This window comes from Thalassotalea agariperforans (assembly GCF_053470345.1).
In genome coordinates this window covers 458,951-516,621 of sequence record NZ_JBQMWH010000001.1, presented here as the reverse complement: position 1 = coordinate 516,621, position 57,671 = coordinate 458,951, and the positions used below count along the sequence as shown (strand labels likewise).

The window sequence follows — 57,671 nt, the reverse complement described above, 5'->3', positions numbered from 1 at the left end:
TTGCTGAACCACATCCGTAAGTTTTAAACTTAGCATCTTCAATAATACCAGCGTCTGATATTTTAAGTTGTAACTTCATTACGTCACCACAAGCTGGTGCGCCAACCATACCGGTAGCTACACTAGGATCATTTTTATCCATAGAGCCAACGTTACGTGGGTTTTCATAATGATCGATTACTTTTTCGCTATAAGCCATAATATATTCTCCAAATTTTCACTAATACAAAGGTATTAGTGAGCTACCCACTCAACTGATTCTAAATCAATACCATCTTGGAACATTTCCCAAAGTGGCGACATGTCACGTAAGTGACCAATTGCTTTTTGAATCAACTCAATAGCATAATCTACTTCTTCTTCAGTCGTAAAACGACCAAAACTAAAACGAATTGAACTGTGCGCCATTTCGTCATTTAAACCTAATGCACGTAATACATATGAAGGCTCTAAACTAGCTGATGTACAGGCTGAACCAGATGAAACCGCTAAGTCTTTTAACGCCATGATCAATGATTCACCTTCAACAAAGTTGAAGCTCACATTTAAGTTACCTGGGTAACGAGTATCAAAATCACCGTTAACAAACACTTGTTCCATGGTTTGCACGCCTTTCCATAAACGATCACGCATAGCCGTTACATGGGCAATGTCTTGTGCCATTTCTTCTTTCGCAATGCGACAAGCTTCACCAAAACCAACAATTTGATGGGTTGGTAAAGTACCACTACGCATACCACGTTCATGACCACCACCGTGCATTTGTGCTTCTAAACGAATACGTGGTTTACGGCGAACATATAAAGCACCAATCCCTTTAGGACCGTACATTTTATGTGCTGACATTGAGAATAAATCAACTTTTAATGCTTGCATATCAACCGGAATTTTACCCGCTGATTGCGCACCATCAACATGAAAGACAATTTTACGCGCACGACATAATTCGCCAATCGCTGCAATATCTTGGATCACACCAATTTCATTGTTTACATGCATAATCGAAACAACAACCGTGTCATCACGCATTGCCGCTTCAAGTTTAGCTAAATCAATTAAGCCATTCGCTTCAGGGTCAAGATAAGTTACTTCAAAACCTTGGCGCTCTAGTTCACGACACGTATCTAAAACCGCTTTATGCTCAGTTTTAGAAGTAATAACGTGCTTACCTTTTTTGCTGTAAAAATTTGCTGCGCCTTTAATGGCTAAGTTATTTGATTCGGTAGCACCAGAAGTAATAACAATTTCACGCGGATCAGCGTTAATTAAGTCGGCAATTTGGTTACGAGCAATATCAACCGCCTCTTCTGCTTGCCAGCCAAACTTGTGCGAGCGAGATGCTGGGTTACCGAAAAAACCATCGGTAGTCATGTATTGCATCATTTTTTCAGCTACGCGCTTATCAACAGGCGTAGTAGCTGAATAATCAAAATAAATAGGAAGCTTCATTGGCTTTCTTTCTCCAGGACTTAATTCAACAAACTGGTAGTTACCAGCCGCTTATAATACTTTTTGTTTCAATCAAGGTTTCTAAATTATTGCCATTAGCATGCTTATAAGCACCGTCTTGACGTTTAGATACCGATTTAACATCTCTTTGTTCAACAAGCTCAGACAAAGAAATGCTTTGTAAAAATTCTTCGATACGGTTGCTTAAATCAGACCACAAGGTATGAGTTAAACATTGATTTCCACCTTGGCAATTTCCTTGCCCCATACATCGGGTTGCATCAACACTTTCATCAACCGCAGTAATGACATCAGCAACAGCAATTTCTGCTGAACACCGACCTAAACGATAACCACCACCAGGGCCGCGAACGCTGTTCACTAAGCCATGTTTACGTAAACGGGAAAACAATTGTTCAAGATAAGATAAAGAAATACCTTGTCGCTCTGAAATATCAGCTAAAGGCACAGGTCCAGAAGCCGCATGTATAGCGACATCAAGCATAGCTGTAACGGCATAACGCCCTTTTGAAGTCAGTTTCATAATGTGCCTTTTCTTAACCTAACAACTGGTAAAACCGATGATGGAACCAAATTGCCGCGCAATTATATATATCCTAGTAAATTAGTCAAATATATACCTGACTAATTTACTCAGGTATTTTACGCGTGACTAAGCGATAGATCAAGATAATACTTGAGTAAATTAGTAAAGTATTATCTTGATTATAAATAAAAGGTTAAAAACTCACTAAATTTCAGGATCAAAAGAATCGACATGGGCCGAGCGACGTTTTGCTGCTGCTTTTTCATCTTCAACAAATTCACGTACTTTTAATTCAGGTAACTCTGCATCACAGACGTTACCACCAAGTACATTCACTTCTTTACATAAATCCGTAATTTTACTGTCCATTAAATGCATATGATCTAATAAACGACCAATCGCTTTCGCTACAGGATCAGGGTTATCCGTTGATACCGCATAAGCATCGAAGCCATATTTTTTCGCCACAGCTTCGCGATTTTCAGAATTTTCGTCTTTTTTGGCATTAACAATTCTTGCTGGTATACCAACCGCCGTTGAGTTTTCTGGTACATCTTTTACCACAACAGAATTCGAACCGACTTTACCGCCTTTGCTGATCGTGATCGGCCCTAAAACTTTTGCCCCCGCACCAATTACAACATTGTCTTCAAGGGTTGGGTGACGTTTACCGGCATTCCAACTGGTACCGCCTAAGGTAACACCATGATATAAAGTAACATCATCGCCAATTTGTGCGGTTTCACCAATGACTACGCCCATACCATGATCAATAAAACAACGACGACCAATGGTGGCACCTGGGTGAATTTCAATGCCGGTTAACCAACGCGAAAACGTTGAAACAAAACGTGCTAAAAATTTAAAGTTACGTTGCCATAATTTATGGCTAATACGGTGAAACCAAACCGCGTGTAACCCTGGATAATTAAATAAAATTTCCAATACCGTTCTCGCGGCTGGATCTCTATCAAAGACACTATTGATATCTTCTTTGATACGACTGAACATAATTTGTCCTTTTTGAATCTTTTTCGCTTAAATTAACAAGAATGCCGACGAATGACGTTGACCCCAATGGGGATTATTTTTTAGCTGATTTTTCAACCGAAGCTAAAATACCACGCATCATTTTAACTTCTTTACTGTCAGGCCTTGCACGATTTAACAAACGGCGTAATTTAGTCATCACTAACCCTGGATGGCTTGGCACAATAAAACCAGTTGCTTTTAAAGCTTGCTCAAAATGCTCATACATTCGTTCGGTTTCTTCCACCAATGGATACTCAGTATCATCCTCTGATGGGGTATTGTATTCTTTAGCTTCGGTTGCTAAATATGCCATGCGAACTTCATAACTTAACGTTTGAACCGCCATGGCTAAGTTTAATGAGCTATAGTCAGGGTTAGCCGGAATTTGCACATGAAAATGACAAAGCTGTAATTCATCATTAGTTAAACCACTGCTTTCACGACCAAACACCAAAGCAACAGGAAAGTTAGCCGCTTCTTCAATTAATTTTTCGCCACAACTTCTTGGCTCTAACATTGGCCAAGGGAGTGTCCGTGAGCGTGCACTCGTACCAACAACTAAGCCGCAATCAACAATGGCTTCTTCTAAGGTTTTCACCACAGTAGCAGAAGCTAAAACATCTGAAGCACCAGCAGATAGAGCCTGTGCTTGGCCATTTGGCATTTCAATTGGATCAACTAACACTAAATTTGTTAGTCCCATGGTTTTCATTGCTCGGGCAGCTGAACCAATATTACGGCAATCTGAGGTATTCACTAAAACAATACGAACAGAATCTAAAAATGTTTTTGAAACAGTGTTTGACATTATAACTATCTAGATGGCTAAAACTTGTCGTATGTTAACACAGATATTTATCAAGATAATGCGAAAAATAGCCTGTTTATATAATTTTTTAACTTAAGGCATTCCAGCGGTGTCGCAATACTCTCTAAGAAAATCAGTCAGCAAACCCTTATCGCAATTCAACAAATTTAAGCGCTACTTTTAGAACATGATAATAAAAGCCAAATCGAACAATAAATAAACAGTTAATAGTCGCTTATTTAAAGTGACTCTGGTATAATGCGCGCCGCTTTGGTGGTCGATGCCTGATGGTAGTGCCAGCCAACACCGTTCTTTTACATGCTGTTTTACAAAATAAGGTAGTTACCATGCACCCTATGTTGAATATTGCTGTGCGCGCTGCGCGCTCGGCAGGTAGTGTTATATCTCGTTCTTTTGAACAAGATGACAAATTAGAGATTGAATCTAAAGGCTTAAATGACTTTGTGACAAATGTTGACCGTAATGCTGAGCAAGCGGTTATTGATGTGATTCAAAAAGCTTACCCAAATCACTGTATTATTGGTGAAGAATGTGGTGTATTAAATGGTACTGATGCAGACTATCAATGGATTATTGATCCGTTAGATGGCACCACCAATTTTGTAAAAGGCATTCCACATTTTTGTGTTTCTATTGCTTTAAAAGTAAAAGGTAAATTAGACCAAGCTGTGGTTTATGATCCGATCCGTGGCGAATTATTTACCGCTAGCCGTGGTAAAGGTGCACAATTAAATGGTTTCCGCATTCGTGTGAAACAACCTAAAGAATTATCTGGTGCTGTGTTAGCAACGGGTTTTCCATTCAAACAAAAACAACATATTGATAGTTACATGAATATGTTCAAAGCATTATTCATTAAAACCGCTGACATGCGTCGTGCTGGCTCGGCAGCTTTAGACTTAGCTTATGTTGCTGCTGGCCGTATTGATGGTTTTTTCGAATTAGGCTTAAAACCTTGGGATACCGCAGCAGGCGAATTATTAATTATTGAAGCGGGTGGTTTAGTAACTGATTTTACTGGCGGCCATACTCACAATGCATCTGGTAATGTCGTTGCAGGTAGTTCAAAACTAATCAAAGAAATGTTAAATGACATTCGCCCTCATTTACCTGAAAGTTTAAAAAACAGCTACAGATAAGCTCATTGGGTTCCCTTAACGGGGATAAACCTTATTGAAAAAAGCGCCTTTGGCGCTTTTTTTGTTTGTTCAGCTTATGTTTTACCTGACATTATTTAGCTATTGTTCATCTAAGTTACTCGCCAATAAAAAGGCTAATAAATCATGTTTTTCTAAGGGCTTACTGTACCAATAACCTTGTATTTCTTCACAGTTAAGCTCGGTTAAAAAGTCAACATGCTCAATTTGTTCAACACCTTCGGCAATTAACGACAACCCTAAGTTTTTCCCTAACGATACGATAGTGGAAACTAACGCTCTATCTTCTTCATTTTGATGACAATCACGAATAAACGACTGATCTATTTTTAATTTATCAACCGGAAATTGTTTTAAATACGATAACGAGGAATAACCGGTACCAAAATCATCAATCGAAAGCTGTACCCCTATCTCTTTCAACTCATGTAATACGGCCAGCATGTCTTGCTCGTTATGCATAAACACACCTTCAGTTATCTCTAATTCGATATTTTTCGCTGGCAAACCAATATCATTTAAAGCGTCGTTAACTGAATTAACAAAATCTGGATGAGAAAACTGCCGAGGTGACACATTAACCGCCACAACAATATCAGGATAACCTTTATTAATTAACTGGCTAGCAAAAGCGCAGGCTTGTCGTAAAATCCAATCCCCTATTGGTACAATTAATCCGGATTGCTCTGCCAACGGAATAAAGTCAATGGGTGAAATAATTTTATCTTGATGCTGCCAACGCACTAAAGTTTCAAGCCCAACAACTTGTTTAGAAGCTAAAGCTAATTGCGGCTGAAATACCAAAAACAGTTCATTTCGACTAAGCGCTAAACGCAAGTTATCTAATAAACGGGCATTTTGTGATAACTTTGCTGTCCATTGTTCATTAAATAACAACCACTGTTTATGCTCATCTTGCTCAGCAAAGGTTAAGGCCGTGCGGGTGTATTTTAGCAAATCTCCCCGCGTTTCAGCGTGCTCAGGAAAAAGACTAAAACCAAAGTCTAATTCAACAAAAAATTCACCATGATCGGTACTAATTTTGTGATTGATGATCTGATTAATTTGCTCAACCAAGTGGCTAATATTTGTATGAGCATTGCCTTTGTTATCGCTATGAATAATGGCAAATTCACTATCATTTAATTGGTAAATTTTAATTTGAGGGTTTAAATTTTCACGTAATAATTTAGCCAACTGGATCACTAAGCCTTGTGAACATTCAAAACCTTGGGTGGTAACTGTACGATTAAAATTTTTAATGGTAAACATACCTAAAACAAAGGCCGTATTCGCAAAAATAAAACCATTAATATCTTCATCCATTTGATATTTGTTCGGTAAATGGCTGTCTTGGTTTAAAAATGCTAGATCACTAATGCGCCGCTCAGACAAACGTTGCTCAGTAACATCAAAAATGTGTAAGTCATAGGCATCAACGTCTTTTAACCAATTGATATTCACTTGCAATAAACGAGTTGCTAAAGCCTGTTCTATAGTCATGGTAGTAATGCCCGCCAGACTAATTTGCTCTCGTAATGATAAAAAATTATCAGGTATTAAACTGCCTAAATCATTACTTGCTAAGCCAATATCGGCTAATAACTCGTTACAAGCTTGGTTGGAATAAGTAATTTCACCAAACTGATTAATACTCAAAATAGGGTTAGGGTTACGCTGCATAAAAAGTGCTAAACGGTTATTTTTAGCATTGGTGATAACATAGCGCTTGCTATACCAAGCAACTAACAAACCTAATAAGACAATACTAAAACTAAACACAATGACCAAGTCATGAGTGTTGGCCATTTGTGCTAAAGTATTCTTATGCGCTCGATTAACCGTAGCTTGGGTTTGTTGTTCAACATCAAGCAACACAGGTAACAAGTTTCGGCGTTGGTTGGATATATGCCCTAACAATAAACGTAATTCATCCCAATCAATATCATCGGCTTGCATAACAAGGTGAAATTGCTCAAATAGCGCTTCTATTTTGAATTGCCCTTGTTTAATAGTTTGATATTGCTCTTGAAATTTTTCCTGTTTAGCAATCACTTGCTGGTGCATAGTGATAAGCGCTTTCATGTCGGCAAAGCTAGTGAGAAAGGTTTCGCTATTTTGATCACCGTAATATTCGTAAATAATACGCTCTTGCTCACTTAAATCGGCAATCAATTGGTTAATTGTTGTTAAAGTAGGAATACGTTCTTCCACTAAAATTACGGCATTATTTCTAACATTTTCACTTGAAGAATAAACCCAAAATGACAACGACAGCCCTAACAGAACAATGAGCCCCGCAACTACACTGGCACGAAATAAATAGGGCTTTACAATGGCATCCATACTCTCATCCTGTAACTTGACTAAATAGGAAATATTGTTAACTCACAAGGTTAACTAAAAAATAATATTGACGGTGAGCGTGTATCAACAAATTCAATTGCTATATTAGTCACTTAAGCCCTCGAAAACAAATTCATAAATAAAATCTATTTCAGCATACCGTTCAATACTAACATTGCTTTCTACTAACATTTTAATCTAACCAATCACTTTTAAGTAATTTATCTCGCTTGCAAGGTAGCGTAAGATAGCGCTATTAATTTTACGCCACTATTTTACTGTTATGATCACACCCCCAACGCATAAACAACCTTTTATCGCCGGCGAAGTTGCCCTAGTTGGCGCAGGCCCTGGCGACCCAGATTTATTGACTTTACAAGCCTATCGTTTTATCCAACAAGCTGAAGTTGTAGTTTACGACCGCTTAGTCAGTAAAGAAATTATGGCTATTGTGCCCAGCACAGCCGAACTTGTTTATGTGGGTAAAAAACAAGCCGTACACCGCGTCCCCCAAGATGGGATTAATCAATTATTAGTTGATCACGCGAAAGCGGGTAAAAAAGTGCTGCGTTTAAAAGGCGGCGATCCTTTTGTATTTGGTCGTGGTGGTGAAGAAGCTCAATATTTATTAGCCAATAAAATCGCATGTCACATTATACCGGGCATGACTGCCGCTTCAGCTTGCACTAGTTATGTAGGTATTCCATTAACCCATCGCAATGTATCACGCAGCTGCACTTTTATTACTGGTCATGTGCAGGAAAACGGCCAGTTAGATATTCCTTGGAATACCCTATCAGACCAACAGCAAACAGTTGTTTTTTACATGGGTGTAAAAAGTTTACCAATAATTATTGAACAATTAGAAAAAGCGGGCCGTAGTGATCAAACGCCAGCCGCGCTTATTCGCAAAGGCACTCAGCCAGATCAACAAGTATATAAAGGGACCTTACATTCATTAAACGATTTAGTGAAAACCCATGAGATAAAACCACCAACCTTGATTGTTATTGGTGATGTGGTGAATACTTTTAACGAAAATGAATTACAGAATGTCGGTTATTTAGCTGCCAGTAACTAACATTAAGGCATGCTGCATAAGTTTACTTTATGCAGCATTTTAATCTTGTCATTATTGATTAAAAGCGATTAACCATGCGACAACTTTAAACCAACAATACCCGCAAAAATTAAACTCAAGCTAACAATTTTCAGTACATCGGCTGATTCACCAAAAATAAAAATCCCTAACACGGCCGTACCAACAGCGCCAATGCCAACCCAAATTGCATAAGCGGTACCTACGGGTAAGGTTTTTAAAGCGATTCCCAATAAAACAATACTGGCAACCAAAGAAAATACGGTACCAAGCGTTGGCCAAAATTTAGTAAAACCGTCGCTGTACTTTAAACCAATAGCCCAGCCAACTTCTAATAAACCTGCGATAAATAAAATACCCCAATTCATAGATACCTCTTAAATTGGGGCCGTCCCCGAATGAATAACGAGCGGTGAGGTCGTCCTCACTTCAACAATAATTAATCGGTGTAAAAGACATTAATGGAGATAAATAAAACCAAGCACTTTATTAAAAAAGTGGTTATTTCTCTTGTTCAAGCAACGATATTTTATTATTTAACAACAAAGAGTTAGGTATTAAATGACTAACACCTTCAGCTTTAATGGTGATGTAGCGAAGGTTAAAATCCACCACAGTCCCTTTTGTGCCCGACATTTCAATTTTATCGCCTAACTTTATTGGCTTATAAAGCACAATCATAATACCTGACACTAAATTTGAAATAGCATCTTTTAAAGCTAACCCTAATGCAAAACTGGTTAAACCCAAACCAGCTACCAAAGCACCAACATCAAACCCTAATTTTGACAAAGCTAGCATGATACCAATAAACAGTAAAACAGCTTTTTGCGAGTTAGATATTAACCGAAATGATTGATAAGCCGAAGCATCAAAACGCTTTTCAATGTTGTTGATCACTCGATCAATTAACAAACTAAACACTAAAAATGCTGCAAAAACCAAACCCGCTTGCACTATATTTTCATTCATCAACAACTCTCGTTATAAAAAATTCACACGTTAACTCAAGACTTGAGCATAAATTAAAAATCAGTAATACAAGAACAAAAAAGACAATTTTCGGCTTGTCTGAAGTGTAGTGAAAAACAAGTCTGACAAGATGCGCCTATTCACCTTGCTCTTTAACATCAGACCTTAACCTAATTACACCAAGATTACTCCTTAACCAGACAGCAAGTGCCGCCCCAGCTATTAATAAGATAAACATTGACACATAGTCCATCCATTTTTCCGAACTTGAACCAAAATAAGCCTCGGGAAGAAATTTTGAAGATGAAAGGGATACTATATACATGATAAAAGCTAAAGCTAAAAAAATACTTTTAATTGCTCTGTTTTTATAAGCTCCAGACGCGAAAAGGAAAAGAAATGTACACAGCCCCGACACCAATGAAATAACAATTAAAGCGTATCCTGAGATAGGCATCAAATGACGCTGGCTCGTAGAACTAATTGTATCTCCCGGTTCTATCAGTTCTAGCATTAAGCCAGAATAACGATCTACCTCCTTCTCGATTATATTATCTAAGCCAACTATTCTAACAGAGGCCTTTTTAATGGCGATTTTAGTTTCAGTTAATAGTTCAATATAAAATCTATCATTAGGATTTAACAGCAATGGTTCAATAATAATAGCGCCCTCCTCAGTTTTTATATTAACTGGTAGCTCTTTAGGGAAAGATTTCGAAACTTTCGATGTCATAATTCCTTTTTCTAATTCTATTTCAAATTTAATTGAGCTTTCAAAATCATTGCTTCTAATCGGAGTCTTCCCTGTATTAGCTATCATAATTGTAGTAATAAATACCTCCTTTAACTCTAAACCTCCATGATTAAATTTGGATTCAGGCAACTGATCATTAAACATATTGTGATCGAATATTTTTTGTTCAGCCACTACTGCATATTCAATCGCCTTGTTTTTTTCGAACAGAGCCCCCCAAATAGGAGCCAATAAGAACAACAAAATTGGAATCAACAAGGTTGCTCCCCAATGAATCATCTTCTCTATCTTGTCCATAGTTCGAAACTTCCCTTATGTGGTTAAAGTTTATTAAAAAGTTATTCCTACCTTCCGAAGGAAATATTCTTATATTAATTGCCAACAATATAACCAATTAAATCTTTAGGCTCAATAAGTTACTGCACTAAGAAGAATATTAACTAAGTACCATTAACTAAATCTTTGCCATAAAAAAACGCAGATTTAATACTGCGTTTTTTTATGTTGCAATTAAGTAACCGGCATATTAAATCAAAGTAGCTTGGTTTAACGATTATTGCTTGGTTTAGTGCGATTATTTTTATACGGTGAACTTGGTTTATTGCCGACACTCGGCTTGTTACCGGTATTCGATTTATTACCCGTAGTTTTCGGCTTGCTATGTTGCTTAACCTTGTTGCGGCTTTGTCCAGGGCGTTGGCCGTCTTTATGTTCAACATGGGCAGCTTTTGGTTTGTCATTCAAGCCTTTAATTTTTTTCGGTTTTTTCTTTTTCAGTGGACGAATATCTCGTGAAGCTGGTAACGCATTGTATGGTTCAAAGCCGCTGACTTCTTTGCGAGTAATATGCTGCTGAATAACATGTTCAATATCAATTAGTTGTTGGTACTCATCGGCACTAACTAATGATACGGCTTGGCCGTCAGCTCCTGCTCGCCCAGTTCTACCAATACGGTGTACATAATCTTCTTGAATATTCGGTAAGTCAAAGTTCACAACATTAGGTAACAAGCTAATATCAATACCGCGGGCGGCAATATCGGTTGCCACTAACACTTCAATGGTTTTATCTTTAAAGCCAGCTAATGCTTTAGTACGTGCGCCTTGGCTTTTATTACCGTGAATAGCTGCTGCTTTATGGCCGTTGGCTTCTAATTGTTTAGTTAATTTGTTAGCACCATGTTTGGTGCGACAAAATACTAATACTTGCTGCCAATTTTCGGTTTTGATCAGATGATTTAATAACGCAGCTTTTTTGTTTTTATCAACCGCCACTAACCAATGTTCGATAGTTTCAGCTGTCGTGTTTTCTGGCGTTACTGAAATTTCCACTGGATCGTTGACTAGCTCTTTAGCTAATAAACGTATTTCTGGTGAAAAGGTTGCTGAAAACAATAAGTTCTGACGCTTTTTAGGCAACGCTTGAATGATTTTTTTAATATCACGAATAAAGCCCATATCTAACATACGATCAGCTTCATCAAGTACTAATAATTCAAGCTGGGAAAACTTAATCGCGTTTTGCTGATATAAATCTAATAAGCGCCCAGGTGTCGCTACTAAAATATCAACACCTTGTCTTAATCGCATCATTTGCGGATTAATTTTTACACCACCAAAAATCACTTCATTGGTAAGTTTTAGGTTTTTACTATATACCGCAACATTCTCTGCAATTTGCGCAGCTAACTCACGGGTAGGCGTTAAAATTAACACACGGGTGTGGTTACTTTTAACATAATTGGTATTTTTGGGATCAGCTAACAATTGTAAAATAGGTAAGGTAAAACCCGCAGTTTTACCGGTACCCGTTTGTGCGGCCGCCATCAAATCACGGCCACTTAATACCGCAGGAATTGCTTGAGCTTGAATCGGTGAAGGCTCGGTATAACCTTTTTCATCTAAAGCAGATAAAATTTCTTTTGATAAACCAAGGTCAGAAAAACGCATAAAATATCCAAATAAATAGGGAGGACAAATTAGTCAGAATGATTAACCCGTCAAAGGGCGTGAAGAATACAGCATGGCTGATTTCATAGCAATCAAAGTAAGCTAATTATCGTTGTTTTTAAATAAGGAAACTTTATAACGAGGAAATAAATTTATGCTCGGCGTGTTTGATCATTTTCTCTAATTCACCGGACTTTTTCAGCTGCTTAATCGCATTATCAACTTGAAGAATTGTTTCGGCTTTTGAATGATGTATATAGTGAAATAGCGGTAACGTTTTTAATGGCGTGGTCATTGGAATAATATCCTTTACTGCCATATTATTTAATACAATCAAGCCATCTAAGGTATTAGTGAGCACCACATCAACTTTACCAGCTCTGAGCAGCTTAAACATATTTTCGGTATTATTACTTTCAAATACAAACGGCAGCCCTTGCGTCATATTATTGGTGTGTTTAACCCCTCTAACTTTTGCAATTCGGTACGGCTTTAAATCTGCTTTGGTATGAATAACAATACCGCTATTTTTTAAGACAAAAGGCATTGTCTCTAACGAATAATAAGGCGTTGGCACACGAATTAACTCAGGGTTCTCATCCCCGTAAGTCCATATCCGCATAATTTCACCATCTGCTAATCCTTTAGTGGCAGCGGCTTCTGCTCGACTTGCCGGCATTGAGGTGATTTGAATATTAATATCTATGCTTTGATAAATTAGCGGTAAAACTTGTTCACCAATTTGTTGTTCAACGAGTTTTTCAATAGCAGCAAAGTGATATACAGGTGCATTCGTTGATTTGTGGACATTAGATTGTGACTTATTATTGGCGGCAGCAGTAAATGCTACACATTGCGCACTTAAAAACACTAATATCCAATGAATGTTTTTCACCATCAGGCCAACAAATAAATCAATATAAAAAATAAGGATTAGTTGACTATAGCAAGTTGATTAATAATTTGCACATAAGTTTAATTTTTTAACCTTATGTGCAAAAGTAAATGAAAGTAAATGAAACTAAATGCTTAATTTAAAGTACGTTGAAAAAGTGCTACCGCCATGGCATACACCTGCAAGGCTAACGCGGGATCATAACGATCACCTTCATCACGCATAAAAGCATGCTGAGCGTTAAATTCATGCCATGTAAACGTATTTTTACAATCAATAAGATTTTGATGAATACGCATGCGTCCTTCATCCGGTACATGAGGATCTTGTTTCCCCCACACCATTTGTAATTCGGCCTTAATATCTTTAGTGCGAGTAAAAGAGTCATTCCCATCGGCACACGGCAAGGTATTTGAGTGAATATCGGTAGCGTATAAACATGACGCTGCAAGTACATTAGCATTCAGCGCGGCACGATAAGCTAAATGACCACCAATACACACTCCCATAACACCAATTTTACCCGTGCAATAACTTTGCTGATTGATAAACTCAACCATAGCTTGTGTGTCAGAGTCGTGATGCTCTAGTGGTTTTGCCCATTTGTCTTCATTACCTTTGTCTTTGCCTGCATCGTCATATCCTAAAACCGTACCTATTGGGTTTAACTCATGAAAAACCTCTGGTACTAAAACAACAAAACCATGGCCTGCCATTATTGCGGCACTGCGAGCAATAGGTGCGGTTTGTTGAAAAATTTCAGAATAAAAAATAATGGTTGGAAATTTACCTGCCGCAACAGGGCGATAAATATAAGTGCGCATAACACCGGTTGGGGTTGTTATATCTTGAACGTCTTTTTCAATGATCATAATAAAATTAACAATAGTAACAAGTAGTGTAATTCTATCAGGGTTTACCAAGTTTTTGCTATCACCGCGGCAGACATTAGCGAAGTTTATGCCGCAGTGATAAAAACATAGCTTAGGTTAGTATTACAACCCAGTGTGGTACTGGCTAACGGTTGCCTCTGGCACCATTACCTTAACGGCATTAGCCGCCTCGGTTTTGCCAACAGGCGTAAGCTGTTGGTTTAAGAGCTGTTCAAAATAATGAATTAACTCAACTTTATCAGGAGAGGTTTTATCACCCGCACCAATATTCGTCAGGTCAATTAAAAAGCCATCAAATAAATGACTTAAATCGTCGATAATTTCCATATTCAAAAACTGATCTTGATTATAAATACTCGGATAACCCGCTTTTTGTTTATCAATGGCAAACGACACACCTTTAAGGTTAGTAATGCTAGTTGATTTATCACACGAGAGCATACAACCATTATCAATTCTTGGTTTTTCACAGCCAACACTTTGCTGGAAAAAACACTGCCTACTAGTCATTAACAAAATAGGATGATAAATACTGTAAAACAGCTTGAAGTTACTCGGCCTAGCAATGTGTTTAATTTGTTGCTGGTTAATTTCATTAGAAATAAAAGCACCATGACAAGCAAACGCTTCCTGCATTGCTAAAAGCACATACGAGTTAGTGGTATTTAAAAATGGCCCAGCAATCCATTCAATTCCTAATTGATAAGCTTCATGTGCAATACCGGTATTGTTGGTAACGATGAGCTTAGGTTTAACCTGCCGTAAAATATTTACCGCGACATCATAATCTTTACCAATTAGTACAGCTGGAAACCAAGGAATTAATCGTGGGTTTTGTTTGAGAAAATCAACATATTTAGTACAGCCACGCTTATAAGCATCGGGCAGTTTAAAATAAATATCGGCATCGGTATGTTCCGCCAAAGCAATATCGGCTTCATCACAAATCAATATTGATAATTTTGGCTGGCTTTCAGCTTTTGGCTGCGACACTAAAGGCGGTAATTCAACCGCAGGTAACACGGCTTGACCTTGGTTTAGCAGCTTGGCAACCTCATTTTTTAAAGCGCTAATTTCTTTAAAAGGCACAAGCAAATTAGGCGCTAAATCAAAACTAATATCCGTTAACGTAAATTCTGCGTTGTTAAAGCTTTTAAAACGTTTTTCAATCGCAGCTTGATCCAAGTTTTTATCACTCGCGATTAAGACACTCGCGCTAGTTACAGTGAATGTTTTAGCCTGAGTTGATGAGCTTTTGGCCGAGTATTCCTGCGTAGTTACCGTAACAGTTAACGGCTGATTAACCCTACCTGAAAAATGTAAAGTTAATGGTATTTTATTAATCGACAAATGTTTAATTTTGTCAAAAACTGTTGCCTGCATTTGGCTTTTTTCATCATTGAGCTTGTCTTCAACATCATGAATTTGAACAACGGATATTGCTTGTTCTTTCGCTACCGCATGTACTTTTGAATTATCACGCGGGTTATCAATAAACATTGACTGATTTAAGTCACCACGTAAAAAGGCATTGGAAAAGTCACGATTAAATACTTTATAAAGCTTTTCGCCATCTTCCAGTAACTTACCGGTTTTAATAAAGCCGTCAATTTGTTTACGAAAACTATCAACCACAGTATGAACATAACTAGCGCCTTTAATGCGCCCTTCAATTTTAAATGAGTCAACACCCGCTTCAATTAACGCCGGTAGGTCAAAAAAGGCAGAGTTGTCTTTAATATTTAATGGAAAATTATTACCCGATGGTGTGGTTTCGTATTCTTCACGGCATGCTTGGCTACAACGACCACGATTACCTGAATTACCAACACTCGCAGACGTTGAATAACATAAGCCTGAAAAGGCAATACATAAGGAGCCATGTACAAACACCTCGGTTAACACATCAATGTCATGCGCTACTTGATTGATGGCGGTAATTTCACGCAAATTTAACTCTCGCGATAAATTTACTCGTGAGGCGCCGAGTTTTTTCAAAAAAGGAATTTGGCCAATATTGTGGGTGGTTAACTGAGTTGAAGCATGAATATCTAAGCTAGGAAAATGTTTTTTTAGAATATAAAACATGCCAATATCTTGTACTATCACGCCATCTAACGTGGTATTAGCCAATTTACTCAATAATTTAGCGAGCGTTTTAAATTCACGCTCTAAAATAACAATATTGAGCGTTAAAAAAATCTGACATTGAAACTCATGTGCAAGCCGTATGATGCCAATGAGTTCATCAAAAGAGATATTGGCAGCACGATTGCGAGCATTAAAGGTATCTAAACCACAATATACGGCATCAGCTCCGGCAATAATTGCGGCTTTAATTGCATCAACATCACCGCCGGGGGCTAATAATTCAATTTTATGGTCCATTTTTACTACTTAATTTTCAATTTTTTTATTAACGGTGAGTTTACCCGTATATTTACCTGATGAATATCGTTAAAGTAATTAAGTTATTTTTATTCAGTGGTCACCTCTCCCATGCCTGATGAAAAGCTGCCAATTTTATACTCATTAAGAAACTGTCCTTTTGCGATGCGGGCGCGTATTGCTTTGTTTAGAGCAAAACAGCGGGTTGAATTACGTGAGGTAAAGTTAACCGATAAACCAGAAGAAATGTTAGCTGCCTCAACCAAAGGTACGGTGCCGATTTTGGTGTTACCTTCAGGGCAAGTCATTGATGAAAGTTTAGATATTATGCGCTGGGCATTAACTCAACATGATCCTGACAACCTATTACTGAAAAACCTACCTGATAGTAATGAAGATTTAGCCACGCAAATGATGGCATTAATTCAGCTTTTTGATGGTGAATTTAAAGCCTGTTTAGAACAATACAAATGTGCAAAGCGTTACCATGAAGCCAACTTAACTGACTACCGTGCCAATTGTGAGCATTACCTTCACATATTGGAAAAGGCACTTAATCAGCAAGCTTTTGTTATTGGCGAGCATGAAAGTTTAGCAGACTTAGCAATATTACCTTTTATTCGTCAGCTTGCTCGTGTTGAACGACAGTGGTATTTACAATCACCCTACCCCAACTTACGTGCTTGGTTAAATCGATATTTGCAAAGTGTTATGTTTACCAAAGTTATGGCTAAACACCCGCTTTGGTCTGCTCAGGAAATAAAAGTAGTGATAAATTAATCACAAGTTTTACTAACAATTAGTTGACTCTCGGCTAATATAATTTACTGTGTTTAAAGAGAATAAAATGTAAGGATGAGTGTGCAAGAAATTCTAAAGTTACAGACATCATGGCGTTTATATCTGGTTTTATTTATCAGTTATTTTTTATCTGGCCATTTACTCTCACTTATTTCTTTTCAAAGCCAAGTTGTTCCTATTTGGTTACCCGCAGGTATTGCTTTAGTTGGTTGTTATTTATGGTGGTGGCGATTTTTTCCAGCCGTTTTATTAGCGTCCTTTATTTTTAATTGTTCAGTAACACCTAATTTTGAATTAGCACACATATTTTCCAATATTGGCTTACAAAACTTATTTATTGCTCTAGGTGCAACACTGCAAGCAGGAGTAGGTGCCGCTTTATTGCACTTTTGGTTAAAAAACCCATTCAAACAAACCAAAACCATCAATAGTATTTATTTCATCGTATTCATTGGCATTTTGGTAAATTTAATTTCAGCCAATATCGGCGTTTATTCCTTAAGTGTTTTCAACCCTGCTTATGGCATAAACGATTATGTTTTAAATATGGTGTTTTGGTGGTTAGGTGACTCATTAGGCGTGTTATTAGCCGCGCCTTTTTTACTCTGTATTTTAAATTTAGGTGATTTAACCGACAGCCAACATAAAGCACGTGTGATCATAATATGGTTAGTTAGCGCTCTGTTTTTAATTATTATTATGTTAACAAAACTCTTTGTTGGTAACTCAAACATTAATGCGCAAGCGTTAGTTAAAAATGAGACCGAAGTCATTGAAAATGGCTTACACCGACAAATAAATAACAGCATTCATCAATTAAAGCAGCTCGCTATTTTTGTACAAAACACACCAAATATAACGCATAGTGAATTTCATCGAGTTGTGAAAAGCATTCATCAAAATACGAATGTTATTAAAGGTATGTCGTGGAATCCTCTGATTAATCAGTCGGATGTTATTCAACATGAAGCTGAGCTTGCCAATATTTACCAGAAAAAAATTAAAATCAACAGAGATCCACTAGTCGAAACAGATCCAATTATTTATGTTCGCTTGATCAGTCCGGAAGAGGAAAACAGTAAAGCCATTGGCTTAAATGTTTATGGTATTCCCTCTCGGAAAGCAACACTCAACGCAGCCATGGTTAATTACCAACCACAAGCGACACAAATTATTCAGTTAGTACAATCTGAACAAAAAGAGCCAGCATTTTTGCTGTTTTATCCGGTTTTTGAACAATATTTAGTAAAAGAAAGCGAAACCATAAAACGCTTAAAAGGTTTTGTTACCGCTGTTGTTTTAGCCAATAAAATTATTGCTAACACCATTAATGAGCAACAAAACAAATTGTTCTTTTATCAAGTTGCCGAGCAAAATAAACACGACTTTTTCACCTCAAATATTAAAAACAATGGGATATTTAATAGCGTAAAAGGTGATGGCTATACCCATACTTTTGATGTCGCTGGCCAAGTATGGCAAATCACTTTGTTTGCGAATAAACGCTACTTAGTACAACAACAATATAAAGACTTTCTTGTCTTATTTTTATTATTAGTGATCATTGTTATCACCATAATCACCTCTTTATTATTAATGAATAATCGTCAATTTGCTTTGGAAGATTTAGTCCAAAAAAGAACAAAGTCACTCGAAAAGGCCGTTGCCGATGCAAATTATGCCAATAGCGCTAAAAGCCAATTTTTAGCTAATATGAGCCATGAAATTCGCACCCCAATGAATTCAGTAATAGGTTTTGCTCAACTAGCTAAAACATCAGATAATTTAGATGAAATAAAGTCATATCTTCGCAATATTGATATTTCATCTGATCTGTTATTACACATTGTTAATAATATTCTTGATTTAGCCAAAATAGAGTCTGAAAAGTTATTTTTAGTAAATGAACCTTTTGATCTTCACTTAGTACTGTCACGTATTCACAGCCTGTTTGAAGTGGATGCTACAAATAGAAAGCTCACCTGGATTTTGCAAGACAACATTCCTAAAGCTCTTTATTTCAAAGGAGATCAAACCCGTATTGAACAGATTTTAATGAATTTATCTGGCAATGCCATGAAGTTTACCAAACATGGTGGCGTATCAATGACCGCTGACTGCCTTGAACAATCAGCCGATAACGCACAGTTAAAAATCACGATACAAGATTCGGGTATTGGTATTTCACAGCAAAACATTGATAAACTTTTTAGCCCGTTTACACAAGCTGATGATTCAACATCACGCAACTTCGGTGGCACAGGGTTAGGCTTAACCATTTCGAAAGAACTTAGCAAACTCATGGCTGGGGATATCACTATAGCTAGCGAAGAAGGGAAAGGCACAACGGTAACTTTTACCTGTTGTTTAGCCCTATCAGCTGTTGCTCCTCAACAAACTGATGACACCAGTGCGATGTTATCGTCAGCCGATATTAACGATAATCAAGCGCTAACAATATCATCATTAAAAGTATTAGTGGCTGAAGATAACCGTATTAATCAAAAATTAATCAGAACTATATTAAGTCGTTTAGGCATTAATGCGGTTATTGTTGAAAACGGGCAATTAGCAGTAGAACGTGTCCAAGAAGAAGCTTTTGATGTGATTTTAATGGATTGCCAAATGCCGGTGTTAGACGGCTATGAAGCAACCAAGCAAATTCTGGCAATGCCACAGTTTAGCAACTTGCCAATTATTGCACTAACGGCTGACGTTGACACTCGCAGTAAAGAAAAAGCCTTAACCACAGGCTTTGTTAAACATTTAGCTAAACCTATTAATATTAAAGAATTAACGGAGTCTTTAACTGCGGTGTTAACAAAAACCTTATAGGCGATTCGTTATTAAGCTTGGAGTAAAAGTACAAAAAGAAATAAGTGTAATAAAGTTAAACTTAGGATAATAAGCTTATTAATTAACCGTAACCTGGCTTCTTGCTAATAACGAAAGATCAACAGCTTGACGGCGCTCAACCACTTTGCCGACGACAATTAACGCAGGCCCTGAAAAGTGTTTCCATTGTTCGGTGGTTGCTATACTAGCTAACGTTGCACAGCACACCGCTTGCTCTGTACTAGTGCCTTTATCAATAATGGCCATTGGCATGTTTTCATCCATACCATGTTCAATCAATTGACTGGCAACTTGCTCAACACGATTTAACCCCATGTAAAAAACAAGTGTATCTTGGCTGGTTGCAATGTTTTGCCATTGTGGTTGATCATCTTCATCTTTTAAATGAGCGGTAACTAGCCTAACTGACTGTGAACATTCGCGATCAGTTAATGGAATACCACTATATGCTGCACAGCCAGAAGCAGCTGTAACACCCGGTACAATAGCAAAAGGAATTTGATGTTCAGTAAGAATTTGTGCTTCTTCACTTAAACGACCAAAAATACTCGGATCACCACCTTTTAATCGCACCACTTTTTTGCCTTGTTGTGCTTGGTTTAACATCAGCTGACAAATTTCTGCTTGGCTCATGCTATGTTCACCAGCTTTTTTGCCAACAAAGATGGCTTCGGTACGTTCAGGTAAAATGGTTAGAATTTCTTGATTCACCAACCAATCATAAAGCACAACATCGGCTTCTTGTAATAAGCGATAGGCTTTAATGGTTAATAGTTCTAAATCGCCTGCACCAGCCCCAACTAAAGTTACTGAACCTTGTTTTGCCGGTTGTTGTGCTGTTAACGTAGGAGACTTAACACCACTTTTTCGACCAAAAACGGCTTGAGAAAACACACTTAAGCGCGCTACGGTTTGGTTCATTACTAAATTAAACATGGGCCACCTCGACAACATTATTACTACAATGGTTGGCTAAAATTTGAAGAAAAAAGGTGTGTTCGGGATGTAGGAGAACCCCGAACACATAAAGTAAGCTTAGTTTTAAACTAACACTTCTACTTTATTATCCACGATACGTGCATCATACGTTTTAATTGATACGGCATCGTCATCTAAACAAGCACCAGAGGTTAAAACAAAACGCTGTTTTAACAAAGGCGAAGCAACATAAATTTCACCTTTAGTGTCGCCAATTAAGCCACGATATAGCACATTCGCTTTACCAAAAGGGTCAAAGTTACTAATCGCATAAACTTTGTCGTCACCCACTTGGAAAATAGCGATTTGTTCTTCATTTGCTAATAAAGCACATACACCTGAATTTTTAACTAGGTCTTGTTTTTGGCAAATAGTTTGCCAGTTAGTTGTTGTCATTATCTGCTCCTTAAACCGTTTCTGTTATGTCTGCTGCTTGAATTTGTACGCCGTATTTTTTCTCATCGCCGCGCGCTGGACGAATTTGATCACGCTCGGTAACAAATTCAATGTTGCTGTCAATCGCATCAGAGTTAACAAACTGACGGAAACGTTTTAACTGCTCTGGATCTTCAATGGTTGTCTTCCACTCACATTGATACGTATCAATTACCGCTTGCATTTGTTTCTCAAGCTCAGCATTAATACCTAAATGGTCGTCAATCACTACTTTTTGCGTATACTCTAAACCGCCTTCTAAGTTTTCTAACCATACTGATGTACGTGTTAAGCGATCTGCTGTGCGTACATAAAACATCAGGTAACGGTCAATATACTTAATTAGCGTTTCATCATCTAAGTCAGTTGCGAATAAGTCAGCATGACGAGGTTTCATACCACCGTTACCACTTACATATAAGTTCCAACCACTTTCAGTTGCAATAACACCAATGTCTTTACTTTGTGCTTCAGCACACTCACGGGTACAACCTGAAACCGCAAATTTAATTTTGTGCGGTGAACGTAAACCTTTGTAACGTTCTTCTAAACGAATCGCCATGCCAACACTGTCTTGTTGACCATAACGACACCAAGTACTACCAACACAAGATTTTACTGTTCGTAATGATTTACCGTAGGCATGACCAGTTTCCATACCCGCATCAATTAAACGCTTCCAAATGGCCGGTAATTGATCAACACGCGCACCAAATAAATCGATACGTTGGCCACCGGTAATTTTGGTATATAAGTTATATTCTTGAGCTACTTGTCCTAAAACAATCAGCTTATCAGGGGTAATTTCACCACCTGGCACACGCGGAACAATTGAGTAAGTGCCATCTTTTTGCATGTTACCTAAGTAAATGTCGTTGGTGTCTTGTAGCGAAACATGATCAGGTTTTAAGATGTAGTCATTCCAAACAGACGCTAAAATTGACGCTGCTGCTGGTTTACAAATTTCACAACCTAAACCTTTACCATGACGAGATAATAACTCATCAAACGTTTTAATTTGTTCAGCCTGTACAATATGGAATAACTCGGTGCGGCTATAAGCAAAATGCTCACAAATATCGGTGCTAATTTCAACACCACGTTTTTCTAATTCATGGTCAGTTACTTTTTTCAATAACGCTGCACAACCACCACAACCGGTTGCTGCTTTAGTTGATGATTTAACTTCACCAACATCAACAGCGCCACAATCAATCGCGTTGATAATGTCACCTTTAGTAACGTTTAAACATGAACAAATAGTGGCTGAATCAGGTAAAGCATCAACACCTAATGTAGGTTTTTCACCAGCACTTGGTAAAATTAACCCGTCTGGATTTTCAGGTAACTCAATGCCATTTAAAGCATACTGTAACAGTGAGTCGTACTCACTAGTGTCACCCACTAATACCGCGCCTAATAATTCTTTACCGTCAGCACTAACAACAATCTTTTTATAAATTTGATCAGGTTGGTTTGAATAAACATAACTCTTACAACCTTCAGTACGACCATGAGCATCACCAATTGAACCCACATCCATACCCATTAATTTTAACTTGGTACTCATGTCAGCACCGGTAAATTGTTGTACACCGCCAATAATGTTATCAGCAACAACTTTGGCCATGGTGTAACCTGGTGCTACTAAACCAAAAATAAAGTTATTCCAAAGGGCACATTCACCAATAGCATAAATGTTTTCGTCAGAGGTTTTACAGTTGTTATCAACCACAATACCGCCACGCTCACCAACACTTAAATCAAATTCACGCGCTAAGTTATCGTACGGACGAATACCCGCTGAAAATAAAATAAGATCGGTTTCTAAATGCGAACCATCAGCAAAATTCATACGGTGAACACAGCTTTCACCGTCAACAATTTCGCTAGTTGCTTTTTGAGTATGTACTTGTACGCCAATACCTTCGATCATTGAACGAAGTAAAGCTCCGCCATCTTGGTCTAATTGTACACCCATTAATTGTGGGGCAAACTCAACAACATGTGTTTCTAAGCCTAATTCTTTTAAAGCATTAGCCGCTTCTAAACCTAAAAGACCACCACCAACAACAACACCAACCTTACCGGCTTTAGCTGATGCTTGAATATCTTCAAGATCTTGAATAGTACGATACACTAAACAATGGTCACGTTCTTTACCTGGAATAGGCGGAACAAATGGGTAAGAACCCGTTGCCATTACTAACTTATCATAAGCGAAAGTATCACCCGCTTCTGTTGTTACTGTTTTGCCAGCTTTATCAATGTTAGTTACTTTGGCATTAGTGAAAAACTTCACTCCAATTTCATCGTAATAAGCCGGTGTTGTCATCGCTAAATCTTCCGCAGTTTTACCCGCGAAATATTCAGATAAATGAACACGATCATAAGCTAAACGATCTTCAGCTGATAAAACTGTAACTTCATAACCTTCATGTTTAGCCATCTCATCAACAAAGTGATGACCAACCATGCCGTTACCAACTACGACGATTTTTTGGGGTTGTGCACTAGTGCTCATATCTTGCATCCTACTTCTTTAAAATACCGCTTTAATAGCGGAACTAGGTAATGCCAAGAATATTGCAAGCACAGTGCCAAATGATATTACCTTTATTTTTCAATAAGATAATTATCAATACCCTTATAACAACTGAGCTTTTGCACTAGAGAGGAGAAGTTATCGCACCAGAGGTGTGCGCAGCAAATAAAATGATAACTTTACGCACCAGTAAAGGGATTGCACACCTTACACCTAAGTAAAATGGTCTCTTAGTATTAGAGGTGGTTAATCATTGCTGATTATGTTTCCAGCCGTTTATTTAACTCGAAAAAATTTAAACCTGAAAAAACTAATAACCCTGACGTAAAAATAAATTGATGTGATCTGAGCCTTTAACTGTAGGGATAAAAGCCACGGCTGACAAATTAAATTATTTCACTTTAGCAATATTAATTTACCAATACTGTCTACTCACCATATAACGAAATTAAGAAGGTAAAGCTTCAATTCTCGTGAGGTATAAATGGGAAATAATACAGCTCATTAAAAGGTCAGGAAATCGCCCTCTTGTTTACTGACAATGTTCAAGTTATTTAATAAATGCTGATGCCATTTTTGAGAAATAGCAGCAACTTCACCAGATGATAATAACTTTTGATAGGCTTGCTGCCATTTTAATAAGGTTGCTTGTGGTGTTTTTTTCGACATCACTAAATAAACATCAGATTGATGTAAGGTATAAATAGCTTTGAACTGCCCACAATCTATTAACAACTGCTCACATGAATAAGTTAGCCCTTGTTGTTCATAAACAATTGCAGGCAGCCTGCCCCAAAGTAATAGTTGCACATTTTGATCATGTTGAGTTACTGAATATAGATTAGTAAATTTTCTATTGACCAGCCATTCTTCACGAACATCACCTCTAACAACGCCGATGGCATTAATGTTAGCTAAATCTTGTAATGAGCTAGCTACCAAGCCAGAATCATTCTTGGTAAACACTTGCCAATTTTTGCTAAAAACTTTTCCTACCCAATGATATTTGTCTTCTCTAAATTGAGTGCGTGAAATACTGAAAAATAAAACATTAGCCTGGCTGTCCATAATATTTAACGCCCGAGCTTCCGGAGTAAATTCTATTGTACTTTCATTACCAACAATGTTTTGTAAAGCTTGAACAATATCTACAACAAGGCCATCAGGATAACCCGCTTTATTAATAAAGTTAGCTGGCGGTTCATTGACCGAAATAATACGAACTGGCTCTGATGCTCGCGTAGAAAAAGAGCAAGTTAACACTAAGATAAGTAATGAAATAAGTCGCATATACAACTCCATGTATAGATACGAAAGGTTAAAACAAAGTATGGCAGATAAATTGAAACTGTAAAATTTAACCTACTTGTGGCTCAACCGTTCTTGGTAGCCATTCCCACCATTGCTGCTGTCCGTCATCAACAGAATTTTTTTCTTGGGTTTGATGAATATCCCAAGTCACTAAATAATCAGGGTTAACAATTTTTACACCTTCAGTACTCGTATGGAAATCACCTTTTGGTGCTACAAACCAACAAGTTAACGTGGAAGGGATCAAAAACTCAGGCACTTTTTGTCCTTTTTTAACCGGCTCAGCTGTTGCTAATTCAATGGTAATGCCCATTTCTTTATCAACTGACTTTACCATACCACCTAACATACTTTGTTTAAGTAGTTCGCCATCTTTATCAAAATAACTCAAACCAATTAAACATGTTTTACCAATTACATTATCTAATGTTAACGACATAAAAAAACCTTCGTAATTAATTGTATACAACCATTTGCAATTACGTAGCGACGTAAAAACAAAAATGGCACTAGTAAAGTGCCATTTATTATATTCTATTTAGGCTAGTAGCTGACTATTTTCTATTTTAACAAGGCGGTGAATATGACGTATAGGTTTTCTACACGAATATTCACCAACGCTGTAAAAATTGAAAAGAGGCGCTACTAATGCGCTAAAGGTGCAACACCAGTCGCTGGATTATCAGCTAAACCGATGTCTCTAGCGTGTTGTTCAAATCCTTTGTTCTTCCAGAAAAATGCCCCTGGCATTGTTGTAGGAATGACTAAGATGTAGAACAAAGCACGACCAATTGCAGCTGTAAAAAAGTTAATTAAACCTAAGGCTAAGCCAATAAATACTAAGCTAATATCATTAAAACCAAGTAAGTGTAAGCCAACTAAACTCGCAGCAGCAACAATGTTTAAACCTAATAACCAGTTACGGAAAAGATAAGTTTTACCAAAGGTTGTACATTGTACGTAGTGAGCGGCGCCACCTTCATTTTCGTTACGGTTTAAGTCATGGTTATGTTTAATTAAACCTAACGCTTCAATCACCATACCAACCACAAAAGTTAAACCAAAAACACAAGAAGCTTGCACTATGCTTTGCTCTGCAGCACCCATAGCCCATAACGTAGACAAGACAACAACGGCACTAAATAACGCCCCTAAAGATAACGAGTTACCGGCAAACGATGTTGCTGTTTGTAAGTGATTCCAAAATGGACGCGCTTTAATTTGGTAACATTTATTCATGTAATATAAACCACCAAAACCAGCTATTATCGCAAACACACCTGCACCTGTAACAAAACTTGCTAGCGGTAAACCACTGGTTAATTCAGCTAAGTCTAAACCTAACCAAGCCACTGAAAGTTCATTAACAAAAGTGTTACTTGGAATAGCAAATAAAGCCGTTAAACCAGCACCTGCTGAAAACATTGCTAAACCAAAACCTTCACGGCTCATTGGTGAATAGCGTAAGTTATTAAAACCACGATAAAAACGTAGAGGTTTACCTAAATGGGTAACACTCATTAATAAAGCAAAGCTAGTAAATACTACAGCTAAAATCGCTAAAGGTAAGAACATGTCTGACGCGACAAAAGTTTCAAACGCTTCAATACCAAATAACGAACCTAAAAATGGAATTAAAAACATACCATAAGCCGCTTGCGCAAATAAGGTAAATAACACAAGTGGATTCTCACGTGAGTTGAGTTTACCAAAATTCCAATGTTTAGCTTTACCTGCTTTTTGATCAACAACTGGCTTATAGTTACCTTTGTCATCGCGATGATATTTCACTGGCATAGAGTCAGTTCGTGTCATCTCAATCGGCATGGTTTTCGTTTGTTGGAAACGAATATTCGGCTGGGTAATTTCTGGCGTTGGAAAACCAGGAATTTCCGTTTTACATTGTTCACGGTTTTCAGGAGTATTTTCAACAACACCAAAATCTAAGGCATTACCAACACAAGCAGAAACACACGCTGGTTTTAAACCCACTTCTAAACGGTCAACACACATATTACATTTTGAAACTTGCCCTTTGATTGGATCAAGCTGCGGTGCATTGTACGGACAAACCCAAGTACAATAACCACAACCAAAACACGTTTCAGGATCTTGTAATACCGCACCATATTCTACGTGTTTAGTGTATGCGCGCGTTGGGCAACCTTTTAAACATACAGGGTTATCACAATGGTTACAGGCCATTGAAATATTCATACGTTTATAATCTGGGTATGAACCACCCTCAACATAACCCACTGAGCGGAACGCTAAGTGAGCAGGGTTTTCATTTTTTTCAGAACATGCCGCTTCACAAGCATGACAACCAATACAGTTATCTGCGGTGAAGAAGAAACCGTGTTGTTTATTACGATTTGGATTTGAACCAACATTTGGGTTCTCGTTAATAAACATTGGCCGCTCTGCCGGTTGGCCGGTTAATTCAACTAAGTCAATCAGTTGGCCGTAGCGGTTTTTATCTTTGATTGGCTGATCAGGTAATACCGCATACGAACGTTCTTGCGTACGTACTTCCCAGTGATCTGAACGGCCTTCTTGCTCAGTACCTTCAACCATCATGCTAGGGTCAAAACTTTCAACACCATTTGTGTTTTTACTTTCTGAGCTACTATTTAATTCTTTAGTCATTACTTTACCTACTTTCTTTCCAGACAAGTTTGCTGACAAATTTCATTCGATTCATTCAACCTTTTCTAATTATTAATGCGTAATAATTAGAAAGTACGGCGTTCAACATTCAAGCGCGCAGCTTCGTCTTGATCTACTTTTTCAATACGAACTGAGCCTTGTTTAAATGCTGGCTGACGAGAGTAAGGGTCTAATAAACCAAGCGTTAATCTGTTTACACAGTCATGGAAATGGAACGGAATAAATACCATATTACGAGAAACACGTTGCGTAAGTTGTACTAATACCACAGCATCGCCACGCTTTGAGGTTAAGCGAACATAACTTTGGTGCTCAATACCTAATTCAGCTGCCGCATCTGGATTCATTTCCATATATGGCGTTGGACTAAATTTGTTACAGTTACCAATTTTTCCGGTACGGGTACGAGTGTGAAAATGCTCAACAACACGGCCACTGTTCAACCAAAATGGGTAATCTTTACAAGGCTTTTCATTGTTGTCGTAAAAATCAACACAAATTAAATTCGCTTTTTGTGATTTAGTTTGGAACTTACCATCAGTATATAAACGTGGTTCGCCTTTTAACTCACCCGTTTCACTGTCTTCACGGTAAGGCCATTGAATGCCACGTGCTTTAATGATTTTTTCGTAACTCATACCTGAAATATCAAGCGTTCTTTGATTACCGTAAGCATTTGTACCTTTTGACAAATGCTTCATTTCATTGAAAACTTCTTCAGGTTTATCTGGGAATTTAATTTTTTTACCGTTTTCAAAACGTTTCGCCATTTGATTGAAAATCCAAAAATCGGGTTTTGAATCGGCATAAGGTGGCAATACGTTATCAATTAAATTAACACGACGTTCCGTATTAGTGTGACAGCCTTGTTTTTCCGCCCAAACAGACGCCGGAAAATACATGTGTGCATATTGATTCATTTCAACATCTTCATAGACATCTTGCACAACTAAAAACTCTAATTTTTCAAGAGCTTTACGAATACGACCAGTGTTTGGCATTGAAGTCATTGGGTTTGTTGCGACAATCCACAAGGCTTTAATTTCACCGGTTTCAATGGCAGGGAAAATATCAGTTTCTGCTAGGCCACGTTTTTTCGGGAAAAATTCAGGATCAATACCCCAAAAGTCTGCAATTTCTTGACGATCTTCAGGGTTTTCTAAATAGCGATAGCCTGGTAAACCTGAACATGAAGACCATTCACGTGTCCCCATTGCATTACATTGACCAGTAATTGAAAGCGAGGTACCGCCTGGCTTACCAATATTACCGGTAATTAAGTTCAAGTTATTGATGTTAGCAACACCATCTGAGCCATGGGTAGATTGGTTAATACCCATAGTCCAAATACTCATTGCCGCTGGTGCTTTGGCATAAATGCGAGCAACCGTACGAATAGTATCTTCATCAATACCACATTGATGTTGTGCTACTTCTGGTGCGTAATCTTGTACCAATTTGGCAAGTTCATCATAACCTTGGGTGTGTGCATCAATATAAGCTTTATCTTGTAAGCCTTCGTTAATGATGACGTACATCATAGAGTTAATTAAAACACAGTCAGTACCTGGGGTGATCGGTAAATGAATATCAGCAAACTGGGCTAACATAGTAACGCGCGGATCAACCACAATTAACGGGAATTTACGCTTTTCTAACGCTTCTTTTAAGCGCCAGTAAATAATAGGATGTTGCTCTGGTAAATTAGAACCAAACGCCATTAAACAATGGGTATGTTCAAAATCATCATAACAACCTGGAGGGCCATCACTACCAAAGCTACGCTTATAACCACTTACCGCAGAAGCCATACAAAGTGTGGTGTTACCGTCATAGTTATTGGTACCAATACAACCACGCGCAAGTTTACCTAAAGTATAAAACTCTTCAGTTAACAATTGGCCGGTAGAAATAATAGCAACAGCGTCGCGACCATACTTCTCTTGCACTTCTTTAAATTTGGCGGCAGAGGTATCTAAAGCATTGTCCCAAGTAGTTGGCTGGAACTCTTCATAATGCTTATCACGCATTAATGGTTGCGTACCACGACCTGGGCTTTCAAATAACTCATGTTCTAATAAGCCTTTGATACAAAGCTTACCACGGTTAACATCGGCACCTGCATGTCCGCGGCTAGTTACTATTTTTTGTTGGTCATCAATACCAATTTCAATTGAACAGCCTGTTGAACAATAGTTACAAGTGGTGTATTTCCATTCTTTTACTTTTTTGCTTGGAATGGTGATCGGTTTTCTGTGCTTGCGGCCAAACAGCATAAACTGGTCCTAAAAATTCGTTAATAATCGCTAGATAGTTAAATGCAATAATCAAACCAAAATTTAAAATCTAAAAAAACAATAACTTATAAATATAGAGATTCTACAAATTGTACCAACAAAGTGCTTATTGTTAATGATTGGTGCAACCATAAAAGCAGCACCAATAAACGCACTAAAACGGTGCTAAATAGCTAATGATATGATTAAGGAAATGAATAAAATTAAAGAAATTGATTGCCAAAATTGCACCGGATTACGTTGCATGATCGGCTGACTTTTATATTCTTCCACCGCACTAACGCTTGGTTTACTAAGGTCGGTAAAAAACTCAGAAAAAGCCTGATAACGACTGTTTGGATTAGCGGCTGTCGCTTTTTGTAAACTGACATCAACCCAGTGAGGTAAGTCAGGGCGACATTGCTTTAAACTACGGTAGTTAAACTCATTATAATCTTTGAATGTTACTTCAGCGCGCTGCATCGGCTTATATGGTAATTCACCAGTCAACATTTCATAACAGATCACCCCTAACGAAAATAAATCACTAAGATTATCAGAACGCATATGTAATAAGGTTTCAGGGGCAATATAATTTAATGAACCGTGGGGGACATCTTCTTTGATGGTTTCTTGGTTTTCATCCAACGACGCCACAAAAACAGTGCCATAATCAATTAATTTTATATGACCATAGTGATCGATCATAATATTGTCTGGCTTTAAATCTCTATGCACTAAATCTAAACGTTGAAATGCACGTAACGCACTAATGATTTGTTCGATAATAGTCCTAACCTGAGCCAAAGTTGGTTTTGGATTATCATGGATCCACTCACTTAACGTTTGCCCTTCAATGTATTCACAAACATGATAAAGAAATTTACTTTCTTTTTTCTCTGTTTCTACGCGCATAACATTGCCATGTTTAATACGTTCACCTACCCAAGCTTCACGCATAAAACCTTGTAAATAGATAGGATCATCAGCAAAGTTAGCCGAAGGCGCTTTTAAAACAAAAGGAGCCTGCGTTGCTTCATCCACCACTAAATACAAATGAGAGCGAATACTGGCATGGATCACTTTTTTAACCAAATAGCCATCGAGCTTATTGCCTACTTTTAACGCTGGTGGAATTGCTTTTGCTAATAAATCGCGTTGAATTTCATCAAGTTTTCGATTGGGCGTAGCTTCAATAAAAGTTAATAAACAACTAACATTATCATCACTGCCTTTTAGTAAAGCATGATCAACAATCGCTTTTGAGGTTGCTTCTAACTCTTGACTATCAGGGCAGGCTGACAAACCAGCAAGATGCTTTTTAAGCTCTTTAGGCGAGAGAAAGTCGTGCACGCCATCACAAGTTAAAATATAAATATCATTAGGCTGTAAATCAATTTCATGGACATCGACTTTTAAGCGCGGATCGGCCCCTAAAGCACGGGTCAATAAAACTTGTTTACCACCAGATTTTCTGTTGTGATCACGAGTAACAACTTCTAATTCTTGGCCGCGATATTTACTTAAGCGGGTATCACCAACATGAAAAACATAACCAGTGGTTGATTTAGCAATTAATGCTGTAAAGGTAGTTAGCCATTGCGGTGAATTATCATATTGTAAATCATCAACTAAGCCACCTTGAGAAAATAACCATTGGTTTAAACTGGTTAAGACCTTAGCTGCTGATTTTTGAGTTGACCAAGTTTCAGGGGTCGCAAAATATTCCTGAATAAATTGCGTTACCGAAAGTTGTGATGCCTCAGCTGCTTTACTGGCACTAGAAACACCATCAGCAATAGCAACAACAGCACCTTTAGCACGTAAATCAAGTTTTTCGGGAACAATTGCGGCAAAAGCATCTTGGTTTTCGGCTTTTAAACCTTTAGTTGAAAAACCACCAAAAGCCAATTGTAAATCAACAACTGGCTTATGGTTGGTTTGAGAAGCCTGTGTAAACAGGCTTTTATTCGGGGTATTTTCTGAATTAGCTAACATTAATTAATTCAACGGTACCATCTTCACGAACTTCGGTAATGGCACCTTTTGGCTCTTCCATAAATAATAAGGTAATAAAGCCTACCACAGCTGTTGCTGCAATCACTAAAAAGAATGTTGAATAATCAACCATAGTTAATACCGTTAAGTATACTACCGCACCAACATTACCATAAGCACCTGTCATACCCGCAATTTGCCCCGTTAAACGACGCTTAATTAATGGTACTGCCGCAAATACTGCACCTTCACCAGCCTGTACAAAGAATGAACATGCCATAACCGCTAATACGGCTAATACGATTGGCCAATCACCCGTAATTTGAGCAACAACAAAATAACCAACGGCTAAACCAGCTGTTAAAATAAGTAATGTTTTCTTACGACCAAACTTATCCGATAAATAACCGCCACCAGGACGAGACATTAAATTCATAAAGGCATAAGTAGAAGCTAACATCGCTGCATAAACCATAGATAATTCAAATGTTTCCGCAAAAAATAACGGTAACATTGAAACCACAGCTAATTCTGAACCAAAAGTAGCAAAATAAAGAATATTTAATACTGCAACTTGTCTAAATTTATAACGGTGAATTTCTGGCACTTCTTCTTTAAACACATGACCATTCACTTTAATGGTTTGTTTTACTTCAACCGCAAATAACAGAGCTAAAGAAATATAAGCAATTAAAGCATTAGTGTCTGTTAATAAGCTAACGCCAGCTGGTGATAACTTCCATGTTAACAACGCTAAAGCACCATACATAGGAAGTTTCATGATCAATAATAAGAAGAAATCACCTTTACTAGTAACTTCCATTGCGCCAGTTTGTTTTGGTTTAAAATAAGTTGAACCTTTAGGGGTATCAGTAACGTTTTTATACCAAATAACACTGAACAACAAACTTAATGCACCCGTTGTAGCAATTGCATATCTCCAGCCATCATCGCCGCCATATAATAAGGCTAACGTAGGTAATGACATAGCAGCAGCAGCTGAACCAAAGTTACCCCAACCACCATAAATACCTTCTGCAGTACCTAATTCATTAGCTGGGAACCACTCTGATACCATACGAATACCAATAACAAAACCCGCACCAATAAAACCTAATAAGAAACGTGATAACGCGGCTTGCTCAAAGCTGTTGGCAAAAGCGAACATAAAACAAGGAATACTACATACCGCTAATAACACGGCGTAGGTTAAACGAGGCCCATATTTATCGGTTAACATACCAATAATGATCCGAGCAGGAATAGTTAAAGCAACGTTTAACAACATTAAGGTTTTTATTTCATCTTTAGATAACCCTAATGAATCCGCAACAACTGAAACTAATGGCGCAAAGTTATACCAAACAGCAAAAGTAATAAAAAATGCTATCCAGCTCATGTGTAAAATTTTCATTTTCCCCGTAAAAGAGAAAATGTTAATTCCGCCTTGTCCACTCATAATACAACTCCTAAGTTCATAATTTTTCGCTTTTTAGATAAACATCGTTGTTATCTAATCGACATATTTTTCAAGTTACACCTAAATAGCAAAGGCAATGCCACACTATGAAACTTTTTTAATTGCATGATAATTATAACTTTTATTTAAAACCGAAAATTATAAATAGATAAATATGCACTTAAATATCGCTTTTCCGCACATTACGAGTGCATCAAATAATTATCTTGAAAAACTGCACCAGCTAAAAGCAGATACAACATTTGCATTAACCATTAAGGACTTTTACTCGTTCGAGGCTATATTTTTGCAGTCGTTAGTTGGGGATTTAGACAAGGCAAGCGGGCTGCAGCTTTTAGATTAAATTACATTTATTCCTTTAAAAAACACAATCTATACCCATGTTAGAAATATTAAAGCGATATACAAATAAGGCATAAAATGAAGTATTCACGATTAGGCGCAAGTGGTTTGTCAGTATCACGAGTTTGTTTAGGCAGCATGACTTGGGGGTTACAAAACAATCAAGCAGAAGCAGAGCAACAAATTGAATATGCTCTTGAGCAAGGTATTAACTTTATTGATACCGCTGAAATGTATGCTGTGCCTCCTTCAGCGGATACTTATGGCAAAACCGAAACCATTATCGGTAATTGGTTAGGTAAAAACCAACATCGTCGTAAAGACATTATTTTAGCGTCAAAAATTGCAGGTAGTGGTGTGCCTTGGATCAGAAATGGCGCAGATATAACTGGCAAAGCCATCATTGCAGCAGTAGATGCTTCATTACAACGTTTACAAACCGACTATATCGATTTATTTCAATTACATTGGCCAAATAGAACCTCACCACATTTTGGCAAACATGCCCCTGGCAAAATAGCCTTTACCGATGTTGATAAAAGCCAAGAAGTCGCTGGCATGTTAGATATTTTACAGGGTTTACAACATTGTATTGATGCCGGAAAAATTCGTTTTTGTGGTTTATCCGATGATTCTACTTGGGGGATTAATACTTATTTAAAATTAAGTGAACAACACAATCTTCCAAAAATGGTATCCATTCAAAATGAGTTTAATTTATTACACACCAAAGATTGGCCATACTTAATTGAAAACTGTGTTCATGAAGATGTTGCCTATTTACCTTGGTCACCGTTAGCAACAGGGTTGCTTTCTGGTAAATATTTAAATGGTGCACGACCGGCAGGCAGTCGCTGGAGCTTTGAACAACGTAATGGTTTATTTAGAGATACTACAAACGCTCATAAAGCAGTTGCGGAATATGCTGATATCGCCAAACAATATGGCTATACCCCTGCACAATTAGCGTTAGCTTGGTGTGATCAGGTTGATGGCATAACGTCTTCTATTATTGGTGCTACTTCGATGGAGCAACTAAAAGAAGATATCGCGGCCTTTGCAATGCCACTTAGCAAAGAAGCGTTAGCGGATATTAATAGCGTATTAGCACGCTACCCTGCACCTTTTTAAAAAGCTTAACGTTATTTTTAGGCGAGTACTTTAATCGATAGCGTAAGAGTAAACGTTGCCACTGGCTCAGCACCAAAAGTGTCTGGGCAGGTGGCAATAATATTAACGTCTTTATTAACTCGCCTTTGTTCTTGTTCGCTAGTAAGTAGCATCTGCTCAATTAACTTGCCATCAAGACAGGTAAAAACCACATCTTTTTCTGGTCGTTTAAGAAAGTCCGCCTGCATGGCCTTAAACGCTAACGATATTTTTAGCTTTTTTTCATTGGCAATTTGCATTGCAAGAAAACCACCTGAAATGTCAGCACCAATCGCTAAAGCACCAAAATACATGCTATTTAAGTGATTTTTTGTACGACGATTAAGTTTGATTTTCACCACCACTTGTTCGTCATCACAGGCAATAATCTTAGGATTAACATAGGCAATTAACGGGACTTTACTTAAACCAAAAAGCTTCAAAAACAGGTTCATTTTGGTTAATGCTTTCATGTTAATTACCTCTTAATTATGAATGATTATTGTATTTCAGCAGCTACCACAGAAATTTCAACTAATAATGCTTCTCTTGCCATGTCGGCAGTAACACAAGCACGTGCTGGTGCGTAGCCTTCTGGCACCCAAGCATCCCAAACGGCATTCATTTGCGCGAAGTCTTTCATGTCTTTAAGATAGATAGTCGCTGATAGTAAGTGTTTTCTGTCACTGCCAGCTTGCTCTAACAAGGTATCAACTTTGTCTAACATGGTTTGAGTTTGCTCAGTAATATCTTTCGTGGCATCTGCACACACCTGGCCACATAAATAAATAGTGCCGTTGTGTTTAACAATGCGGCTCATGCGCTGCTTGGTTTCTAATCGTTCTATGGTCATCTTTATCTCTACTACTTGGTTTGTTTACAGATCATTTCGTATGCTGATTGGATGTCTTGCGTTTTTTGTTTCGCCACTTCCATCATTTCTTTGGGTAAGCCTTTAGCCACCAATTTATCAGGGTGATGTTGCGACATTAGTTTTCGATAGGCTTTTTTCACCGTTTTTTCGTCACTGTTTTTATCAATACCTAATACTTTATAGGCATTTTCTAACTGACTGGCGCTGGTTGGTCTATTTTGCTGACTACCATTTGCATTACCACCATGAAACTGTGCACCCGCAATAATCATTTCTAATAAACGGTCAAGCTCTACAGTCGAAAAACCAAGATGCTGAGCAATAGTATGTAAAACAGCTCGTTCTTCTTGATCTAATTGACCATCAGCAAAAGCCAATTGTATTTGTATTTCAAGAAACATCATGATCAAATCTTCACGACCACGACATAAGGCTTTAAATTTTTGTAAACGCTCTTTTAACGGAAAGCCCGCCATTTTACCTTCACGAAAAGCATCTTGTGCTTGTTGTCTTAAATCGCCAGTTAAGCCCAACTTTGTCATATATTGGCTGGCAAATTGAATTTCGTGTTCAGTTACTCGCCCTTTAGCTTTTGCAATATGCCCCATCACCGAAAAACTGGTATATAAAAAGGCACCTTGGCGATCTTGCTCTGTTTTTTGATGCAAACCGTCAAAGTTAAAGCCAAGACTTTTATCAAAACGGTGGCCGATAATGGCACCAATAATGGCACCGATAGGACTCTTGGTTAACATAAAACCAAATAAGGCTCCTAAGACTTTACCCCAAATTTGCATAACACCCTCTATTTGTTTAAATCTGTCAGCTGTTTATTTAAGCTTGCTAATCGCGCTGGCGTGCCAACATCTGTCCATGGCACAGTTAATTTAAGCCCCTTTAACTGCCCCTGCTCAGCCGCTTGTTTTAATAACGGCCCTAACGCTAATTTTTCTGTGCTGATGTTGTTAAAAAAACGCTTTTTATATAAAGCGATACCACTAAAGGTATAAGTGATTTCATTATTCGGTAAGTTAACATCAGCTAATAACGTTTTATTGTTAACCTGCTCATTGATTAACACAAAATCACCGGCTAAATTATGTGCAGGGTTATCAGTTAACCACAAGCAAGCTGTTTGTTGTTCAGACAAGTTAGGCAGCTGATTAAAATCAACATCACAAAAAACATCACCATTTACCACTAAAAAACAGTCGTCATCACTTGAATTAGGCTCCGTTAATAACGGCAATGCCTTAACAATACCGCCTGCGGTTTCTAAAGCACCACTTCTTTCATCACTGTAACAAATATTGACGCCAAACTTTTTACCATCAGCAAAATAATCAATAATCGCTTGTCCACACCAAGCAATGTTAATAACAATATCTTTCAACCCAGCTTTGGCTAGGTTTTCAATATGGTGTTGTAACAAAGGCTTACCGGCAACCCGCAGCATAGGTTTTGGTAAGTTTGCCGTTAATGGCATCATACGTTCACCACGTCCTGCTGCTAAAATCATCACTTTCATGATGACTTCTCTACGTTGTTATTTACTTGCTTAGCTTTTGCTAAAAAAGCCGGTAAAACTTTCTGCTCAGTGAATTGCTGTAAAAACGCTAAATCAGGATACTTTTTACTAATATCAATAATGTAAGACAGTGTTAATGGAATATCGCCTAAATAGCCATCTTTGTGATCACGATGATATAAGCGCGCAAAAATACCGCTAGCTTTTATATGGCGCTGCAAGCCCATTAAATCGAACCAAGTTTGCCAAGTGCTGTCATCAATAGCTAAGTGAAGCTGTTGACTAACCTTTGTTTTGAAATAACTAAAGAGCTGATTAACTAAATCATCAGGCCAGCGAAGGTAACAATCTCGTAACAAGGAAACAATATCGTAAGTAACAGGGCCATGAACCGCGTCTTGAAAATCAATCACGGCAATTTCATCTTGCGGTGTTAACATGATATTACGGCTATGATAATCACGATGCATAAAAACACTTGGCTGCTTTATCGCATTATCAATCAGGATGTTAAAGCATTCAGTTAACTGTTGTTGTTCTGTGTTGGTTAAGGTCAATGATAAATGCTGGTTCAATAACCAGTCAGAAAAAATAGCAAGTTCCAACGCAACAAAATCGGCGTCGTAATCAGGTAATTTATAATCTGCAACCTGCTTAATACTGATAAAGGTTAATAAGTTATCAATTGCCTTTTGATAATACGGCAACATATTATCGCGAGTAACAACATCACTTAATAATGTATTGCCAAGGTCGGTTAAACAAAAAAATCCTTGTTCAATATCTTGCACAATAACTTTTGGTGCGATCACGCCATGCAATGCCAGCTGCTTAGCAATACAAATAAAAGCGGTATTATTGGATTTATCCGGGGGCGCATCAACCGCGATCAAGGTGTGATTAGTAAACTGTAGCCGATAATAACGACGAAAACCGGCATCCCCAGTTAATGATTCAATGGTAAAAACTTGCCCTGAAAATTGTGATTTTAGCCAAGATTGAAAGCTATCACCTCGCTGATGAGTCAAAAAACATCCTTAACCATTCAATTATTAGAAAGCGTGATAAAATTGCTATATTATATGAGGGTTTAAGTATTAAACTAGTGGTATAATACTTTTTATTACAATTTGTGGTTATTTTTCGCAAAATAACACAAAAAACTTTTATCGACTCTTTTCGGACTTTTCGGACGTTTAATGCCCTTTTCCGCTTTTACACAACGTATTATTAGTGCCTTAACGCTAAGTATTACTGGCTTAACTCAAGCAACTGCTGAAGAAGTTAACGCCAGCGCAGACATTGCTACCTGCCCTATTCCTAGTTATGAAAAAATAGCATCACCTTTAACAAACAATCCGCTGCTAGCTTCGTCATCAAAAACTAACAAAAAAAGCTTAGCCATTGCTTCACAACAAAGCAGTATCGTTAAGAATGAAATTGCGATTTTTTCCGGTGATGTGGTTTTAGCTTCAGAGCAACAAAAAATTTTAGCGCAGTCGTTAGAGTTTAATCGCAAAACAGGCGCTTTTAAGGCCTCTGGCGATATTCAATTTCAAGGAAATGGCATTAATGTTTTTGCGCAAGATTTATCATCAAGCCAAAATGAAAAAGCCACCAGCTTACATAATACCTCTTATCAACTAGCTGATAACCCAGGGCATGGCGCAGCCGGTGAAATAAAAATCAACGCCAATGGCGAACTCAGCTTACGTGATTCAAACTTTACCACCTGTTATGGTGAAACGCCTGATTGGCAATTACTAGCGAGTGAAATTAACATTTCCGCGGCGGATAATTTTGGTGAAGCCTTTAATGCCCGTTTGCATATTCTCGATGTACCGGTTTTGTATATTCCTTACTTTACCTTTCCGGTCAGTAATAAACGTAAATCAGGCTTTTTATATCCAAGCATCAGCTCATCAGGCAAGCTTGGCGCTACCCTAGAAACACCATTTTATTGGAATATTGCTGAAAATTATGACGCCACCATTACCCCAAAGTTTATGTCTAAACGTGGTACCCAGTTACTTACTGAATTTAGATATTTATCTGGTGAGCAAACGGGTGAACTGCATGTTGAATATTTAAATAAAGATAACGACTATATCAATGAAGATGCTAGATACCTTGCTCGTATCCAACATTCAGGTACGTTTTCAGATAACTTCCGTGCTTATGTTGATGCCACCACGTTAAGTGATGATAGTTATTTAGTAGATATTGGCAGCGATCACTACAATTCAAACGATGCCTATTTATACCAAATATCCGAATTATCTTATTTTGGCGACACTTGGGATATTACCGCAAAACTACAAGATTTTGAGATATTAGGTAACCATGAGACAAGTTATCGCACACTACCTCAAATAGAATTAAATCAATCATCGGCACTTGGTTTTTTCAATGGCCGCTTTGATATCAATGGTGAATTCTCACGTTTTACCAATGCTGACAAAACAAAGCCGTTAGCGGATCGCTATCATGTTGAAGCCGGGTTTATTTTTCCGGTGTCAACACCAGCATGGTTTTTAAACTCTGAAGTTAAAGTACTGCACACAACCTATCAACAAAAAAACCTTGAAATAAACAGTCCTTTAGAACGTAATGTTGATAGAACCTTACCCAAAGTAAGAATACATGGTGGTATTAACTTTGACCGTGATATGAATTTAAACGGTTACACCCAAACCTTAGAGCCACAATTACAATATTTATACATTCCAGATAAAGATCAATCTATTATCGGATTATATGACTCTGCCCCCTTACAAGACGATTACGCTGGTTTGTTTCGAGATCAACGTTATAGTGGTTTAGATAGAATTGCCGAAGCCAATCAATATTCTTGGGGGGTAACTAGCCGTGTTTTAAACCCATCAAATGATGAAGTATTTCGTTTTAGTTTAGGCCGTATTGTTTATTTAAATGACAACAGTAACTTCAATGATAATATGCTAATAAATGAAGGCGAATCGGCTTTAGCTGCTGAAACTTTTTTCAAAATTGACCAACAATGGCAAGTCAGTGGTAATATTCAATACAATACTAAAGCTCACTTAACCAACAAGAGCCAAATTAACTTGGATTATCATTATAACGATTTTATCAATTCACAATTGAACCATCGCTACATTCGTAATGTCTCAGGAGTAAGCTTGGAACAATTATCATTGCTTTCAAGTGTAAAATTGAATAAAGACTGGAAGTTTGTTGGCCGTGTATCACAAGATTTACAGCAAAATAGAAGTATTGAAAGCTATGCCGGTTTACAATACGAAAGCTGTTGTTGGGCGGTTCGACTGGCTTATCATCGACATATTGATTCCTATATCGATGATAATAATTTAAATAATAATAACCGCGGTGAATTTGACAGCGGTTTCATGATACAGTTCGTTATCAAAGGCTTGAATGGTCGTAACTCTTCGTTAAATAGTGAAGATATGTTAAACGCCAGTATTTTTGGCTACAAACGCCCGTATTTCCTAAACAATTAATAAGAATTATTTGCTAAATGAAAAATATATTAAAACTAACTATTGTAAGCAGCGTACTGTTTTTTAGTACTCAATCAGTTATTGCGAAACAGGTCGAGTTAGATCGTGTTGCCGCAATCGTTAATAAAAGTGTGGTCTTAGAGTCAGAAGTGCAAGAATTAATGACCACTGTAAAAAATGGTGCTAAAAAGAATAACCAAGCACTGCCGTCTGATCGTGCTATTCGTGCACAAGTGATGGATAAACTGATCAACGACACCCTGATTATCGACTTAGGTGAGCGCATGGGTGTACAGATCAGTGACGCGCAACTTGATGAAACCTTAAATAATATGGCGTCTCAAAACCAAATGACGATAGAACAATTACGTGCCAGCATTATTGCAGAAGGCATGTCATTTGAAAGCTACCGTGAAACTGTGCGCAAAGAATTAATTACCGGTGAAGTGCGACGTTCAGCCGTTCGCCGCCGTATTTATATTTCACCACAAGACATTGAAAATTTACTTGGTAGCATGAAAGAGCAAACCAATGACAGTGTCGAATATCATTTAGGACATATCTTAATTGAGTTCCCAACCGATGCTAACCAAGAAGAAATGAACAGTGCCAAAGTGCGCGCTGAAAAAGTAATTGAGTTATTAAATAACGGCTCTGACTTTGCAAAAATAGCAATTGCCTCATCAGGTGATGATAACGCTTTAAAAGGTGGTGATTTTGGTTGGAAAACCATTAACGAAATGCCAACCTTGTTCTCTGAAATTATCGACGGTAAAGAAAAAGGCGCTATTTTAGGACCGATCAGAACCGGCCTAGGTTTTAGTATTGTTAAAATATTAGATGTTCGTGGTAAAGAAGTGGTTGAAATCGAAGAAGTTAATTCTCGCCACATTCTTATTGAGCCATCAATAATTTTAAGTGAAGCCAAGGCAGAAGCCACGCTACAAGGTTTTCTTGACCAAATTAAAGCCGGTGAAGCCGATTTTGCTGAGTTAGCAAAAGAGCATTCAGACGGCCCTTCTGGTGTTAAAGGCGGTGAGTTAGGTTGGACAGATCCAAATAACTTCGACCCAGCATTTAAAGATATGTTAGCCAGTTTAAAAGTTGACGAATATAGTAAACCATTCCGTTCTTCATTTGGTTGGCACATTGTGCAACTAACGGGGCGAAGAACCTTAGATGCCACCAAACAAATGAATGAAAACAAAGCCTATCAAATTCTTTACCAACGTAAATTTGGTGTTGAAGCCGCACGTTGGATTAAAGAAACTAGAGATCAAGCCTACATAGAAGTGTTTGATCAGGACGAAAGTTAATGATTAAACGTATTGCAATTACACCGGGTGAACCTTCCGGTATTGGCCCCGATTTAGTTGTTCAAATAGCACAACAAGATTGGCCGGCTCAATTAGTTATTTTAGCATCAAAAAAGTTACTCGCTGAACGCGCAGAGTTATTAGGATTACCTTTAACTATTGTTGATTACCAAGCGAATACAGAAGCAAGTGCCCATAAAGCGGGCACATTAACCGTACTCAATATTGAATTAGGCGGCGAATGTATTCCTGGCCAATTAAATACTGAAAACGGTGCCTATGTCGTTGATACCTTACGTATTGCTAGTGAAATGAATATGTCAGGTAAATTTGACGCTATTGTTACTGGCCCGGTACATAAAGGTTTGATCAACAAATCAGGTATTGCCTTTAGTGGCCATACTGAATACTTTGCCCATCAAGCCAATTGTTCAGATGTGGTTATGTTATTAGCAACTAAAGGTTTACGTGTTGCATTAGTAACCACTCACATACCTTTAGCTTATGTATCTAAAGCCATTACAACTGAACGTTTACATAAAATCACGCGAATTTTACATGACGATTTAGTGTCTAAATTTGGCATTAAACATCCTAAAATTTATGCCTGTGGCTTAAACCCTCATGCCGGTGAAGATGGCCATTTAGGCCGAGAAGAAATTGATACCATCATTCCTGCTTTTGATGAATTACGCAGCGAAGGAATTAATATTATTGGCCCTTTACCTGGCGATACTATTTTTCAGGAAAAATACTTAAATGACGCAGACGTGATCTTAGCTATGTATCACGATCAAGGATTACCAGTACTAAAATATAAAGGTTTTGGCTCATCGGTAAATATTACCCTTGGTTTACCTTTTATCAGAACTTCTGTTGATCATGGTACCGCGTTAGAATTAGCCGGCACTGGTAAAGCCGATGTGGGTAGTTTTATTGAAGCTATTTCTTCTGCCATTGAATTAAGTAACAACCAATCATGAATAAAAATAGCCACTTAGGGCATCAAGCTAAAAAACGTTTTGGCCAAAACTTCTTACATAACGATGCAGTGATCAGCCGTATTGTTGATGCTATTAACCCAGAACCTGGTGAAAACTTAATTGAGATCGGGCCAGGTTTAGGCGCTTTAACGGAGCCGGTTGTCGAACGTGCGGGTAAATTATCAGTTGTTGAGTTAGATAGAGACTTAGCCAAACGATTACGCCACCACCCTTTTTTAGCGCCACATTTAACTATTCATGAAATTGATGCCCTTAAATTTGACTTTGGTCAGTTATCTTCAGCTGAGCAGCCATTAAGAATATTCGGTAATTTACCCTATAACATTTCAACGCCATTAATATTTCATTTATTAACTTTTAAAGATAAAGTGCAAGACATGCATTTTATGCTACAAAAAGAAGTGGTTGACCGAATGGCAGCAGGCCCTAACTCAAAAACTTATGGCCGTTTGTCAATCATGACACAATATCAATGTCAGGTGATTCCAGTAATGGAAATTGGTCCTGAAGCATTTAAACCGGCACCAAAAGTTGACTCGGCTATTGTCCGCCTTATTCCACATGCGCATATTAAAAACCCTGTCAGTAGTATTGATGTATTAAATACAGTTTGTACAACGGCTTTTAATCAACGCAGAAAAACAATCCGTAATAGTTTTAAAAAATTAGTTGATGCCGAAAAATTGGCAAGTTTAGGTATTGATATCAATCTTAGACCTGAAAATCTCAGCATTGATGACTACATCACCATTGCTAATTTTGTCGCTGAAAACCCTATGGAAAAAACAACTTAATGTCTGATTATACCGACTCTATTAATGTTTTAGTGAAAACCTCATATTTAGCTGAACAATCAATTGAACACCAGCAATATGTTTTTGCTTATACGATTACCATTGAAAATAACGGTGATGAAAGTGTGCAACTGTTATCTCGCTCTTGGTTAATTACCGATGCTGATGGCGGCACAACCAATGTTGAAGGTGAAGGTGTAGTTGGTCAAAAACCTCATATTGCACCAACAAAAAGCTACACATATACCAGTGGCAGCGCGTTCAAAACTCCCGTTGGTACTATGCAAGGTTATTATGTTTTTGCCACCGCCTCTGGAAAAGAAGTTAAAGCAAACATTCCTGTATTCACCCTCGCTAAGCCAAATATCTTAAATTAAGTTCACATGGCATTATATCTAGTTGGCGATATTCAAGGCTGCTATAGCGAACTAAAAGCGCTACTTGCCAAGGTCAACTTTAATCCTGAACACGATCAGCTATGGGCCTTAGGTGATATAGTTGCTCGAGGTACCGGCTCACTGGCAACAATTAGATATTTAAAAAGTTTAGGGTCTAGCTTTAACATGGTGTTAGGGAATCATGACCTACATTTGTTAGCAATTTATCACGGATTAAAAAAAGCCAAAAAATCAGATCACCTTAGTGAACTGCTGGCTGCACCTGACTTACCCGAGATCATCGAATGGTTGCGTAACATGCCGCTCCTATTACAAACTCCCGACGGTAAAGGTTTTCTTTCACACGCAGGCTTAGCACCTCAGTGGACAATTAAAGACGCTCTCAAAAATGCAAAATTCGCCGAAAAGAAATTACGTTCAAATAAACTAGTAAAATGGTTGTCGTGTATGTATGGTGAATACCCTAACAGTTGGACTGATGTAGAAAGTAAAGAAGAAAAGTTTCGTTATACAATTAATGCATTTACCAGAATGCGTTTTTGTTACTTAGATGGCTCGTTAGAGTTTAAGTGTAAACAAGATATTAACAACGCACCTGATACATTGAAGCCTTGGTTTCAATTAACTCAAGAATTATCAAAATATTATTGGGTTTTTGGTCATTGGGCATCTTTGTTAGGAAAATGTGAACACAAGAATGTTTTTGCTACCGATACCGGTTGTGTTTGGGGAAATTATTTAACCTTATTGCGCTGGGATGATAAAAAACGTTTTATAGAGCACGCTCACTAAGACAAAAATAATATTAAAAAAGTGTCTACAATTAGGTGAAAAACAAAATTGCCTTGTTATAATGCTTGAGTAAGTGAATGTTTTTTAATAACAACTGACTATTCTAATACAATAATAAATACGTTATTCAAGGATCGGAATAAACCAATTTTGACAAAAATAGCTTTATAGGTGATATCAATGAATTTGACCGTAGCAATGAAGATTATCGGTGGCTTTGCCATCCTTTTCATTTTACTCATTATTACCAGTACTATCTCTTTAATGAATCTTAGTACTATTAATACCTCTCTTACACAGCAAAATGAACTTGCTATCCCAACTCTTCAAGGCAGTAACGAATTAGCCAACGAGCTAATGGAAATGGGCAGTTTAACCTTACAAGCTTATTATCAAACTGAATCTGACGGTTTATCTGAGATTAAATCAACTTATTCTGAGGTGAGTAACAACTTTTCTAAAGAGCATAAATTACTAACCAATATCATTAAAAATGAAGCTAAATTATCTAACAACTTAAAAAATGTTGATGGTGTCTATGCTTCTTTAACTCAAAATATCGACGATGTATTTACCAACCGCCAAAAAACCATTTCTATTAAAAGTGAACTCGCCGATAAAGTAAGTAGTATTGAAGAAATTGCTGATGATGCTGCTACCTTAATGCTCGATTTAGCCGATCACGACCTTGCCGATACTAAACTGCAAAAAGCAGTATCATTAGGCGAGCAAATTGAATTTAAATTTAACGCCTTAGTGTCTTCTTCGTTAGAATATCGTGATTCGTTAAATGAACAAACCATCAAGTTTATTGAAACCGATATAGAAAATAATATTGAAAGTACCAATGAACTGATTGCACAAATTACCGTAGAACTAACTCGTTATAATGTTAGCGGTATTATTGATGAGCTTTTATCAGCGATTAATAACCTAAAAGAATTAGAGCAAGAAGTTGCCACATTAAAAGTTGAACAACTTCAAGCAATTGCTATTGCAACAGAAAAACTAAATGCCGCTAAGGCCGATGTTACCGCCGCCAATGAAATTTTAGCCACCCAAGTAAAACTAGCTAATGAAACCACTAAAGCGGCAGCAACCTCAGTTGATAGCTCAGTGTCTAGTGGTACAACACAAACTTGGTTAATCTTAGTAATTTCAGCCATTGCCGCTTGTGGTATTGCCTTTATTACCTTGCGCAGTATTACTGGCCCATTAGGTCGTGTTAATGAAATGCTGAACATTGTTGCCTCTGGTGATTTATCACGTAAGTTAGATGATACTGGCAAAGATGAATTCGCTTTATTATCACGTAACTGCAACCAAGTAATCGACAGCTTAAGAGAGCTTATTCAAGGTATTGTTAGCCGCTCAGCACAATTAGCAGCAGCTGCAGAGCAAACCTCAGCAGTAACGGCACAAAGTACCACGGCAATTGAAGAACAACGTAGCCAAGTTGAACAAGCTGCTTCTGCTACAACAGAAATGAGCAGTACTTCACAAAGTGTATTATCAAGTGCTAATGACGCACTAGGTGAAATTAAGCAAGCTGATGACGAAGCCGAGCGCGTTAAAGTTATTTCAGAGAAGAACAAAGAAATTATCCAGTTATTAGCCAAAGAAGTAGATTCTGCTTCGCAAGTAATTAACCAATTACAACAAGACAGTGCTTCTATTGGTGGTATCTTAGATGTTATTCGCGGAATTGCTGAGCAAACTAACTTACTTGCGTTAAACGCAGCAATTGAAGCAGCACGAGCTGGTGAACAAGGCCGAGGCTTTGCCGTGGTAGCTGATGAAGTAAGAACGTTAGCAAGTCGTACTCAAGTATCAACGCAAGAAATTCAAAAAATGATCGAAGCATTACAAACTGGCGCAGAAAAAGCGGTAGCAGTAATGGATACAGGTAAAGCACAAGCTGCTGAGTGTGTTGAGCAAACAGAATTAGCCAATGCTGCGCTTGATACCATTACCCATGCGGTACATGAAGCTTATGACCGCAGTTCTCAAATTGCAACAGCGGCAGAAGAGCAAAGTGTTGTTGCCCATGAAATTAGCGAAAACTTAGAGTCGATTGTAGCCATTGCCGAGCAAACAACCGCTGGCGCTAAGCAAACAGCTGATTCAAGTAGTGAAGTTGCGCGTTTATCAGAAGAGTTACAACAATCAGTGCAAGAGTTTAAAATTTAATTAAAAATTAAATTAAAAATTAAATAATGTATTTAATCAAAGCCACTTAGTTAAGTGGCTTTTTTATTCGTTGCTCTGGGATAATTTTTTAAATTTCAGGCATAAAAAAACCCGCTGAGCGGGCTTTTAATCAATAAATTAACGTTTGTTATTTAGCGGCACGTGAAACGTATTCACCTGAACGTGTATCTACTTTAACAATTTCACCAATTTGAATAAACAAAGGTACACGAACAACCGCGCCTGTGCTTAACGTGGCCGGTTTACCACCTGTTCCTGCCGTATCACCTTTAAGGCCAGGATCAGTTTCAGTCACTTCTAACTCAACAAAGTTAGGTGGTGTTACAGCAATCGGAGAGCCATCCCATAACGTAATGGTACAAATATCACCTTCAACTAACCATTTAACAGTATCTGCAACCGCTTTTTCATCCGCTGCAATTTGCTCAAAGGTTTCGTTGTTCATAAAATGCCAAAATTCACCGTCAGCATATAAATATGCTAGGTCAGTATCCATTACATCAGCACCATCAACACTTTCGCCTGATTTAAAGGTTTTTTCTAACACTTTACCTGAGATCAGCTTGCGAATTTTTACACGGTTAAAGGCTTGCCCTTTACCTGGTTTTACTAATTCGTTTTCAAGAATGTTGCAAGGTTCGCCGTCAAGCATTATCTTAAGCCCGGCCTTGAATTGGTTTGTACTAAAAGTTGCCATAAATGTGCTCTTAATTACCCAGAGAATAAAAAATAATGTCGCAGATAATACCTCAAAACCCCGAACAATTGCACCTTTCATGGCAAAAAGAATTAGCAAGTGTGGTCACAGATCCCAAAATATTGCTTTCAATGTTAGATATTACGCCAGAACATTATCAAGCTCACTTTGCTGCACGTAAGTTATTTCCTGTGCGGGTACCAAAACCTTTTATTCAAAAAATGAAAAAAGGTGATATAAACGACCCTCTTTTAAAGCAAGTAATGCCGCTGTCCGCTGAATATCAGGAGCTTGATGGTTATTTCAGTGACCCACTAGCAGAGCACGACACCGTTGCCGAAGGTTTATTACATAAGTATAAAAATCGAGTATTAATGATAGTGAAAGCTGGCTGTGCGGTAAATTGCCGCTATTGTTTTCGTCGACACTTTCCCTATGCAGATAACAGCCCTAACAAACAGCGCTGGCAACCTGCCCTTGATTACATTCAGCAACACCCCGAAATTAATGAAGTTATCTTCAGTGGTGGTGACCCATTAATGGCCAGTGACGAACATTTAACTTGGTTAGTGAATGCTGTTGAGCAAATACCGCATATTAAGCGCTTACGTATTCATAGCCGCTTACCCGTTGTTATTCCTAACAGAGTCACGGCCGAACTAGTTAACCTATTAAGTCGCAGCCGCTTGATCACCTCAATGGTGCTGCACATCAACCATGCTAATGAAATTGACGAAGCACTTATTAATGCTATTAAACCACTACTTAATGCCAATATTCGTTTGTTTAACCAAAGTGTTTTACTTAAAGGCATTAACGACAACGCAGAAACACTGAGCCAATTATCTGAAACCTTATTTGACCATGGTATTCAGCCTTATTATTTGCATGTGTTAGACAAGGTACAAGGCGCTGCGCATTTTGATCTTGATGAAAATGAAGCAATTAAAATTTACCAAGAATTAATGGCCAATGTATCGGGTTATTTAGTGCCTAAATTAGTACGAGAAATTGCCGGTGAAGCTAACAAAACGCCGTTAAATTTGACATAATAACGCCCTATTTATTTTCTCATCATTCTATTAAACAGGCTGTACCTATAAATGAGCAAAGTTATTGAACAACAACTAATTGATAATATTTCTATTATTTTAAAAAAGTCACTGGTTGCTGATGCCACATTGAAAGATTTAAGAGAAAAAAACAAAGCAGGATTTAAAGCCGTATTTACTAAAGATGCTGGTTTTGTTTGTAGCGCTGACACTTTTCAACCTTATGTTGAAGAAGTAGCGGACGATTTATTAAAGTGGCAAGCTTCTAAAGACCAAGCCTGTTTGGTAGCTTTAGTGAAAAAAATTGAACAACTATTTAAAGTATTAAATACCTTAGAAGAAAGTTATTAAACGATTAAAGGTTTAGCATCAGTGTACCGCTTTTATTGGCCGTACACTGATTCTTTCATTTATTTAGTCGCTAAAATACTGTTTGGGCTAGCAACAAACACATCAAAAGTTAATGGTTCAATTAACTGCTCTTCATCAACATTAATTGCGGTAAAGCCGTTATTAGCAAAGTACTGCGCTAACTCTATTCGCCCTAAAGTTTCATTAGCTAAATCAAGCTGTTGATAATAAGTTTGGTTAGCTTCGGTTTCACAATTTTCCGCATCAACAAAAGTATTCATCGCTAAACTTAATACCGTGATTGACTGAATTTTTTCATGCTTTTTAGCAATTTCTTGCAATAAATATTGGCCAACTCCTTGTCTGCGATATTGTGGTAAAACACTGATCGCTTCCACTAAAATATGCGTTTGAGCTTTGGTACTGGCAGCAACATGCAACTCTTTACATAAATCTTCCGTTAAATTTTGCTTTTTAAAATAAATATTTAGCGGAATTTCCCAGTCGGTTTCTTCATCAGCAAGCAATTTATAAGTTGCTAATGCATCACGGTGTTTATTTAAAGTTAATAACTCAATTTCGGCTTTTGCAATCACATCACCAGCTTCGTTTTTCACGTTAACTTCTTGTGATAATTGCCAGTCGTGACCAGTAATAGCTTCTGGTTTATTAAATTCTATTGATAGTTTCATGGAGGGATTCTTTTATCAGAAATATTGACGGCATTATGAAGTAATAAAGCCTGATTGACTAGCGCTGTTAATTAACAACTAGTGCGTTATTTAACAAAACGATTCATTCCCCAATACTTATTACTTTTTTCAAGCTCACGCCAGCCAAGTTGTTTTAAACGTCGACGAATATAAATATTGATCACCCCATGGCTAAATACAGCAATATTGTCATGTTTCACTGCAAGTTCAATTAACTTGTCGGCTGCAATAAACGCACGCTGCTTACCTGCTTTATACGTTTCAAAATTGCCTTTAAAGCCCAAATACCAAAGTAGCCGTGCAAGATAAACCCAAGTCCACGCATTAAGTTTGAACGGCAATTTATACCGTGGAATTTCTAATTCACGGAGCACACTTAAAGTTTGTTCAGGTACATGGCCTGTTGCTATTACCGCTGAATCTACAGCTCTTGGCAAAGTACTCGCAACCGTATAATGCTCTTTAATAGTATGCTGTAAGTTTAACGGTGGCAGGCTGTCTGAGGCGACATTTGACGCATTATAAGCTTTGATCCAATAAACAAAACCCAAAGCAGTTAGCTTTGGGTTTTGAGAAGATGTTGGCTTTCCGTGCCTAATTAAGCGTATTTCCATCAACAAAAAAAATTAATCATCTAAGTTTGGCGATAACCAACGCTCAGCTTCTTCTGGGCTCATGCCTTTACGCTCAGCGTAATCCGTTACTTGATCATGATCGATTTTTGCTACCGCAAAGTATTTACTGTCTGGGTGAGCAAAGTAGAAACCACTTACCGCAGCGCCAGGCCACATGGCATAGCTTGACGTTAGCTGCATACCAATGTTGTTTTCAACATCGAGTAAATCCCATAACAAACCTTTTTCGGTATGCTCAGGACAAGCAGGATAACCCGGTGCTGGGCGAATACCTTGATAAGATTCACGAATTAACGCTTCGTTATCTAAGGTTTCATCAGGAGCAAAGCCCCAATATTCTTTACGAACACGCTCATGCATATATTCCGCAGCAGCTTCGGCTAAACGGTCAGCAACCGCCTTCATTAAAATGCTGTTGTAGTCATCATGATTAGCATCAAATTCTGCCACTAAGTCATCACAACCAAAACCTGCTGAAACCGCAAAAGCGCCCATATAATCTTTTACGCCTGAGGCTTCATCAGCAACATAATCAGCTAAACAGCGGTTATATTGTCCTGATGGCTTTTTACCTTGTTGGCGTAATTGATGGAACTTCATTAATGCTTTTTGACGACTATCATCAGCAAATAGCTGAATATCATCACCATCACGCACAGCAGGAAATAAACCAATAACCGCTTTCGCTTTTAATTTACCGCTGTTGATCACATCATCTAACATGGCATTAGCATCGTTGAAAAGTTTTTGCGCTTCTTCACCTACTAACTCATGTTCAAGAATTTTTGGATACTTACCTGATAACTGCCATGTCATAAAAAATGGCGTCCAATCAATGTAATTTCGCACCACATTTAAATCTAAGTCATCAATTACCGTAACACCTAAATTTTTCGGCGTAGTTGGTGTGTAATCGTCAAAACTTAAAGGGAAAGCATTTTTACGTGCTTCTTCTAACGACACAATGGTAGAACGAGGCCCTTTACGTGCATGTTGCTCACGTACTTTGTCATATTCTTTTGCTTGGCGTTCCATAAAGGCTGGGCGTAATTCGTCAGATAATAACGAACTTACTACCGAAACCGAACGTGAAGCATTAGGCACATAAATTACCGGATGATCATAGTTTTGCTCAATTTTCACGGCAGTATGGGCTTTAGATGTGGTGGCACCACCAATTAATAACGGTAAATCAAAACCTTGGCGCTGCATTTCTTTAGCAACATGTACCATTTCATCTAACGATGGTGTGATCAAACCAGAAAGACCAATAATGTCACACTTTTCTTCTTTCGCCACTTGTAAGATTTTTTCTGTTGGCACCATCACGCCTAAATCAACAATGTCGTAATTGTTACACTGTAAAACTACACCCACGATATTTTTACCAATATCGTGTACATCACCTTTAACCGTTGCTAACAATACTTTACCGTTTGATTTAACTTCGGTTTTTTCTGCTTCAATAAACGGATTCAAATAAGCAACTGCTTGTTTCATTACTCGCGCTGATTTTACCACTTGTGGTAAGAACATTTCGCCAGCACCAAATAAATCACCTACTACGTTCATGCCGTCCATTAACGGCCCTTCAATCACATCAAGTGGACGCTTAGCAATTAAACGCGCAGCTTCGGTATCTTCAACAATAAATTCATTAATACCTTTAACTAATGAATGCTCTAAACGTTTGTTAACTGGCAATTCACGCCATGACAAATCTGCTTTATTGGCTTGTGCGCTACCTTGGCCGCGATATTCTTCGGCTAAATCAAGTAAACGCTCGGTGGCTCCGTCATCAGTATTTTGAATAACGTCTTCAACCGCTTTTAATAAATCTTTTGGAATATCAGAATAAATGGCTAATTGGCCAGCGTTCACAATCCCCATATCCATACCATTTTTAATGGCGTGATATAAAAACACCGCATGAATGGCTTCACGTACTGGGTTATTACCACGGAATGAGAACGACACGTTTGACACACCACCAGAGATCATCGCATGTGGTAAGTTGTCTTTAATATCTTTAACCGCTTCAATAAAATCAACGGCATAATTGTTATGCTCGTCAATACCGGTGGCAACAGCAAAAATATTCGGGTCAAAAATAATATCTTCTGGTGGGAAGCCTATTTCATCAACCAGAATATGATAAGCACGATGACAAATTTCATACTTACGCTCACGGGTGTCGGCTTGACCCACTTCATCAAACGCCATGACAATAACCGCAGCGCCGTAACGACGAATTAACTCAGCTTGCTGACGGAAGATGTCTTCACCTTCTTTCATGCTAATAGAGTTAACAACCCCTTTACCTTGAATACATTTTAAGCCTTCTTCTAAAATATCCCATTTAGAAGAATCGATCATAATTGGCACTTTCGCGATATCCGGCTCACCAGCAATTAAATTCAAAAAGCGGATCATCGCCGCTTTTGAATCCAACATGCCTTCATCCATGTTGATATCAATAATTTGGGCGCCGTTTTCAACTTGCTGTAAGGCTACGGCAATTGCTTCATCAAATCTTTCTTCCATGATCAAGCGTTTAAAAATAGCCGAACCCGTTACGTTAGTACGTTCACCAACGTTTACAAATAAGGTGTCTTCTTGAATAGTTAGTGCTTCCAAACCTGAAAGGCGACAAGCTATTTTACGTGGTGAAATTTCACGAGGTGTTACTCCCGCTACAGACTCTGCCATACCTTGAATATGCGCAGGCGTTGTACCACAACAGCCACCAATAATATTTAAGAACCCTGATTCAGCCCACTCTTTAACATGCGGGTTCATTTCCTCAACGGTGAAGTCATATTCACCAAAGGCATTAGGTAAACCGGCATTTGGATGCGCAGATACCGCACAATCTGAAATACGGCTCATTTCTTCAACGTATTGGCGTAATTCTACCGGTCCTAAAGCACAGTTTAAACCAAATGAAATTGGCTTAGCATGGCGTAACGAGTTATAAAATGCTTCGGTCGTTTGTCCTGATAAGGTACGGCCTGAAGCATCGGTAATCGTGCCTGAAATCATTACAGGATAACGTGTACCAAGATCTTCAAATACTTGTTCAACCGCAAAAATTGCCGCTTTCGCATTCAAGGTATCAAAAATTGTTTCAATTAAAATAAGATCTGAACCACCTTCAATTAACGCTTTGGTTGATTCAATATAAGCGTCTTTTAATTCATCAAAAGTGACATTACGAAATGCCGGATCGTTTACATCAGGCGAAATTGAACAAGTACGGTTTGTTGGTCCTAATACCCCAGCAACAAAACGCGGTTTGTCTGGATTTTTAGCGGTATATTCATCAGCCACTTGGCGCGCTATTTTTGCTGCTTCCAAGTTGATTTCTGCGCTGAGTGATTCCATTTCGTAATCAGCCATCGCAATGGTTGTGGCATTAAAGGTATTAGTTTCAAGAATATCAGCGCCAGCTTCAAGATATTGAGCGTGAATGGTTTTAATCACTTTCGGCTGAGACAATACTAATAAGTCATTGTTGCCTTTAACATCACATTGCCAATCTGCAAAACGATCACCACGGTAATCTTTTTCTTCAAACTTATAATCTTGGATCATGGTACCCATGGCACCATCAAGTACTAAAATTCGCTTGGCTAATTGTTGTTCAAATAAGGTAAACGATGCTGACTTTTGCACTGTTACTGACATGCTAGTCTCCTGTAATAGATGATTGAATATTTTCAGCATCTAATTGGTATGGGGTGATCTGATAAACATAATAGTTTATCCAGTTAGTGAATAATAAACTACCGTGGCTACGCCAAGTACTTAATGGCTTATTAGCTGGGTTGTTATCTTTATAATAATTAACCGGTACTTTTGGCGTTAAACCGGCAGCAATATCACGTTTATATTCACCATCAAGGGTGTACGATTCATATTCAGGGTGGCCTAAAATAAACACTTGTCGTTTGTCTTTACTGGCCACCAAAAATGCGCCCGCTTCTTCCGACTCGCCAAGCACATTTAAAGCATCAACCGTGTCAAACTGCTCACGGGTTACTTCGCCATAACGAGAATGCGGCATTAAAAATTCGTCGTCAAAACCACGGGTTAAGCTTTCTAACGGACAATTTACCGTATGAGGATAAACCCCTGATAATTTTTCTTCACGGACACTACGGGTTAAACCATAATGATAATAAAACGCCGCATTAGCCGCCCAACATAAGTGCATAGTTGATACGACATTTTTTTGCGCCCAGTCGAAAACCTCACAAATTTTATCCCAATAGGTAACGTCTTCATATTCCACTAAGCCTAATGGCGCACCGGTAATAATTAAGCCGTCGTATTGTTTGTGTTTAATATCATCAAATAAAATATAAAACTCATCCATATGGTTTTCAGGCGTATGTTTTGATGATTTATGATGAATACAAACTAACTCAATATTAATTTGTAAAGGCGTATTAGAAAGCATCCGAAGTAACTGTACTTCGGTTTCTATTTTGTTAGGCATTAAATTCAAAATAGCTACGTTCATCGGACGAATTTCTTGACTCGCCGCACGGTTTTCAGACATCACAAAAATATTCTCTTGGCCAAGAATACTATGTGCTGGTAGCTGATCTGGAATTTTAATAGGCATACTAATCCCACCTTGTTTATGACAATAGGCGTACTTTACTTGGATCGGTGTAAAACTTCAACATCTAAACGTATAGACGTCTAAATGAATTATTAAAGCCAATCAAGCACCTCATCGCTTGATGCAATCAAGCATGGTTTATTGTTAATTTTAAAGGAATACTTTTAAGTAATTTTGACACTTCAGCGAATAACAATAAGCTGTTGATAGTTTTCTAATAAAAGTAATTTTATTCGCATCATTAATTACTTGATATTATGAGCTTATATCCGTAACTTTAAGGCTATTAATTTAATAATTTATCAAATAACAGCGCGTTTAAAAAAGGACGTTAGCACGTCTATAGTGGGCTGTTAGATTACTGGAGAAAAGTTGTAGCATGGATGAAAAATTGAACAATATATTTTCAAATATAAATGATTGGCTAAAATACGCAGAAACCAAATCTGCAACATTAATTGCAGGAAATGCCGCTCTAATTTTCGGGTTTAGTCGGCTTAGTTTAAGTGAAAGTGTTAACTGCTATGTTGGCTATTATTTAATATTTTGTAGTTTTCTTAGCCTTATTTCTCTCTCAATATGTTTATTATCAATCATCCCCGCTTTGAATTTGCCTTGGGAATCAAAGCCTAAGGGGAGGCACGATACTGATAATATTCTGTTTTTTGGGCACATAGCCAAATATTCACCGTTATCTTATTTGACTAAATTAGCAGATAAATTAGGTGAAAAAAATGTTGAATTCACTGACTACCAAAAAGATATGGCATTTCAAATCATAACTAATTCTACTATTGCTAATCGTAAGTATACTTATTTTAATGCTGCGATTTGGTTTACTCTATCCGCTGTGATATCACCAGTTATTACAATATTTATCTATCTTTTTAGGGTTAAAAATTAATGAAGTCAGGCATTGATAGCAAAGTAGCTGATATTATTGATGGTGCTTTTGAAACTTCCGATATCACATATGTTCCAGATATAAATGACTCCAATTTAACTTTTGGAAATAAAGGGCTAAAACTAACGGCAACCGTGCTTTATATCGATATGCGTGGTTCCACTGCTATTCTTAATAAACATAATCGAACATCAGTAGCCAAAATACATAAGGCGTATTTTCATACAATAGTCACAATCGCTAAAAGCCTAGGAGGAGAAGTTAGAAGCTTTAATGGTGATGGTATGCTTGTCTTGTTTCAAGGAACAACAAAAACTAAATTAAGCGATGCCGTGACAGCTGCTATGAAAATGAAATGGATGCTTACTTCTGCTGATTCCAAAGTAAAAAAGAAAATAGAAAAGTATACTACCGTTGATTTTGGTATAGGAATTCATTACGGCGATATTCTGTGTGCAAAAGTTGGTATTGCAGGTGAAAATAACCGAGATCTAGTTTGGATTGGAAACGCAGTTAATAAATCAGTAAAAATTGGAGACAAAATTCACAATGATATTGGTATCTCAGCCACAGTATATGGAAACTTAGAAGATCGAGTTAAGTATATTACCGAGAAAGATTTGTATGGTAATGATGTAAAGGAAGATATATGGCAAACAGCTACTATTGAGTATAACGATACACAAGAGACGTATTATTTTACGACATACCATATCGAAGTAACGTAACAGCTAACAAGCCAATTCAAAGGACAAAAAATAGTTAGTTTTGCTCCTTCGTTGCTTATTATAACCAACTGTTTCTAGCCTCTTAACAAGGTGATATATCGCTAAATTAAGTTATGGCTAAAAACTATAATTAGGTCTAAAATAAGGTCTTATTTTAACACTTAATTGGTGGTCGTAATGAGACAAGTTCTAGCTGATTATTCAGCAAGTATTTCAGAATTAAAAAAGAACCCTACAGCTCTATTGAATGAATCTGATGGCTCTGCCATCGCAATATTAAATCACAATAAACCAGCTGCATATTTAGTACCCGCAGAAACTTACGAATGGTTAATGGATGTTGTTGATGATTACGAATTAGCTAAAGTTATTGATGAACGCCGAGGTGA

Annotated in this window: 49 protein-coding genes (2 of these 49 running past the window's edge); 17 read left to right on the top strand and 32 right to left on the bottom strand. The window is 37.7% G+C overall.

Annotation, left to right across the window (positions count from 1 at the left end; translation table 11 throughout):
* The 5 genes from iscU to trmJ all read right to left on the bottom strand — a co-directional run.
* A protein-coding gene (gene iscU / locus ACSLUO_RS02300) for a Fe-S cluster assembly scaffold IscU (protein WP_448245820.1) crosses the window boundary here: on the bottom strand, window positions 1-199 show its 5' portion. 182 nt of this gene lie to the left of the window's left edge; the window shows 199 of its 381 coding nt (coding positions 1-199); it begins with the start codon at window positions 197-199; the stop codon falls past the left edge of the window.
* A gap of 35 nt (window positions 200-234) precedes the next feature.
* Window positions 235-1,449 (bottom strand): IscS subfamily cysteine desulfurase, encoded by a 1,215-nt coding sequence (locus ACSLUO_RS02295; RefSeq protein WP_448245818.1) that lies wholly within the window; start codon window positions 1,447-1,449, stop codon window positions 235-237.
* Between the two features lie 40 nt (window positions 1,450-1,489).
* A complete protein-coding gene (gene iscR / locus ACSLUO_RS02290) occupies window positions 1,490-1,993 on the bottom strand; it encodes a Fe-S cluster assembly transcriptional regulator IscR (protein WP_448245816.1) in 504 nt (167 codons plus the stop codon).
* A 207-nt stretch (window positions 1,994-2,200) separates the two neighbouring features.
* Window positions 2,201-3,007, bottom strand: a complete 807-nt coding sequence (gene cysE, locus ACSLUO_RS02285; RefSeq protein WP_448245814.1) for a serine O-acetyltransferase — start codon at window positions 3,005-3,007, stop codon at window positions 2,201-2,203.
* A 73-nt stretch (window positions 3,008-3,080) separates the two neighbouring features.
* Window positions 3,081-3,836 carry a tRNA (cytosine(32)/uridine(32)-2'-O)-methyltransferase TrmJ gene (trmJ, locus tag ACSLUO_RS02280; RefSeq protein ID WP_448245813.1) on the bottom strand — a complete coding sequence of 252 codons (756 nt, stop codon included), beginning with the start codon at window positions 3,834-3,836 and terminating at the stop codon, window positions 3,081-3,083.
* Window positions 3,837-4,183: 347 nt separating this feature from the next.
* On the opposite strand from trmJ, the gene suhB reads away from it, so the two are divergent.
* Entirely contained in the window at window positions 4,184-4,996 is an 813-nt protein-coding gene (suhB, locus tag ACSLUO_RS02275; protein ID WP_448245812.1) for an inositol-1-monophosphatase, read from the top strand.
* 99 nt (window positions 4,997-5,095) lie between these two features.
* On the opposite strand, the gene ACSLUO_RS02270 is transcribed toward suhB, so the two are convergent.
* Entirely contained in the window at window positions 5,096-7,360 is a 2,265-nt protein-coding gene (locus ACSLUO_RS02270) for a putative bifunctional diguanylate cyclase/phosphodiesterase (RefSeq protein ID WP_448245810.1), read from the bottom strand.
* Window positions 7,361-7,643: 283 nt separating this feature from the next.
* Between ACSLUO_RS02270 and cobA (ACSLUO_RS02265) the strand changes: the two genes are divergently transcribed.
* Window positions 7,644-8,441: a uroporphyrinogen-III C-methyltransferase gene (gene cobA, locus ACSLUO_RS02265; protein WP_448245808.1), complete on the top strand. Its 798-nt coding sequence runs from the start codon at window positions 7,644-7,646 to the stop codon at window positions 8,439-8,441.
* 68 nt (window positions 8,442-8,509) lie between these two features.
* Here cobA (ACSLUO_RS02265) and sugE read toward each other — a convergent pair whose 3' ends face one another.
* From sugE to ACSLUO_RS02230, 7 genes are all read right to left on the bottom strand, one after another.
* On the bottom strand, window positions 8,510-8,827 hold the full coding sequence (sugE, locus tag ACSLUO_RS02260) for a quaternary ammonium compound efflux SMR transporter SugE (RefSeq protein ID WP_448245806.1): 318 nt from the start codon (window positions 8,825-8,827) through the stop codon (window positions 8,510-8,512).
* A gap of 133 nt (window positions 8,828-8,960) precedes the next feature.
* Window positions 8,961-9,431, bottom strand: coding sequence for a mechanosensitive ion channel family protein (locus tag ACSLUO_RS02255; protein WP_448245804.1), 471 nt, complete (start codon window positions 9,429-9,431; stop codon window positions 8,961-8,963).
* 136 nt (window positions 9,432-9,567) lie between these two features.
* Window positions 9,568-10,482: a hypothetical protein gene (locus ACSLUO_RS02250; protein ID WP_448245802.1), complete on the bottom strand. Its 915-nt coding sequence runs from the start codon at window positions 10,480-10,482 to the stop codon at window positions 9,568-9,570.
* 249 nt (window positions 10,483-10,731) lie between these two features.
* A complete protein-coding gene (locus tag ACSLUO_RS02245) occupies window positions 10,732-12,135 on the bottom strand; it encodes a DEAD/DEAH box helicase (RefSeq protein WP_448245801.1) in 1,404 nt (467 codons plus the stop codon).
* A 133-nt stretch (window positions 12,136-12,268) separates the two neighbouring features.
* Window positions 12,269-13,033, bottom strand: coding sequence for a substrate-binding periplasmic protein (locus ACSLUO_RS02240; RefSeq protein WP_448245799.1), 765 nt, complete (start codon window positions 13,031-13,033; stop codon window positions 12,269-12,271).
* Window positions 13,034-13,164: 131 nt separating this feature from the next.
* Window positions 13,165-13,902 (bottom strand): dienelactone hydrolase family protein, encoded by a 738-nt coding sequence (locus ACSLUO_RS02235; RefSeq protein ID WP_448245797.1) that lies wholly within the window; start codon window positions 13,900-13,902, stop codon window positions 13,165-13,167.
* 123 nt (window positions 13,903-14,025) lie between these two features.
* Entirely contained in the window at window positions 14,026-16,311 is a 2,286-nt protein-coding gene (locus tag ACSLUO_RS02230) for a peptidase U32 family protein (protein WP_448245795.1), read from the bottom strand.
* A 111-nt stretch (window positions 16,312-16,422) separates the two neighbouring features.
* Here ACSLUO_RS02230 and ACSLUO_RS02225 point away from each other — a divergent pair, with 111 nt between their 5' ends.
* The gene (locus tag ACSLUO_RS02225; protein ID WP_448245793.1) at window positions 16,423-17,091 is read left to right on the top strand and encodes a glutathione S-transferase; all 669 of its coding nucleotides are present in this window, start codon (window positions 16,423-16,425) and stop codon (window positions 17,089-17,091) included.
* Between the two features lie 81 nt (window positions 17,092-17,172).
* Window positions 17,173-19,947, top strand: coding sequence for an ATP-binding protein (locus tag ACSLUO_RS02220; RefSeq protein WP_448245791.1), 2,775 nt, complete (start codon window positions 17,173-17,175; stop codon window positions 19,945-19,947).
* A gap of 78 nt (window positions 19,948-20,025) precedes the next feature.
* Here the strand turns inward: ACSLUO_RS02220 and cobA (ACSLUO_RS02215) are convergent, their stop codons facing one another.
* The 9 genes from cobA (ACSLUO_RS02215) to ACSLUO_RS02175 all read right to left on the bottom strand — a co-directional run bounded on the left by cobA (ACSLUO_RS02215) (window position 20,026) and on the right by ACSLUO_RS02175 (window position 33,640).
* Complete coding sequence (cobA, locus tag ACSLUO_RS02215) at window positions 20,026-20,904, bottom strand: uroporphyrinogen-III C-methyltransferase (RefSeq protein WP_448245790.1); 879 nt, start codon at window positions 20,902-20,904, stop codon at window positions 20,026-20,028.
* Between the two features lie 105 nt (window positions 20,905-21,009).
* Window positions 21,010-21,342, bottom strand: a complete 333-nt coding sequence (gene nirD / locus ACSLUO_RS02210) for a nitrite reductase small subunit NirD (RefSeq protein WP_448245788.1) — start codon at window positions 21,340-21,342, stop codon at window positions 21,010-21,012.
* 10 nt (window positions 21,343-21,352) lie between these two features.
* Window positions 21,353-23,905, bottom strand: a complete 2,553-nt coding sequence (gene nirB / locus ACSLUO_RS02205; RefSeq protein ID WP_448245786.1) for a nitrite reductase large subunit NirB — start codon at window positions 23,903-23,905, stop codon at window positions 21,353-21,355.
* Between the two features lie 525 nt (window positions 23,906-24,430).
* The gene (locus ACSLUO_RS02200; protein ID WP_448245784.1) at window positions 24,431-25,216 is read right to left on the bottom strand and encodes a substrate-binding periplasmic protein; all 786 of its coding nucleotides are present in this window, start codon (window positions 25,214-25,216) and stop codon (window positions 24,431-24,433) included.
* Window positions 25,217-25,283: 67 nt separating this feature from the next.
* Window positions 25,284-25,676, bottom strand: coding sequence for a hypothetical protein (locus tag ACSLUO_RS02195; RefSeq protein WP_448245782.1), 393 nt, complete (start codon window positions 25,674-25,676; stop codon window positions 25,284-25,286).
* A gap of 206 nt (window positions 25,677-25,882) precedes the next feature.
* Window positions 25,883-27,817: a DmsC/YnfH family molybdoenzyme membrane anchor subunit gene (locus tag ACSLUO_RS02190; protein ID WP_448246160.1), complete on the bottom strand. Its 1,935-nt coding sequence runs from the start codon at window positions 27,815-27,817 to the stop codon at window positions 25,883-25,885.
* Window positions 27,818-27,972: 155 nt separating this feature from the next.
* On the bottom strand, window positions 27,973-30,183 hold the full coding sequence (locus tag ACSLUO_RS02185) for a molybdopterin oxidoreductase family protein (protein WP_448245780.1): 2,211 nt from the start codon (window positions 30,181-30,183) through the stop codon (window positions 27,973-27,975).
* Between the two features lie 186 nt (window positions 30,184-30,369).
* Window positions 30,370-32,181 (bottom strand): bifunctional protein-serine/threonine kinase/phosphatase, encoded by a 1,812-nt coding sequence (locus tag ACSLUO_RS02180; protein WP_448245778.1) that lies wholly within the window; start codon window positions 32,179-32,181, stop codon window positions 30,370-30,372.
* A complete protein-coding gene (locus ACSLUO_RS02175; protein ID WP_448245777.1) occupies window positions 32,171-33,640 on the bottom strand; it encodes a NarK family nitrate/nitrite MFS transporter in 1,470 nt (489 codons plus the stop codon). Before ACSLUO_RS02175 ends, ACSLUO_RS02180 begins: the two co-directional genes overlap by 11 nt.
* Window positions 33,641-34,081: 441 nt before the next feature.
* Here ACSLUO_RS02175 and ACSLUO_RS02170 point away from each other — a divergent pair, with 441 nt between their 5' ends.
* Window positions 34,082-35,134: an aldo/keto reductase gene (locus tag ACSLUO_RS02170; protein WP_448245775.1), complete on the top strand. Its 1,053-nt coding sequence runs from the start codon at window positions 34,082-34,084 to the stop codon at window positions 35,132-35,134.
* Window positions 35,135-35,151: 17 nt separating this feature from the next.
* Here the strand turns inward: ACSLUO_RS02170 and ACSLUO_RS02165 are convergent, their stop codons facing one another.
* From ACSLUO_RS02165 to ACSLUO_RS02145, 5 genes are read right to left on the bottom strand one after another with little or no spacing between them, the layout of a single operon-like run.
* Window positions 35,152-35,625 carry a DUF4442 domain-containing protein gene (locus tag ACSLUO_RS02165; protein WP_448245773.1) on the bottom strand — a complete coding sequence of 158 codons (474 nt, stop codon included), beginning with the start codon at window positions 35,623-35,625 and terminating at the stop codon, window positions 35,152-35,154.
* A 26-nt stretch (window positions 35,626-35,651) separates the two neighbouring features.
* Complete coding sequence (locus ACSLUO_RS02160; protein ID WP_448245771.1) at window positions 35,652-36,005, bottom strand: RidA family protein; 354 nt, start codon at window positions 36,003-36,005, stop codon at window positions 35,652-35,654.
* Window positions 36,006-36,016: 11 nt separating this feature from the next.
* Window positions 36,017-36,823 (bottom strand): co-chaperone DjlA, encoded by an 807-nt coding sequence (gene djlA, locus ACSLUO_RS02155; RefSeq protein ID WP_448245769.1) that lies wholly within the window; start codon window positions 36,821-36,823, stop codon window positions 36,017-36,019.
* An 8-nt stretch (window positions 36,824-36,831) separates the two neighbouring features.
* Complete coding sequence (gene murU, locus ACSLUO_RS02150; RefSeq protein ID WP_448245767.1) at window positions 36,832-37,554, bottom strand: N-acetylmuramate alpha-1-phosphate uridylyltransferase MurU; 723 nt, start codon at window positions 37,552-37,554, stop codon at window positions 36,832-36,834.
* On the bottom strand, window positions 37,551-38,582 hold the full coding sequence (locus tag ACSLUO_RS02145; protein ID WP_448245765.1) for an aminoglycoside phosphotransferase family protein: 1,032 nt from the start codon (window positions 38,580-38,582) through the stop codon (window positions 37,551-37,553). Before ACSLUO_RS02145 ends, murU begins: the two co-directional genes overlap by 4 nt.
* 171 nt (window positions 38,583-38,753) lie before the next feature.
* On the opposite strand from ACSLUO_RS02145, the gene lptD reads away from it, so the two are divergent.
* The 7 genes from lptD to ACSLUO_RS02110 all read left to right on the top strand — a co-directional run bounded on the left by lptD (window position 38,754) and on the right by ACSLUO_RS02110 (window position 47,551).
* Window positions 38,754-41,057 (top strand): LPS-assembly protein LptD, encoded by a 2,304-nt coding sequence (gene lptD, locus ACSLUO_RS02140; RefSeq protein WP_448245763.1) that lies wholly within the window; start codon window positions 38,754-38,756, stop codon window positions 41,055-41,057.
* Between the two features lie 17 nt (window positions 41,058-41,074).
* Window positions 41,075-42,373, top strand: coding sequence for a peptidylprolyl isomerase SurA (gene surA / locus ACSLUO_RS02135; protein WP_448245761.1), 1,299 nt, complete (start codon window positions 41,075-41,077; stop codon window positions 42,371-42,373).
* Entirely contained in the window at window positions 42,373-43,356 is a 984-nt protein-coding gene (gene pdxA / locus ACSLUO_RS02130; protein ID WP_448245759.1) for a 4-hydroxythreonine-4-phosphate dehydrogenase PdxA, read from the top strand. Before surA ends, pdxA begins: the two co-directional genes overlap by 1 nt.
* On the top strand, window positions 43,353-44,171 hold the full coding sequence (gene rsmA, locus ACSLUO_RS02125) for a 16S rRNA (adenine(1518)-N(6)/adenine(1519)-N(6))-dimethyltransferase RsmA (RefSeq protein WP_448245757.1): 819 nt from the start codon (window positions 43,353-43,355) through the stop codon (window positions 44,169-44,171). The genes pdxA and rsmA overlap by 4 nt, the downstream gene beginning before the upstream one ends.
* Window positions 44,171-44,548 carry a Co2+/Mg2+ efflux facilitator ApaG/CorD gene (gene apaG, locus ACSLUO_RS02120; protein WP_448245755.1) on the top strand — a complete coding sequence of 126 codons (378 nt, stop codon included), beginning with the start codon at window positions 44,171-44,173 and terminating at the stop codon, window positions 44,546-44,548. Before rsmA ends, apaG begins: the two co-directional genes overlap by 1 nt.
* Before the next feature lie 6 nt (window positions 44,549-44,554).
* Window positions 44,555-45,361 (top strand): symmetrical bis(5'-nucleosyl)-tetraphosphatase, encoded by an 807-nt coding sequence (locus tag ACSLUO_RS02115; RefSeq protein WP_448245753.1) that lies wholly within the window; start codon window positions 44,555-44,557, stop codon window positions 45,359-45,361.
* 180 nt (window positions 45,362-45,541) lie between these two features.
* Window positions 45,542-47,551 (top strand): HAMP domain-containing methyl-accepting chemotaxis protein, encoded by a 2,010-nt coding sequence (locus ACSLUO_RS02110; RefSeq protein WP_448245751.1) that lies wholly within the window; start codon window positions 45,542-45,544, stop codon window positions 47,549-47,551.
* Between the two features lie 148 nt (window positions 47,552-47,699).
* Here the strand turns inward: ACSLUO_RS02110 and efp are convergent, their stop codons facing one another.
* A complete protein-coding gene (efp, locus tag ACSLUO_RS02105) occupies window positions 47,700-48,269 on the bottom strand; it encodes an elongation factor P (RefSeq protein ID WP_448245749.1) in 570 nt (189 codons plus the stop codon).
* A 35-nt stretch (window positions 48,270-48,304) separates the two neighbouring features.
* Between efp and epmB the strand changes: the two genes are divergently transcribed.
* Window positions 48,305-49,321 (top strand): EF-P beta-lysylation protein EpmB, encoded by a 1,017-nt coding sequence (gene epmB / locus ACSLUO_RS02100; RefSeq protein ID WP_448245748.1) that lies wholly within the window; start codon window positions 48,305-48,307, stop codon window positions 49,319-49,321.
* Between the two features lie 51 nt (window positions 49,322-49,372).
* Window positions 49,373-49,672 carry a hypothetical protein gene (locus ACSLUO_RS02095; protein WP_448245746.1) on the top strand — a complete coding sequence of 100 codons (300 nt, stop codon included), beginning with the start codon at window positions 49,373-49,375 and terminating at the stop codon, window positions 49,670-49,672.
* Between the two features lie 59 nt (window positions 49,673-49,731).
* Here the strand turns inward: ACSLUO_RS02095 and ACSLUO_RS02090 are convergent, their stop codons facing one another.
* From ACSLUO_RS02090 to ACSLUO_RS02075, 4 genes are all read right to left on the bottom strand, one after another.
* Window positions 49,732-50,364, bottom strand: a complete 633-nt coding sequence (locus ACSLUO_RS02090; RefSeq protein WP_448245745.1) for a GNAT family N-acetyltransferase — start codon at window positions 50,362-50,364, stop codon at window positions 49,732-49,734.
* 86 nt (window positions 50,365-50,450) lie between these two features.
* Window positions 50,451-50,936: a hypothetical protein gene (locus ACSLUO_RS02085; RefSeq protein WP_448245743.1), complete on the bottom strand. Its 486-nt coding sequence runs from the start codon at window positions 50,934-50,936 to the stop codon at window positions 50,451-50,453.
* Between the two features lie 75 nt (window positions 50,937-51,011).
* Window positions 51,012-54,707, bottom strand: a complete 3,696-nt coding sequence (gene metH / locus ACSLUO_RS02080) for a methionine synthase (protein WP_448245741.1) — start codon at window positions 54,705-54,707, stop codon at window positions 51,012-51,014.
* 1 nt (window position 54,708) lies between these two features.
* Window positions 54,709-55,650 (bottom strand): homoserine O-succinyltransferase, encoded by a 942-nt coding sequence (locus tag ACSLUO_RS02075; protein WP_448245739.1) that lies wholly within the window; start codon window positions 55,648-55,650, stop codon window positions 54,709-54,711.
* Between the two features lie 379 nt (window positions 55,651-56,029).
* On the opposite strand from ACSLUO_RS02075, the gene ACSLUO_RS02070 reads away from it, so the two are divergent.
* The 3 genes from ACSLUO_RS02070 to ACSLUO_RS02060 all read left to right on the top strand — a co-directional run.
* The gene (locus tag ACSLUO_RS02070) at window positions 56,030-56,554 is read left to right on the top strand and encodes a Pycsar system effector family protein (protein WP_448245737.1); all 525 of its coding nucleotides are present in this window, start codon (window positions 56,030-56,032) and stop codon (window positions 56,552-56,554) included.
* Window positions 56,554-57,282 (top strand): adenylate/guanylate cyclase domain-containing protein, encoded by a 729-nt coding sequence (locus tag ACSLUO_RS02065; RefSeq protein ID WP_448245735.1) that lies wholly within the window; start codon window positions 56,554-56,556, stop codon window positions 57,280-57,282. Before ACSLUO_RS02070 ends, ACSLUO_RS02065 begins: the two co-directional genes overlap by 1 nt.
* Window positions 57,283-57,459: 177 nt before the next feature.
* A protein-coding gene (locus ACSLUO_RS02060; RefSeq protein ID WP_448245733.1) for a type II toxin-antitoxin system Phd/YefM family antitoxin crosses the window boundary here: on the top strand, window positions 57,460-57,671 show its 5' portion. The gene runs 40 nt beyond the window's last position; 212 of the gene's 252 nt are visible here — the first part of the coding sequence; its start codon is at window positions 57,460-57,462; its stop codon lies beyond the right edge, outside the window.

Excerpts from the sequence above, each read along its gene's own strand:
- ACSLUO_RS02295 (WP_448245818.1), bottom strand. The coding sequence starts at position 1,449 with ATGAAGCTTCCTATTTATTTTGATTATTCAGCTACTACGCCTGTTGAT.
- iscR (WP_448245816.1), bottom strand. The coding sequence starts at position 1,993 with ATGAAACTGACTTCAAAAGGGCGTTATGCCGTTACAGCTATGCTTGAT.
- cysE (WP_448245814.1), bottom strand. The coding sequence starts at position 3,007 with ATGTTCAGTCGTATCAAAGAAGATATCAATAGTGTCTTTGATAGAGAT.
- trmJ (WP_448245813.1), bottom strand. The coding sequence starts at position 3,836 with ATGTCAAACACTGTTTCAAAAACATTTTTAGATTCTGTTCGTATTGTT.
- suhB (WP_448245812.1), top strand. The coding sequence starts at position 4,184 with ATGCACCCTATGTTGAATATTGCTGTGCGCGCTGCGCGCTCGGCAGGT.
- ACSLUO_RS02270 (WP_448245810.1), bottom strand. The coding sequence starts at position 7,360 with ATGGATGCCATTGTAAAGCCCTATTTATTTCGTGCCAGTGTAGTTGCG.
- cobA (WP_448245808.1), top strand. The coding sequence starts at position 7,644 with ATGATCACACCCCCAACGCATAAACAACCTTTTATCGCCGGCGAAGTT.
- sugE (WP_448245806.1), bottom strand. The coding sequence starts at position 8,827 with ATGAATTGGGGTATTTTATTTATCGCAGGTTTATTAGAAGTTGGCTGG.
- ACSLUO_RS02255 (WP_448245804.1), bottom strand. The coding sequence starts at position 9,431 with ATGAATGAAAATATAGTGCAAGCGGGTTTGGTTTTTGCAGCATTTTTA.
- ACSLUO_RS02250 (WP_448245802.1), bottom strand. The coding sequence starts at position 10,482 with ATGGACAAGATAGAGAAGATGATTCATTGGGGAGCAACCTTGTTGATT.
- ACSLUO_RS02245 (WP_448245801.1), bottom strand. The coding sequence starts at position 12,135 with ATGCGTTTTTCTGACCTTGGTTTATCAAAAGAAATTTTATCTGCTTTA.
- ACSLUO_RS02240 (WP_448245799.1), bottom strand. The coding sequence starts at position 13,033 with ATGGTGAAAAACATTCATTGGATATTAGTGTTTTTAAGTGCGCAATGT.
- ACSLUO_RS02235 (WP_448245797.1), bottom strand. The coding sequence starts at position 13,902 with ATGATCATTGAAAAAGACGTTCAAGATATAACAACCCCAACCGGTGTT.
- ACSLUO_RS02230 (WP_448245795.1), bottom strand. The coding sequence starts at position 16,311 with ATGGACCATAAAATTGAATTATTAGCCCCCGGCGGTGATGTTGATGCA.
- ACSLUO_RS02225 (WP_448245793.1), top strand. The coding sequence starts at position 16,423 with ATGCCTGATGAAAAGCTGCCAATTTTATACTCATTAAGAAACTGTCCT.
- cobA (WP_448245790.1), bottom strand. The coding sequence starts at position 20,904 with ATGTTTAATTTAGTAATGAACCAAACCGTAGCGCGCTTAAGTGTGTTT.
- nirD (WP_448245788.1), bottom strand. The coding sequence starts at position 21,342 with ATGACAACAACTAACTGGCAAACTATTTGCCAAAAACAAGACCTAGTT.
- nirB (WP_448245786.1), bottom strand. The coding sequence starts at position 23,905 with ATGAGCACTAGTGCACAACCCCAAAAAATCGTCGTAGTTGGTAACGGC.
- ACSLUO_RS02200 (WP_448245784.1), bottom strand. The coding sequence starts at position 25,216 with ATGCGACTTATTTCATTACTTATCTTAGTGTTAACTTGCTCTTTTTCT.
- ACSLUO_RS02195 (WP_448245782.1), bottom strand. The coding sequence starts at position 25,676 with ATGTCGTTAACATTAGATAATGTAATTGGTAAAACATGTTTAATTGGT.
- ACSLUO_RS02190 (WP_448246160.1), bottom strand. The coding sequence starts at position 27,817 with ATGATGGTTGAAGGTACTGAGCAAGAAGGCCGTTCAGATCACTGGGAA.
- ACSLUO_RS02185 (WP_448245780.1), bottom strand. The coding sequence starts at position 30,183 with ATGCTGTTTGGCCGCAAGCACAGAAAACCGATCACCATTCCAAGCAAA.
- ACSLUO_RS02180 (WP_448245778.1), bottom strand. The coding sequence starts at position 32,181 with ATGTTAGCTAATTCAGAAAATACCCCGAATAAAAGCCTGTTTACACAG.
- ACSLUO_RS02175 (WP_448245777.1), bottom strand. The coding sequence starts at position 33,640 with ATGAGTGGACAAGGCGGAATTAACATTTTCTCTTTTACGGGGAAAATG.
- ACSLUO_RS02170 (WP_448245775.1), top strand. The coding sequence starts at position 34,082 with ATGAAGTATTCACGATTAGGCGCAAGTGGTTTGTCAGTATCACGAGTT.
- ACSLUO_RS02165 (WP_448245773.1), bottom strand. The coding sequence starts at position 35,625 with ATGAAAGCATTAACCAAAATGAACCTGTTTTTGAAGCTTTTTGGTTTA.
- ACSLUO_RS02160 (WP_448245771.1), bottom strand. The coding sequence starts at position 36,005 with ATGACCATAGAACGATTAGAAACCAAGCAGCGCATGAGCCGCATTGTT.
- djlA (WP_448245769.1), bottom strand. The coding sequence starts at position 36,823 with ATGCAAATTTGGGGTAAAGTCTTAGGAGCCTTATTTGGTTTTATGTTA.
- murU (WP_448245767.1), bottom strand. The coding sequence starts at position 37,554 with ATGAAAGTGATGATTTTAGCAGCAGGACGTGGTGAACGTATGATGCCA.
- lptD (WP_448245763.1), top strand. The coding sequence starts at position 38,754 with ATGCCCTTTTCCGCTTTTACACAACGTATTATTAGTGCCTTAACGCTA.
- surA (WP_448245761.1), top strand. The coding sequence starts at position 41,075 with ATGAAAAATATATTAAAACTAACTATTGTAAGCAGCGTACTGTTTTTT.
- pdxA (WP_448245759.1), top strand. The coding sequence starts at position 42,373 with ATGATTAAACGTATTGCAATTACACCGGGTGAACCTTCCGGTATTGGC.
- rsmA (WP_448245757.1), top strand. The coding sequence starts at position 43,353 with ATGAATAAAAATAGCCACTTAGGGCATCAAGCTAAAAAACGTTTTGGC.
- apaG (WP_448245755.1), top strand. The coding sequence starts at position 44,171 with ATGTCTGATTATACCGACTCTATTAATGTTTTAGTGAAAACCTCATAT.
- ACSLUO_RS02115 (WP_448245753.1), top strand. The coding sequence starts at position 44,555 with ATGGCATTATATCTAGTTGGCGATATTCAAGGCTGCTATAGCGAACTA.
- ACSLUO_RS02110 (WP_448245751.1), top strand. The coding sequence starts at position 45,542 with ATGAATTTGACCGTAGCAATGAAGATTATCGGTGGCTTTGCCATCCTT.
- efp (WP_448245749.1), bottom strand. The coding sequence starts at position 48,269 with ATGGCAACTTTTAGTACAAACCAATTCAAGGCCGGGCTTAAGATAATG.
- epmB (WP_448245748.1), top strand. The coding sequence starts at position 48,305 with ATGTCGCAGATAATACCTCAAAACCCCGAACAATTGCACCTTTCATGG.
- ACSLUO_RS02095 (WP_448245746.1), top strand. The coding sequence starts at position 49,373 with ATGAGCAAAGTTATTGAACAACAACTAATTGATAATATTTCTATTATT.
- ACSLUO_RS02090 (WP_448245745.1), bottom strand. The coding sequence starts at position 50,364 with ATGAAACTATCAATAGAATTTAATAAACCAGAAGCTATTACTGGTCAC.
- metH (WP_448245741.1), bottom strand. The coding sequence starts at position 54,707 with ATGTCAGTAACAGTGCAAAAGTCAGCATCGTTTACCTTATTTGAACAA.
- ACSLUO_RS02075 (WP_448245739.1), bottom strand. The coding sequence starts at position 55,650 with ATGCCTATTAAAATTCCAGATCAGCTACCAGCACATAGTATTCTTGGC.
- ACSLUO_RS02070 (WP_448245737.1), top strand. The coding sequence starts at position 56,030 with ATGGATGAAAAATTGAACAATATATTTTCAAATATAAATGATTGGCTA.
- ACSLUO_RS02065 (WP_448245735.1), top strand. The coding sequence starts at position 56,554 with ATGAAGTCAGGCATTGATAGCAAAGTAGCTGATATTATTGATGGTGCT.